Source organism: Bifidobacterium callitrichidarum, assembly GCF_003129905.1.
Classification (GTDB): domain Bacteria; phylum Actinomycetota; class Actinomycetes; order Actinomycetales; family Bifidobacteriaceae; genus Bifidobacterium; species Bifidobacterium callitrichidarum.
Genome location: NZ_QFFM01000007.1, coordinates 57,672 through 115,342, shown reverse-complemented (window position 1 = coordinate 115,342; position 57,671 = coordinate 57,672). Strand labels below are relative to the sequence as shown.

Sequence of the window (57,671 nt, the reverse complement as noted above, 5' to 3'; positions counted from 1 at the left end):
AATTCCGGATATACGCGGTTGATGACTGGTGTCCGTCGTGTTTTCATCGTCAGATAATCACGGATGAATGCACTTACGTCATAAGCGGTATTTCGCTCCATGACGTTCCAGTAGTGTTCGTAGCGGTATTCCTGCTGCTCGGCGGGAAGGTTCATCAACATGAGATTGCGTATCTTGTCGCCCTCGCTCAAATCCAGTCCAGTGGAATTGAGGCTTTCGAAGATAAGCTGCGCATCATCGTCCCTCTCAAGTCGGATGTCGATGATTTCCAGCTTTTCCACTGCTCTTTCGATCGATTCGGCATCGAGTCCGCATTCGGCGATGCGTTTCAAGAAAAACTGATAGTTGATGGTGACGTTCGATTCTCCGTCCAGTTTGTCGTCCTCTTCTTGCTTAGGATTCATGATTTTTGCAAGAGCGGCCTGATCGCCTTTTACGAGTTTGAGCTTGAGCTTACTGTCATCCCGTGCATATCGGTCGATAAGATATTCGTCCTCGATGAATTCTGCGAGCCTGTCGTTCGTGCCAACTGGTATAGCTTCGTCTCGTATCTGTCGCAGTAACGCAGCCAACAGAAGATAAACGGTGGTGATTCGTTGTTGTCCGTCAATGATGATCTTTGTGTCACCATCCGTCTGAGAGACGATGCTGCCGAAAAAGTGTGACTCGCGTTCCCGCTTCACGACATCCTCAAGATCGTCGAACAGACGTTCACACTGCTCTCGTTTCCAGTCATAATTGCGCTGGTACACGGGAATCACGAAACGAGTTCTCGTTCCTTGAAGCATTTTCGTAAGTTTGAGTGCCTCTCCGCGCATCCGGTCACATCCCTATGTCGTCTCAGGGGAATTCTTTCGACTTGCCAAACCGAACGCAGCCGACGAATCTAACTCAAAATTCCCATACCGCTGTCAGAATCCAGTGTAGTTCCGACGACCCTGTCGCGAGCGGCGACCCACGTTTTCCGGTATAATTTTTTAGTTTTTACGACGACGTTTTGGAAGGAATGCCGACCCACATGCGACAGGGATTCGACAACGACAAGTACATCGCTCTGCAGGCCGACAACATCAGGAAGCGCATCGCCCAATTCGGCGGCAAGCTGTATCTGGAATTCGGCGGCAAGCTCTTCGACGACTACCACGCCTCCCGCGTGCTTCCCGGCTTCGAGCCGGACACCAAGTTCCGCATGCTCGAAAGCATGGCCGCGGAGGTGGAGATCGTCATCGCAATCAACGCCAATCATATCCAGCAGGGCAAGACCCGCGGCGACCTCGGCATCCCCTATGACGAGGACGTGCTGCGACTCATCGACATCTTCCGCTCCCGCGGCTTCCTCGCGAAGTCCGTGGTGCTCACCCAGTACGCCGGCCAGCCGGCCGCCGACGCCTACCGCCACCGCCTCGAGCAGCTGGGCGTCACCTGCTACCTGCATTACCCGATCGCCGGCTACCCGCACGACATCGAACGCATCGTTTCCGAGGACGGCTATGGCAGGAACGACTACATCGAAACCAGCCGTCCGCTAGTTGTGGTCACCGCGCCCGGCCCCGGCTCCGGCAAACTCGCCACCTGCCTGAGCCAGCTCTACCATGAGCATCGCCGCGGCATCCAGGCCGGATACGCCAAATACGAGACCTTCCCGATCTGGAACCTGCCACTGAACCATCCGGTCAACATCGCGTACGAGGCCGCCACCGTGGACCTGGACGACGCCAACATCATCGACCCGTTCCACCTCGAGGCCCACGGCGAGACCACCGTCAACTACAACCGCGACGTCGAGGCATTCCCCGTGCTCAAGGCCATGATGGAACGTATCATGGGCGAAAGCCCGTACCAGAGCCCCACCGACATGGGCGTCAACATGGCCGGCTACGCCATTTGCGACGACGAGGCATGCCGTGAGGCCGCCAAGCTCGAAATCGTGCGCCGCTACTTCACCGCATGCGTGAACCTGAAGCGCACCGGCACCGGAGAGGAGCAGGTCGAACGCCTGCGCTCCATCATGAAGAAGGCCGGCGTGGACGAGGACCTCTCACCCGCACGCGCCGCGGCGCTCGCCAAGGAACAGATGACCGGGGGCCCGGTGGGTGCGATGGTCCTGCCCGACGGGCGCCTCGTCACCGGCAAGACCGGCGTGCTGCTCGGCGCGGCCAGCGCCCTGCTCATGAACGCGCTCAAGAAGGTCACGGGTGTGGACGACGATCTGCCGGTGATTGACGACGCCGCCATCGAACCGATCTGCAAGCTCAAGACCGAGCATCTCAACAGCGCCAACCGTCGCCTGCATTCCGACGAGACGCTTATCGCGCTGTCCATCACCAGCGCCACCAGCCCCGAGGCCGCCCGCGTGATCGCGGGGCTCGGACAGCTGCGCGGAGCCGACGCCTTCTTCTCCGTGATCATCTCCTCCACGGACGAGGCCCTGTACCGCAAACTCGGCATCAACGTATGCTGCGAACCCAAATACGAGCGCGTGAGCCTGTATCACAAATAAGGTCTGTCATGCGACGGCCGGCCGGTGCCGCTTCCGCACGGAGGCATGGCACCGGCCACAGGCCGCGGTGTCGCCGTCTATTGCTGTAATACCAAGCGAGAAACGAGTGGTACGAGAGCAAGAGAAGTGACAGTGACAACAGCGGCGCGCAGACAGTTCGGCGGGCATTACATAGGACTGGACGGTATCAAGGGGCTGGCGCTCATCGCCATCGTGCTGTATCACTGCATGCAGCAGGTGTTGCCGGGCGGATTCTACGGCGTGGACGTGTTCTTCACCGTCTCCGGATTCCTCATCGGCGTGAGCCTGTTCCGCTCGCTGGCCCGCAGCGGTTCGCTGAACCTCGTCCGGTACATCCCCAAGCGCGCCGTGCGCCTCTACCCGGCGCTGTTCCTGCTTATCCCGGTCATCGTCTCGGCCGGATGGCTGTTCGACCATGACCTGCTGGTCTCCGTGCGCGACCAGATCATCACCGTGCTGCTCGGCTGCTACAACTGGTATGCCATCGCCGGCGGCCAAAGCTATTTCGACCAGATGAACCCGCAGGTATTCCGCCACCTATGGTTCATCGGCGTACTTATGCAGTTCTACGTGGTGGTGCCCCTGCTCGCGTGGCTCATGTGGAAGATCCGGCGCAGTCATCTCGCCGCGCTTATTCCGTTGGCCCTGGCGGCCGGCAGCGGCTACGGCATGTGGACCCTGTACCGTCCCGGCGGCGACCCCACCCGCGTCTACTTCGGCACTGACACCCACGCCCTCGGCCTTATGCTTGGCCTCGCTTTGGCCTGGTGGGTCACCGCATCCGAACGTAACCACCCGCGCCCCAAGCCCGTGCCCCGTTCGGTCCGATCCGCCCGGTCCGATGGGGGAGTGGCTCCGGTTCCGCCGGTGCCCATGCCCATATCCGTGCCGTTGCCGGACGACGTCACCCAGCAGCCGGATACGCTGCATGTGCCCGAACCGCTGCATGTGCGCGTCTGGCGCGCCGTCGCGCCGGTCCTCGCCTTCCTGAGCCTCATCGCTTTGGTGACCATGGCCGTGATCGGCAAGCAGGACGATTTCGCCTTCCGGGGCGGCATTATCGCCTCCAGCCTGCTGTCCGTCCTGCTCATCGCCGGCACGATCTGCCAGGATTCCTGGATGCAGGACCTCATGGTCTTCCTCCCGCTCAAGGCGCTTGGCACCTATTCCTACGGCATCTACCTGTGGCACTGGCCGTTGTGGCTGCTCGCCCGCGCGCTGGCGCCGAAGCTGTTCCCCGTGCCCGGCCCCTGGCCGCTGGCCATGGCGGCCCTGCTCACCGCGGTGGCTGTGACCATCTCCTGGCTCATGGTCGAGAAGCCCGCTGCGTCCCGCTCCGCACTGTTCGTCATCCTGCCGATTCGCAAACCTGGCGCCGCGCACATCGTACGCGCGGTCATCGTGGACGTGCTGCTGGCCGCATCGCTGTTCGGCGCGGTCCAGGGCGTGGCGAACGCGCCGGCCAAGACCGCCATGCAGATGCAATTGGAGGAACAGGCTCGTCAGCTGGAAGAGACCCAGAAAAAGGAGCATGTGCTGATCCGCCATCGCGTGCCGCAGCCGCCCAAGCCCAAGTTCGCCATGCCCACTGGTGATGAGATCACCGCCATCGGCGACTCGGTGATGCTGGCCTCTTCACAGGGGCTGTCCAGTGTGTTCCCCGGTATCCAGACCGACGCCGAGGTCTCCCGCTCCATCCTGGTGGCCCCCGAACTGATCCAGAACGACCTGGCCGCCGGAACGTTGCGCCAATGGGTGCTGGTGGGTTTGGGCACCAATTCCGCCATCACCGCCGACGAGTTGGACCAGATTCACGACCTGATCGGGCCGGATCGCGTGCTCGTGCTGGTCAACGCGCACGGTGACCGCACATGGATTCCGCCCACCAACCAGGTACTTGCCGACTATGCCGCCGCGCACCCGGACAACGTGGTGCTGGTGGACTGGGACGCCGCCGCGAACGCCAACCCACAGGTGCTCGGTTCGGACGGCATCCACCCGAGCATGGACAGCGACACCTACGCCCAGGCCGTCAAGCAGGCCCTGAAGCACTGGACCGGCGACAGCCGCTGAGTATCCGCAGTCGATCCATGTGGGACGCGGCGGGCAACGCAGCGATACCCCCATGGTCTTCAAGAACAGCTAGACTGAAGAACTGCACTAACGAGACCACACGTTGGGAGTAATGGTGAGCGCAATCCTCGAAGGGAAGCCCGATAAGAATCTGATTCTCGTCACGGGAAGGATTCATCCGAAACTAGCCGAAGATGTCGCCGAGCAGCTGGGAATCGACCTGCTGGAGACCACGGCCTATGACTTCGCCAACGGCGAGATGTACGTCCGATACACCGAATCGGTTCGCGGTGCCGACGTGTTCGTGCTCCAGAGCCACTACCAGCCCATCAACAAGGCGATCATGGAGCAGCTCATCATGATCGACGCGCTGAAGCGCGCCTCCGCCCGTTCCGTCACCGCCGTGTGCCCGCTGCTCGGTTATTCCCGTCAGGATAAGAAGCACCGCGGCCGCGAGCCCATTTCCTGCCGTCTCATCTTCGACCTGCTCAAGACCGCAGGCGCCGACCGCATCATGTCCGTGGACCTGCACGCGGCCCAGTCCCAGGGCTTCTTCGATGGCCCGGTGGACCACCTCATCGCCATGCCGGTGCTGGTCGACTACATCCGTGACCGTTTCCAGGGCCACCTGGACAACGTCGCCGTCGTCTCCCCGGACGCCGGCCGCATCCGTGTGGCCGAACAGTGGGCCCAGCGCCTCGGCGGCGGCCCGCTCGCCTTCGTGCACAAGACCCGTGACATCACCCGTCCGAACCAGGCCGTCGCCAACCGCGTGGTCGGCGACGTGCTCGGCAAGGACTGCGTGCTCGTGGACGACCTCATCGACACGGCCGGCACCATCGCCGGAGCCTGCCGCGTGCTGCAGGAGGCCGGCGCCAAGTCCGTGACCGTGGTCGCCACGCACGGCGTGCTCTCCGGCCCCGCGGTCGAGCGTCTCAAGAACTGCGGCGCACGCGAGGTGGTCCTCACCGACACCGTGCCGATCCCCGAGGAGAAGCGCTGGGACGGCCTGACTGTCCTGTCCATCGCGCCGCTGCTGGCCAGCGCCATCCGCGCCGTGTTCGAGGACGGTTCGGTGGCCGAGCTGTTCGACACCTACCCCGAACACCACGGCCAGGGCTTCCTCTTCGCGTGACGTCAGGACGTCTGTATGACGTCTCTTTGACGCCCATGGAAAGTCCGTGTCGGGGCAGCGGATTGCGCCGACTCCGATTCGTATGGTATAAATGAACACTTGTGGGCCAAGCGCCCACGATTCCCCCATGGTGTAATGGCAGCACACGGGTCTTTGGAACCCTTTGTCTTGGTTCGAATCCAGGTGGGGGAGCGATCAGACGGTCGTCCGGACATCCGGGCGGCCGTCTATTGTTTTCTGCAGTGACACGGCCCGAAAACGGGCCGCGTCGAATCCTCACGAACGAAGGGAAACACGTCAGTTATGGCACTCTCCGCAGCCATCGTCCTCGCCGCCGGCGAGGGCACCCGCATGCGTTCCAACAAACCGAAGGTACTGCACACGTTCGCAGGCAAAACCTTCCTGAACAGGGTCATGAATTCGGTGGCCGCGCTGGATCCCGCCACGTTGGCCGTGGTGGTGCACTTCCAGGCCGAGCGCGTGGCCGAGGCCGCCCGTTCCTATGACGAGCACGTCACCATCGTCAACCAGGACGATATCCCCGGCACCGGCCGCGCCGTGCAGTGCGCGATGGCCCAGCTTGCCGAAAACGGCGGCATCGAAGGCCCCGTGCTCATCGCCGCGTCCGACATGCCGCTGCTCGACAGCGATACCCTGCGCAAGCTGGTGGAATTCCACACCGCATCCGGCAACGGCGCCACCGTGCTCACCACCATCCTCGACGACCCGACCGGCTATGGCCGCATCATCCGCGACCGCGAGGGCAACGTGCTGCGCATCGTGGAGCAGAAGGACGCCAACCGCAGCGAACTGGCCGTGCAGGAGGTGAACACCTCCGTCTACGTGTTCGACGCCGAGCTGCTGGCCCGCGCCATCGCCGACCTCAAGTCCAACAACGCCCAGGGCGAGTTCTACCTGACCGACGCGCTGGAAACCGCCCGTTCCGCCGGCAAGGTCGGCGCATTCACCGCTCCCGACCCGCTTACCGTGGAGGGCGTGAATGATCGTGTGCAGCTGGCCGCGCTGGCCCGCACCTACAACCGTCGCGTCTGCGAGCACTGGATGCGCGAAGGCGTGACCATCCTTGACCCGGAGACCACCTGGATCGAGGACGATGTGACCATTGGCCGCGACGCCACCATCCTGCCCGGCTCCTTCCTGCAGGGTCGTACGGTGATCGGCGAGGACGCCGTCGTGGGCCCGTACACCACCCTCATCGACGCCGTGGTGGACGAGGGTGCGACGGTCGAACGCTCCCGTGTGCAGGAATCGCATATCGGCGCCCGCACGAATATCGGCCCGTGGACGTACCTGCGCCCCGGCAACGTGTTCGGCGAGGACGCCAAGGCCGGCGCGTTCGTGGAGATGAAGAAGGCTCACATCGGCAACGGCACCAAGGTGCCGCACCTGAGCTACGTGGGCGACGCCCAGCTCGGCGACCACACCAACATCGGCGGCGGCACCATCACCGCCAACTACGACGGCGTGCACAAGAACCGCACTGTGATCGGCTCCGGCTGCCATGTGGGTGCCGGCAACCTGTTCGTGGCCCCGGTCGAGGTGGGCGACAACGTCACCACCGGCGCCGGCTCCGTGGTGCGCCACGCCGTGCCCAGCGACACGATGGTCTACTCCGAGAACACGCAGCACAACGTCGAGGGCTGGAAGCCCGCCTGGGAGCGCTGATCATGCCGGCACTCCAGGACTCCATCAACGCTGTCCGTCTGGCCGCCGAGGCCGCCGACCGCATCAAAGCCACGGACATCGTGGCCTTCGACGTGGCCGACCTGCTCGGCATCACCGACATCATGATGATCGCCGGCGCTTCCAACGAACGCCAGGTGCTGGCCGTGGCTGAGGAGATCGAAAAGGATCTCTACTTGAAGTGCGACGGCCGCCAGCCCCGCTCCCGCGAAGGCCTGACCGAAGGCCAGTGGGTGCTGCTCGACTACGGCGACTTCGTGATCCACGTCATGCACGAGGAATCCCGCGAATTCTACGGGCTGGAACGCCTGTGGAAGGACTGCGAGACCATCGACCTGCAGCTGGCGCACCCCGAAACGGCCGCGGTGCCGGTCGACTGACGCGAAAGGTAGGAATCCCATGGCTACCCGTCATGTTCGCTCCATCTTCCTGATCCGCCACGGCCGCACGTCCTACAACGCGGCCCACAAACTGCAGGGGCAGGTGGATATCCCGCTCGACGCCGTCGGCCAATGGCAGGTGCGCCAGACCGCGGCGGCCCTGAAGGACCTCTACGTGGACCGCAGGCCGGAGACCAGCGACCGCATCATCGTATGCTCCGACCTCTCCCGCGCGCACGCCACCGCACAGGCCTTCGCGGACGTGCTGGGCGGTGCCGAGGTGCACGACGACGAGCGTGTGCGTGAACGTAGCTTCGGCGACTGGGACGGCCACGCCGTGTCCGAACTGGCCGAACGGTACCCCGAGGACTTCCGCTCCTGGATGGAGCACCGCGGCGGCGAGCTCAAATACGGTGCCGAACCCAAGGAGCATGTGGGCGCGCGCGGCGTGGAGGCCCTTGAGGATTGGTCCTCGCGTGCCGGGGAGGATACGGACCTGTTCGTGTTCTCGCACGGCGCATGGATCGCCCAGACCCTGCAGACGCTGCTGGGCCTGAGCCAGGTGGATCCCTCGTTCGCGTCCGTGGTCTCCATGCGCAACGCCCATTGGGCGCGACTGGTGCCGATGGACCTGCCGGACGGCTCGGTGCGCTGGCGGCTGCTGGAATACAACCACGGCCCAGCCATCGCGGACACCGACGAATGGGAACGTGAACGTTGAGTCGCAATGAGCCGGAATCGGTTTCCCTATGGGTCATGCCGATTCCGGCTCGGTCGATTCTCGTGCAATCTAACTGAATAATGTGCCAAAATCGTTGAAATTCCGGGCAAAACCTACGTGAATTCAACATTGCGACACGCCGAATGTTGCCTTATTCGCAAACTCGTCGTAATGTATACGAGGTCCAAAACGGACCACACAAATGAAAAACGGGGCTATAGCGCAGCTGGTAGCGCATCTCCATGGCATGGAGAGGGTCGGGGGTTCGAATCCCCCTAGCTCCACGAAGAAGCCGTCAGCGGCCAGTGTTGATGGTTTCCCGTTGATTCATGTGAGTGAGTCAAAACCCGTTTGGGGCTATAGCGCAGCTGGTAGCGCATCTCCATGGCATGGAGAGGGTCGGGGGTTCGAATCCCCCTAGCTCCACGAAGAAGCCGTCAGCGGCCAGTGTTGATGGTTTCCCGTTGATTCATGTGAGTGAGTCAAAACCCGTTTGGGGCTATAGCGCAGCTGGTAGCGCATCTCCATGGCATGGAGAGGGTCAGGGGTTCGAATCCCCTTAGCTCCACAACTAAGGCCGGTGCATTGAGCGCCGGCCTTTTGCGTTTCCGTCGGACAGCCTCGGCCGGCCGAGCCGGGAAGGGTGTCCGGGGGACGTTCACAGCACGCCGAAGTGCAGCAGGGCGTTGAGCACGCCATCATGGTCCACATCATCGGTCACGTAATCCGCGGCGGCTTTCGGCTCGTCGGTGGCGTTGCCCATCGCGATCCCGATGCCGGCGTAGGCGAGCATGGACGTATCGTTGCCGCCATCGCCGAAGGCCATCGTCTGCTCGCGCGTGATGCCATAGTGTGCCATGAACCGCTGGATGCCGCGTGGCTTGCCGCCATCGGCCGGGATGAGATCGGTGAAATCCGGGTGCCAACGCACGCCGCGCACATTACGGCACAACCCCACCAGCTCGGCCTCCTCGTCCGGGCCGATGAACGGGCTGATCTGGAAGGTCTCATGCGTGGCCGTGCGCTCGTGCGGGTCGTCGAAGTACCGTGTGGGCGCGGTCTTGCCGAGCTGGGCCCATGTGGCCTGCAACGCCTCGTTGGTGTGGTTGAAGTATACGTAGTCCTTCTCGCCGAAGTTGGCCACCACATCCGGGTGACGGTCCAGCCAGCCGAGGATCACCCCGATATCGTCCGGTTCGATGGCCTGTGCGGCGAAGAAGCCGTTGCCGTCGAAGCAGTACTGGCCATTGAACGCCGCGATGCCGTCGAACGTGACCGGCATGGTGTCCAGCACCACACCCATCTGGGAGGGCGCACGACCCGTGCAGATGAGCACCTTGATGCCCTTGGCCTGCAGACGGTGAATCGCATCCACGGTGGAATCGGGAACCTTATGCGTGATGAAACTGGTGAGCGTACCGTCGATGTCGAAGAACACGGCCCTGATGTCGTTTCCTTGGCCGGCGGCGGGATTGCCGGGACCGTGGGTGGGGGAGAGGGCGGAATCGTCGTTGATGATGTTGTTCATGCTTTTCATTGTCCGTGCTGTGCGGACGCGCCACGCCGGATACTGACTCAAAAGTCAGTAGATTGCCTGTTCGCCGGACGGCGGATGAATCGGAGCGAGTCCGGGCGGGCCGGGCAAGGGCCGGGCAAGCAGCGGGCAACATGTCCGCGCGTCACTCGGAACCGCAGAAAAGTCCGCATAGTGATCATTTCCGGCTCAGGCCCGGTGCAAACCCGTCTCGAACCGGTCTTATAGCGGGCTATCAAACCGTGTGATTCCGGTCGGCTACGTACCCGTCATAAGCAACACCTATACGGCAATCGGCCATTTTCCGCCATTTCCAGGCTCGCAAGCCGGTATGGTTAAGACCGTCAACAACGCGAAGGGCCGAAAAGGAAGAGAACCGGCCCGGCCTGTACAAGGCAAAACAAGCCACAAGAGAGAGGAAATCCCATGACCGCAGCAACCCAGCCAGCCACTCCGGCCAACAACAACGAACCGGTGCGCGTGAACCACACCGTCCGCAACATCATCATCACCATCGTGGTGGTCGCCATCGTCGCCGTGGGCGCGTTCTTCGGTTACCGCGCCTATGCCGGCGCCGGCGAGTCGGCCGCCAAGGGCACCAAGGACAACCCGGTCAAGATCGGCGTCGTGGGCGCCACCAACCCCGAATGGGTCAAGTTCAAGCAGAAGGCCCAGGAAGCCGGCATCTACGTGGACATCATCGACTTCCAGGACTACACCTCCGAGAACCCGGCCCTCGACTCCGGCGAACTCGACCTCAACGAGTTCCAGCACCTGCTCTACCTGGCCAACTACAACGTGAGCAACAACAAGGACCTCCAGCCCATCGGCGGCACCGCCATCTACCCGCTCGGCGTGTACTCCACCAAGGTCAAGAGCATCGACGACATCAAGCAGGGCGACACCGTCACCATCCCGAACGATGAAACCAACCAGGCCCGCGCCATCGGCGTGCTCAAGGCCGCCGGCCTCGTGACCCTCAAGGGTGACTGGACCGCCTTCTCCACCCCGGCCGACATCGACGAAGCCAAGAGCAAGGTCAAGGTGACCCCGCTGAAGGCCGAGCAGGTGGCCACCACCCTCAAGGACCCGACCATCGCCGCCGGCGTGATCAACAACGACTACGTCGCCGACGCCGGCCTCGACCCGAAGGACGCCATCTACCAGGACAACGCCGAGTCCGAGGAGGCTCGCCCGTACATCAACGTGTGGGTGGCCCGCAAGGCGGACGTCAACAACGAGACCTACAAGAAGCTCATCGACATCTTCCACGAGAAGGACGTGCTCAACGCCCTTCAGGAGAACTCCGGCGGCACCGCGGTCTTCGCCGACAAGTTCAGCGCCGAGGAGCTGCAGGGCTTTCTCAAGGACATCGAGAAGGACGCCAAGGCACAGCAGTGACCGGCGGCCGGTAGGATTCATACGAATCCATACGGCCTGACGATGCCGGGCGGGGAGGAACGAACCGGTTCCACCCCGCCCGGCATCGCGCCGTGACGCAAACGGCAAACGACATACGACAATCAGGAGAACCCATGAGCGACCCCATCATCACGTTCGACCATGTGGTCAAGGAATTCAAGGTCCGCGGCCGCAAGTCCGGCGTGGCCCGCGCCGTGGACGACGTGAGCCTGACCATCAACCGAGGCGATATCTTCGGCATCATCGGCTATTCCGGCGCCGGAAAGTCCACGCTGGTCCGCCTCATCAACGCCCTCGAGCGCCCCACCGGTGGTTCGGTGAGCGTGCTCGGCACGGACATCACCTCCCTGAGCGAATCGAAGCTCAGGCCCATCCGCCAGAAGATCGGCATGATCTTCCAGCAGTTCAACCTGTTCTCCACCAAAACCGTGGCGCAGAACATCGCCTACCCGCTCCAGCTCGACCACTGGCGCAAGGACTACCAGGACCGCCGTGTGGCCGAACTGCTCGACTTCGTCGGCCTGTCCGAACACGCGGACAAATACCCCTCACAGCTGTCCGGCGGCCAGAAGCAGCGCGTCGGCATCGCCCGTGCGCTCGCCACCAACCCCGAGATCCTGCTCGCCGACGAAGCCACCAGCGCCCTTGACCCCGAGACCACCACCGAAGTGCTTACGCTTCTCAAGCGCGTGAACAAGGAATTCGGCATCACCATCGTGCTCATCACCCACCAGATGAACGTGGTCCAGCAGATCGCGGACCGCGTGGCTGTGATGAGCGCCGGCCGCGTGGTCGAATCCGGCGACGTGTACGACGTGTTCGCCGCACCCCAGCAGCCGGTCACCAAGCGCTTCATCGCCACCGCCCTGTCCGGACTGCCCGAGCAGGACCGCGTCGAACGCCTCCACACCGAATGGTCCGGCCGCATCGTCACCGTGCTTATCCGCCAGAAGGACGTCTCCGACAGCCACGGCCGCGAGGTGTCCGCCTCCGGACAGAACATCTCCGAACTTATCGCCAAGCACGGCATCGAATCCGGCCTGCTGTACGGCGGCATCGACACCGTGCGTGGCTCCGCGATCGGCGCCATCACCTACGAATTCAAGGGCGACGACGCGCGCGTGAACGCCTTCCTCGCCGAACTCGCCGAAAACAGCGACGTCATCGACTTCGGCACCGCCGCGAACCCGGTGCCGTACGACGAGGCCGTCTCCGGGTACACGCCGGAGCATGCGCCGATTGCACCGGCCGTCGATGCCGCAAAGGCGAACGCCGCCGACCAGAACAACGAAGGAGCCCAAGCATGATCGTCCTCGCCAACCCGCGCAGCGACTGGAGCGTCCTCAAGCCCTTGCTGTTCCAGTCCATCGGCCAGACCCTGACCATGGTGCTCATCACCCTCGTGGTGGGCGGCTTCCTGGGCCTCATCCTCGGCGTGGTGCTTTACGGCACCCGCCCGGGCAACCTGTTCGAGAACGCCGTGGTCTACCGCATCCTCGACATCATCGTCAACATCGTTCGGCCTATCCCGTTCATCATTTTCCTGGCCGCCATGCAGCCGTTGACCATCGTGGTGGTCGGCACGTCCATCGGCACCGTGGCCGCCATCTTCCCGATGGTGGTGATGTGCACCTTCGCTACCTCGCGACTGGTGGAGCAGAACCTCGTGCCCGTGGACCCCGGCATGATCGAGGCCGCCCGCTCGATGGGCGCCGGCAAGCTCACCATCATCCGTACGGTGCTCATTCCCGAGGCGCTCGCCCCGCTCATCCTGGCCTACGCCTTCCTGTTCATCGGCGTGCTCGACATGTCCGCCATGGCCGGATACATCGGAGGTGGCGGCTTGGGTAACTTCGCCATCGCCTACGGCTACCAGAAGTTCGACCAGACCGTCACCTGGACGGCCGTGATCATCATGATCGTGCTGGTCCAGGTGGTCCAGGGCATCGCCAACGCCATCGCCAAGCGACTGCTCAAGCGCCAGCAGTAGCCGCCGGATTCATCCAGCGCATCCATTGCGCCCTTATGCGAAGATCTCCCGCCGACCTACGTCCGGCGGGGGATCTTCGCGCAATTCCGCACAATACGGGCGCGTTCCCTCCCTTTTCATCCGCCTTACTAGAATCGGCAACCATGAGCGAACATATCGAGATCGACCACGAACTCATCACCATCCGTCACTACCTGCACGCCCACCCCGAGCGCAGCTTCAAGGAATTCGACACCAGCATCTACCTCGCCGACCAGCTCAAGGCGCACGGCATCGAGATCCTCGAGAATCCTCTGGAGACCGGCGTCGTCGGCCTCATCCAGGGTGAGGCCGGACCGGGGCCGCGCATCGGACTGCGTGCGGATATCGACGGCCTGCCCATCGTGGAGGATTCCGGCCTCGAATTCAGCTCCGTCAACCACGGCGTGATGCACGGCTGCGGCCACGACCTGCACATGACCGGCCTGTTGGGCGCCGCCTTCTGGCTCGCCGAACACCGCGACCGCTTCGCCGGCTCGATCAAGATCCTGTTCCAGCCCAGCGAGGAGACCGGCAGGGGAGCGCGCGCCATGATCGATGCGGGCCTCGTGGACGACGTGGACGCCATCATCGGCACGCACAACAACCCCAACTACGCACCCGGCCAGCTCGCCATCGGCGTGGAACCGATGATGGCCGGCTGCGTGAAGTTCCACGTGGACTTGCACGCGCAGGGCACCCACGCTGCCTACCCGTACAAGGGCACAGGGCCGCTTGAGGCGCTCGCCAGCATGATCCTGAGCCTGCAGACCATCGTGAGCCGCAACGTCACGCCCTTCCACCCGCTGGTCCTGTCCGTGACCGAGGTCCACGGCGGCGACGTGTGGAACGTGGTGCCCGCCGAAGCCGGCTTCCAGGGCACCGTGCGCTACTTCCACAAGGAGGACGGCAACCTGGTGGGCCGTCGCTTCAAGGAGGTCGTGCAGCACACCGCCGAGGCGTACGGCATCAGGGCCGACGTGGACTGGGACGATTTCCAGGATCCGCTCGTCTCCGATCCCGCGCTCGCCAAGGCCGTGGCGGCCGACGTGAACGACTACGCGCAGCTTGAGCCGATCCGCCCATCCATGGCGGGGGAGGACTTCTGCGAATTCGCCAAGGTGACCCTGCCCGTGTTCGCCTTCGTGGGCTCCAACGGCCAGGAAGGCTGTGCCGACTGGCACAGCCCGAACTTCGTGGGCCTCGACGAATCCATCCCCACGTTCGTCAACTTCTACGTCAACGCCGCCCTGCGCGTGCTCAACGAACTGAGCTGAGTACACTGAAGACCATGACACAGCTTCGTTTCGCACTCGCCCAGATCGATACCTGCGTCGGCGCGCTCGACGCCAACGCCGACAAGGTGCTCGACTACTCTCGCAAGGCCGCCGAAGGCCACGCCCAGGTGGTGGTCTTCCCCGAGATGACCCTGACCGGCTACCCGATCGAGGACCTCGCCCTGCGCCGCACCTTCCGCCAGGCCGCGTGGGACAAGGCCAACGACCTCGCCTCGCGCCTGGACGCCGAAGGCCTGGGTTCCCTGTTCGTGGTGGTGGGCACCGTGGGCACCGACCGCGCCACCTCCAAGCCGCGCAACCGTCTCGTGGTCCTGCACGAGGGCGTGGTCTGGGCCGGCTACGACAAGCACTTCCTGCCCAACTACGGCGTCTTCGACGAATTCCGCATCTTCTCCTCCGGCGACCGCTCCGTCACCCTCGACGTGGACGGCGCCCGCATCGGCGTGGCCATCTGCGAGGACATCTGGCAGGACGGCGGCCCGGTGGCCGAACTGGCCGGCAAGGGCATCGACCTGCTGCTGACCATCAACGGCTCCCCGTACGAGGAGGGCAAGACCCACACGCGCCTCGAACTCGCGCAGCGCCGCGCCGCCGAGGTCAAGGCCCCGGTCATCTACCTGAACCAGGTGGGCGGCCAGGACGACCTCGTCTTCGATGGCGGCAGCTTCGTGGTGGACGCCGATGGTGAACTGCTCGAACGCAGCCCCATGTTCATGGAGGACCTCACCTTCTGGGACTTCGACCCGGCCGCCGAACACCAGGCCAAGGCCGCCATCGCCGACCTGCCGGACCCGGATGAGGAGATCTACACCGCCTGCGTGCTCGGCCTCAAGGACTACATGGCCAAGAACCACTTCAAGGGCGTGACCCTCGGCCTTTCTGGCGGCATCGACTCCGCGCTCGTGGCCGCCATGGCCGCCGACGCCTGCGGCGGCGAGAACGTCTGGGGCATCTCCATGCCCTCCATGTACTCCTCGGACGGCTCCAAGGACGACGCCGCCGACCTGGCCGCCAACATCGGCGCCCACTACGAGGTCCAGCCCATCGAACCGCTGTTCAACGCCTACCAGGACCAGCTGCACCTCGAAGGCGTGTCCGCCGAGAACCTGCAGGCCCGCATCCGCGGCGTGATCGTGATGGCGAGCTCCAACTCGCGTGGCCTGCTCGCCGTGGCCACCGGCAACAAGTCCGAGCTCGCCTGCGGCTACTCCACCATCTACGGCGACGCTGTGGGCGGCTACGCGCCCATCAAGGACCTTCTCAAGACCCGCGTGTGGGAGGTGAGCCGCTGGCGCAACAGGGCTGCGGCCGCTGGCGTGGGCATCGGCGGCCTCAAGATCGTGGGCAACGAGAACGGTGACCCCGGCGTGCCTCTCAAGGACGGCGTGATGATCCCGGTCTCCTCCATCGAGAAGGCGCCCTCCGCCGAGCTGCGCCCCGGACAGAAGGATTCCGACTCCCTGCCCGAGTACGCGCTGCTCGACAAGGTCCTCGCCGCATACATCGAGCACGCGCACGGTCGCGCCGACCTGCTCGCCGACGGCTTCGACGAGGCCACCGTGGACACGGTGATGCGGCTGGTGGACCGCGCCGAATGGAAGCGCCGCCAGTACCCGCTCGGTCCCAAGGTCACGGCCCTCGCCTTCGGCCGCGACCGCCGCCTGCCCGTGACCAACGCCTTCCGCGAGTAGTCGGTCTCGGAAACCAGGATCGGCATGGCTCCTGTTCTTGGCTCCCCTTGTCAGGGGAGCTGTCGGCGAAGCCGACTGAGGGGTAGTCCATCCGGATTCATGGCAACCTCATGTACCGGAGACATTACGTATTCGAATCGGAAAGGAAGCCGAAAAGACATGACCGACAACGACAAGCAGTGGTACTTCAACACCGTCAAGGGCAAGGCCGAACTCGGTCCGATCTCGCCCATCGAACAGCGCATGGGCCCCTACAAGACCAAGGAGGACGCCGAACACGCCTGGGACATCGTGGTGGACCGCAACGCCAAATGGGAGGAGCAGGACCGCCAGTGGAACGGTGACGGCTACCATCGCTGACCCGATATTTCCCAAATAGTGAAAAACCGCTCATGCGCACACCGCCGCATGAGCGGTTTTTCATGTGACGAACACCACAATCCGCCGGGAATCGCCGCGAAAAAGGGCTAGAAATCATTGGAATGATAGCGTTCACAAACGAATGTGAGATAGCTCACTTCCGATTTCAGCTTTTCCCAAGCCTGTGCAAACTACACTAAAGAACCAACGATTCCGTGAAGATGCGAAATCGACAACCCCATTTAAAGGAGTGACATGACCGCAGTAGAAAATGCAGCTGTCTCCCAGGAGGAGCTCGAAGCAAAGGCGTGGGCCGGCTTCACCGAAGGCAACTGGCAGAAGGACATCGATGTCCGCGACTTCATCCAGAAGAACTACACCCCGTACGAGGGCGATGAATCCTTCCTGGCTCCGGCTACCGAGAAGACCAAGCACCTGTGGAAGTACCTTGACGACAACTACCTGGCCGTGGAGCGCAAGCAGCGCGTCTACGACGTGGACACCCACACCCCGGCCGACATCGACGCTTTCCCGGCCGGCTACATCGACTCCCCGGAGGTCGACAACGTGATCGTCGGCCTGCAGACCGACGTCCCCTGCAAGCGCGCCATGATGCCGAACGGCGGCTGGCGTATGGTCGAGCAGGCCATCAAGGAAGCCGGCAAGGAGCCGGATCCGGAAATCAAGAAGATCTTCACCAAGTATCGTAAGACCCACAACGACGGCGTCTTCGGCGTCTACACCAAGCAGATCAAGGTCGCCCGCCACAACAAGATCCTCACCGGCCTGCCGGATGCCTACGGCCGTGGCCGCATCATCGGCGACTACCGTCGCGTGGCCCTGTACGGTGTCAACAAGCTGATCGCCTTCAAGAAGCGCGACAAGGACTCCGTGCCGTACCGCAACGACTTCACCGAGCCGGAGATCGAGCACTGGATCCGCTTCCGTGAGGAGCACGACGAGCAGATCAAGGCCCTGAAGAAGCTCATCAACCTCGGCAACGAGTACGGCCTCGACCTGTCCCGCCCGGCCCAGACCGCCCAGGAAGCCGTGCAGTGGACCTACATGGGCTACCTGGCCTCCATCAAGTCCCAGGACGGCGCCGCCATGTCCTTCGGCCGCAACTCCGCCTTCCTCGACTGCTACATCGAGCGCGACCTCAAGGCCGGCAAGATCACCGAGACCGACGCCCAGGAACTCATCGACAACATCGTCATGAAGCTGCGCATCGTGCGCTTCCTGCGTACCAAGGACTACGACGCCATCTTCTCCGGCGATCCGTACTGGGCGACCTGGTCCGACGCCGGCTTCGGCGACGACGGCCGTCCGCTGGTCACCAAGACCTCCTTCCGCCTGCTCAACACCCTGACCCTCGAGCACCTTGGACCTGGCCCGGAGCCGAACATCACCATCTTCTGGGATCCGAAGCTGCCGGAAGGCTACAAGCGCTTCTGCGCCAAGATCTCCATCGACACCTCCGCCATCCAGTACGAGTCCGATAAGGAGATTCGTTCTCACTGGGGCGACGACGCCGCTATCGCCTGCTGCGTCTCCCCGATGCGCGTGGGCAAGCAGATGCAGTTCTTCGCCGCCCGCGTGAACTCCGCCAAGGCCCTGCTGTACGCCATCAACGGTGGCCGCGACGAGATGACCGGCATGCAGGTCATCGACAAGGGCGTGATCGATCCGATCAAGCCCGAGGCCGACGGCTCCCTGGACTACGAGAAGGTCAAGAACAACTACGAGAAGGCCCTCGAGTGGCTGTCCGAGACCTACGTCATGGCCCTGAACATCATCCACTACATGCACGATAAGTACGCCTACGAGTCCATCGAGATGGCCCTGCACGACAAGGAGGTGTACCGCACCCTAGGTTGCGGCATGTCCGGTCTGTCCATCGCCGCCGACTCCCTGGCTGCCATCAAGTACGCCAAGGTGTACCCGATCACCAACGCCGAGGCCAAGAACCTCGAGGGCCACGAGTACGAGTACGTCGAGGGCGCCGATGACGACCTGGTCGTGGGCTACCGTACCGACGGCGAGTTCCCGATCTACGGCAACGACGACGACCGCGCCGACGACATCGCCAAGTGGGTCGTGTCCACCGTGATGGGCCAGGTCAAGCGTCTGCCCGTCTACCGTGGCGCCGTCCCGACCCAGTCCATCCTGACCATCACCTCCAACGTGGAGTACGGCAAGAACACCGGTTCCTTCCCGTCTGGCCACAAGAAGGGCACCCCGTACGCACCGGGCGCCAACCCGGAGAACGGCATGGACTCCCACGGCATGCTGCCGTCCATGTTCTCCGTCGGCAAGATCGACTACAACGACGCTCTTGACGGCATCTCGCTGACCAACACCATCACCCCCGATGGCCTGGGCCGCGACGAGGAGGAGCGCATCGGCAACCTGGTCGGCATCCTGGACGCCGGCAACGGCCACGGCCTCTACCACGCCAACATCAACGTGCTGCGCAAGGAGACCATGGAGGACGCCGTCGAGCACCCGGAGAAGTACCCGCACCTGACCGTGCGCGTCTCCGGCTACGCGGTGAACTTCGTCAAGCTCACCAAGGAGCAGCAGCTCGACGTGATCTCCCGTACCTTCCACCAGGGCGCCGTCACCGACTGATCCGTCAGTGAACGCGACCGTGTGAAACGGTAGAACGATGAAGGGGTGGGCTTTCGTCCCACCCCTTCCTTATGACGACTTCGGCTTTCCCTCCCTTGGCTCCCCTCGGGAGGGAACTCGCCGCGAATGACTGAGGGGAGGTTGGGCCCGGTCGGCGCCTCATCGGCGATCGCGGGGCCTGTCGCATCACTTGCAGGAACAGGAGGACAATGATGCCCGACAACCAGTTCCGTACCACCACGCGCCACATGCTGCGCGAATCCAAGACGTACGCCTCGCAGACCCTCATGGGCGGTCTGTCCGGCTTCGAATCGCCCATCGGCCTCGATCGCCGCGACCGTATCGCCGCGCTCAAATCCGGCGACATCGGCTTCGTCCACTCCTGGGACATCAACACCTCCGTGGACGGTCCGGGCACCCGCATGACCGTGTTCATGTCCGGCTGCCCGCTGCGCTGTCAGTACTGCCAGAACCCGGACACCTGGAAGATGCGCGATGGCAAGCCCGTGTACCTCGACGCCATGATCAAGAAGGTGGACCGCTACAAGGACCTGTTCAAGGCCACGCACGGAGGCATCACGTTCTCCGGCGGCGAATCCATGATGCAGCCCGCCTTCGTTTCGCGCGTGTTCCACGCCGCCAAGGAGATGGGCGTGCACACCTGCCTCGACACCTCAGGCTTCCTCAACACCAACTACACCGACGAGATGCTCGAGGACATCGACCTATGCCTGCTGGACGTCAAGTCCGGCAACGAGGAGACCTACCACAAGGTCACCGGCGGCACGCTGCAGCCCACCATCGACTTCGGCCAGCGTTTGGCCGAGGCCGGCAAGAAAATCTGGGTGCGCTTCGTGCTCGTGCCGGGGCTCACGGACTCCGAGGAGAACGTGGAACAGGTGGCCGAGATCTGCGAGACCTTCGGTGACGCCGTGGAACACATCGACGTGCTCGGCTTCCACCAGCTCGGCCGCCCGAAGTGGCACGAGCTGCGCATCCCGTACCCGCTGGAGAACCAGAAGGGCCCGAACGCCGCCACCCGAGAGCGCGTTGCCAACCAGTTCAAGGCCCACGGGTTCACGGTGTATTAAATCCTGCCGTCCGGAGCCAGGGGGTTCTCGGAAACAGATGGTCGGAAAGCCGGCGTCAGGGGATTGGACTAGCGGTTTCTGGGCATATACCGGCCATTTATTCTGTGCATAACCGTAGTAGATACGTGATTCTGGGCATATACGTACCACGAGGAACGTGAAAACGCCGATAACTGGTACGTATATGCCCAGAACCGTTTTCGGCTTCCTTCAGGTGGTAGGTATATGCCCAGAATGAGCGGATGACTGTTGGCTGGGAAGAAGATGTTTGGCGGGAAAGCGCGCCGATACCGGGAAACGCCCGCTGCTGCCTTACCCTGATGATATGGCTGAGATCTTCGCTTTTCCGGCGGGTACTCCTGCGGCAATGAGGCCTGGCGATGGAGCCGGTGCGCCGCAGCATCCCGTGCGTCCGCGCGGTGTGCCGGACGACGTGTGGGCGGCCGTCGAATCCGTCCGAACCATGCAGCGCCTCGATGACGTGCGCTACCGCGAGATTCCCGTGCCCTCCACGCTGGCCGATTTCGGCATCGGTGTGGAACTCGAATCGGAAAGCTCCAGTCAGGAGGCAGGTCCTCTCCGGCTCGCCACCGGCTGGATTATGATGCTCTACGCCCATGAGCCGCGAACCGGATGGGATTCAAATTGGCGGTGCGTGGCGTTCGCCCGGCTGCCGCTGGAGGCGGGGGAGAACGACCCGCTCGCCCCCGGCATGTATTGGGATGGCATGTGCGACTACGTGGAATACGCCGAGCCGGACACCGTCTCCGGCACCGTGACCGTGACCCGCAACACCGCGTTCGGCGGGCTCGACGAGGCCCCCAGTTCCGGTTGCGAGATGCGCGTATCCTGGACGCCGCTTGACGGGACCGGGCCGGACGGTACGATGGACGCCGGCGCACAAGTGAATTCGTGGGCCGCCTTCATCAGATCTACCGTCCGTCCAGAGGAGGATGACTGCAGGTGAGCGACGTCCGTGAGACCGAACCCCGGTTGCTCAAGGAACCACGTGGGGGAGTACCCAACGTCACCTCCACACTCGCCGACTATCACCGGTACTGCGAGGCGCTGGCCGCCGCGGACGGCCCGTTGGCGGCGGACGCCGAACGCGCCTCCGGTTTCCGGTACGGCCATGAGGACTGGCTCATCCAATTCAAACGTGAAGGCGCCGGCATCGCATTGCTCGACCCGGTGGCCCTGACCCAGGCCGGGGCCGACTGGAACGAATTCAACGACGCGGTGGGCGACGCCGTCTGGATCCTGCATGATTCGCTGATGGACCTGCCCGGCTTCGCGGACATCGGGCTGAAACCCCGTGCCCTGTTCGACACTGAGATCGCGGCGCGACTGCTCGGCCTGCATCGTTTCGGCCTGGCCGCGGTGACCGAGCACTACCTCGGCATCACGCTAGCCAAGGAGCATTCCGCCGCCGACTGGTCATACCGCCCGTTGCCGCGTGACTGGCGCAACTACGCGGCGCTCGACGTGGAGGTGCTCATCGAACTTGAGGAACTCATGCGCCGGGACCTGAAGGCCCACGGCAAGGACGAATGGGCCGCCGAGGAATTCTCGCACGCCCTGAACGAGGGACTGGCTCCGAGGAAGCCGCATCCTATCCCGTGGCTCAGGGTCTCGCGCATCACCCAGCTCAGCCGTGACCCACGCGGACTCGCCATCGCCAAATCGCTGTGGGAGGAACGCGACCGGCTCGCCCGTCAATATGACATCGCCCCCACGCTGCTGCTGGCTGACGCCTCCATCATCGAGGCCGCCACGGCCAAACCGCACAACGCCGCCCAGTTCCGGGCCCTGCGTTCCCTGAACGAGCGGGTACGCATCCGCACCGGCACCGAACAGGACAAGATGTTCGAGCGATATGCGCCCATCCAGCGTGAGGTCAAGCCCAAGGTGTGGAAGGCCGCCATCGACCGGGCCATGGCCCTGAAGCCCTCGCAATGGCCATCCATGCCCTCGCCCGAGCAGGACGAGAATGGCATGGTGGTCAACGCGCCGCGCTCCATGCGCCTGTGGCAGCAGCGGCATCCCGACCGTTACGACCGTCTCCAGCGCGTGCGCAAGGTGATCAACCGGATCGCCGAGGATACGCGCACGCCGGCCGAGATGATCGTCAAGCCGCAGATCCTTCGCAACCTGTGCTGGACCGAGGACCTCGCCGGAATCGACGTGGAGGCCTTCCTCGCCGAGCAGGGCGCGAGAAACTGGCAGGTGCGCCTTATTGCACCGTCCGTAAGTAGCGCTATCATGTAGAGGTTGCCTTACGGCAGATTGTTAAGAACATACGACTTTTGAGGAGTCATTCGTGAAGATCAGCGTTCGTAACCTCGAGCCCACCAAGGTGAAGCTCACCATCACCGCCGACCCGGAAGAGCTTGACCCGTTCCTGGATAAGGCTCGCAAGGAAATCGCCAAGCAGGTGAACGTTCCCGGCTTCCGTAAGGGCCACGTGCCCGGCAAGATCATCGACCAGCGCTTCGGTTTCGCCGCCGTTGCCGGCGAGGCCGTGAACGACGCCGTGCCGGAGCTGTACTCCAAGGCTCTGGAGGAGAAGAAGATCCAGCCGATGGATCAGCCGGAGTTCGACGTTCAGGACGTGCCGCAGTCCGCCAAGGACGAGACCAAGCTGAAGTTCACCGCCACCGTCGAGCGTCGCCCCGACTTCGAGCTGCCGGAGATCGACGGCATGGAGATCGCTATCGCCAAGCCGGAAGTCAAGGACGAGGACGTGGAGAAGCGCCTCGAGGCCCTGCGCCAGCGCTTCGGCACCCTGGTGGGCGTGGATCGTCCGGCCGCCAAGGGCGACTTCGCCAACATCGACCTGACCGCCGAGATCAACGGTGAGACCGTTGACTCCCAGGAGGGCGTGAGCTACGAGCTCGGCTCCAACACCATGCTCGACGGCATGGATGAGGCCCTGGAAGGCCTGTCCGCCGGCGAGGAGACCACCTTCGAGGGTACGCTGGAAGCCGGCGAGCACGAGGGTGAGAAGGCCACCATCAAGGTCAAGGTCAACTCCGTCAAGGCCGAGGAGCTGCCGGAGCTGAACGACGAGTTCGCTTCCGAGGCTTCCGAGTTCGACACCCTGGACGAGCTCAAGGCCGACATCCGCAAGGCCGCTTCCCAGGATGCCGAAGGCCGTCAGGCCACCGAGGCCCGCGACGCCTTCATCGCCAAGCTGCAGGAAGGCCTGGAGATCCCGGTGCCGAAGGGCGTCAAGGCCAAGATGGTCGAGGAGCAGCTCAAGGGCATGACCCCGGATCCGGAGAAGGCCACCGACGAGCAGAAGGCCGAGGCCGAGAAGAACGTCGAGAAGGACCTGCGCGATCAGATGGTCCTCGACGCCCTGGCCCAGAAGCTGGACGTCAAGGTCTCCCAGGCCGACGTGTTCAACTTCCTCGCCTCCATCGCCCAGCAGTACGGCATGGATCCGAACGCCTTCATCCAGGCCATCATCAAGAACGGCCAGCTCGGCTCCGCCGTGCAGGAAGTCGGCCGCTCCAAGGGCCTGCTCGCCGGCATGCGCGCCGTGAAGTTCACCGCCGACGGCGAGGTCGTGGATCTCTCCAACTTCCTGGGCGAGGCCGCCGAGGATGAGGAGGCCGAGTCCGTCGAGGCCGCTTCCGCTGCTGCCGCCGTGGCCGACGAGCTGTCCAAGTCCGACGAGGACAAGGCCGCCGACGCCGAGTGAGCGTGGTGAGTCGTCATTGCACCTGCCGTGCGCAGATGCGATGACATGACCGTAGGCCCGGGACCGTTATGGTTCCGGGCCTTTTCGTTTGCCGGTTGGGTGAATGACATGGGAGATGCGATGGGAAATGTTGTGCGGAACGCCGATGCGAGACGTTTGGGGTGGTTGGCCGCCGCGACCGTGGTATTGGGAGCGCTGATCGGCGCGGGCGCCGGCCTGCTGACCCTCCTGCTGTATGGCGTCGAGCATGTGATGCTCGGTTATGTGGAGGGTTCGGGACTACCTGGCCCGTTCGGTGTCCCCGCCGTCCGCCGCGCCATTTCGGTCACGGTCGGTCTGACCATCGCCGGCGTGATCTGGTACCTGCTGCGCACCAAGACCACCAAAGTGCCATCGGTCAAGAAGGCTGTCGGGGGAGCGCGGATGCCCGTCTGGCAGACCGTGCTGCACGTGGTCCTGCAGATCTTCATCGTGGGTACCGGCGCCTCCATCGGTCGAGAAGTGGCCCCGCGTGAATTGGGTGCCATGCTGGCCCAACGGTTCTGCGACCTGTTCCACATCGATGGCGAACACGGCATCGACCGGCGCATGGTGGTGGCCGTGGCGGCCGGTGCGGGTCTCGGCGGCGTGTACAACGCCCCGTTGGCCGGTATGTTCTTCGCCGTGGAGATCCTGCTCGCGGATGTGACCTTGGAGAAGGTGGCATTCGGCTTGGGCATGTCCTCGGTGGCCGCGTTCACCGCGGCGTTGGTCAAGGGGCATCACACGTTCTACGACATCACTGCCATGCAGCCCGGATCGACGCCAAGTCTCATGCTGTTCGCCTTGCTGTGCGGCGCGGCGGCAGGCGTGGCCGGCGCGCTGTTCCGCAAAGGCTCGTCATGGGCGGAATCGCATAAGCCCACTGGTAAGGGGATCCTCTGGCAGATGCCGCTCGCCGGTCTGCTCACGGGTCTGGTGGCCGTATTCGTGCCGCAGGTCATGGGCAATGGGCGTGCCGCCGCGCAGCTCGGATTCAGCACGTTCGTCTTGGACGTCGCTTCCGCTTCCGGAGCCACGCAGTCTGGGACCTCGGCCGCCGCGTCACCGTGGACGCTGCTGGCGAACGGCGGTGCTGGAGTGGGCGCGACCTCCGCTGGTGCGGGAGCCGGTTCCTGGCTGGATGCCTTGGGATTGGGATTCGCCCCTAATGCCGGCACGACCCTGCCCCTGTCCCATGCGGGGCTGATAGTCGGCGTGCTGTTGTTGACGTTTGTGGCCAAGGCCGTCATCACACTGATGACCATCCGCTCCGGTGCATCCGGTGGTGTGCTGCAGCCGGGCATCGCCCTGGGATCGACGCTGGGCGCGATGCTGGGAATCCTGTGGATGTTCATATTCCCCGCTGATACGGTGACGGCCTGCGCCCTGATCGGTGCCGCCGCGTTGCTCGCCGCCTCCCAGCAGGCACCGCTTATGGCCATGTGTCTGGTCATGGAACTGACCGAAGCGCCGATTACGTTCTTCGTGCCGGTCGGTCTGGCTGTGGCCGTGTCCGCATTGGTCTCCAAGTGGGTGTTGGGTCGGCTGAAGTAGCAGCCAGCCTAGGCTCCCCTCTCCGAGGGGAGCCGGAACGACAGGTAAGGAAGGTGGCAATGTCCCAGAACACCGAGGATCGCAAGGCTTTGGCGACGCTGGACGCCGAACCGTTGAACGAGCGGATCGCCTACTATCGCAAACCGTTCATGGTGCTGTGGGCGGCCATCCAGGAAGCCTCCAGCGAACTGGTCGAGGACTACGGCCTGAGCCAGGACATGGCGCAGCTGTGGGTAGCCGAACAAATGCGCCAGGTATCCGACTCACTCGTCGACCGTCTCGCGGAGAAGGCGGTGGCGCACGGCGCCAGCAAATCGAACGTCGCACGCGCCGCCGGGGCAAGCCCGGCCAATGCCGAGCGACGATTCCCCCGGCTCAAAGGAGACGGTTCGCACGGTCGGCTGCTCATCGACGACGTACTCGACTCCATGGAGGAGTGAACGCTCCGCGTTTCCATCTACGCCTACGCTGGCCGCCAAAATACAGGCGAATATTCGCTTCCAGTCGCTTCGAGGCGGTAGTCTGAACAATGTTCGAGTTATGAGTTAAGGAGAATCAAGGTGAGCAATACCTTTGCGACCTTACCGGTCATGGCGGGCGATGACGTCCCGGCCGGCCCCGTCGACCCGATTTTCAACCGCCTCCTGAAGGACCGCATCATCTGGATGGGCGAGGAGGTCAAGGACGACATGGCCAACCGCATCTGCGCCCAGCTGCTGATGCTGGCCGCCGAGGACCCGAAGAAGGACATCTGGCTGTACATCAACTCCCCGGGTGGCTCCATCACCGCCGGCATGGCCATCTACGACACCATGCAGCTCATCGAGCCGGACGTGGCCACGGTGGGCCTGGGCATGTGCGCTTCCATGGGTCAGTTCCTGCTAAGCTCCGGCACCAAGGGCAAGCGCTACCTGACCTCGCACGCCCGCGTGCTCATGCACCAGCCGTCCGGCGGCATCGGCGGCACCACCACCGACGTGCGCATCAACGCCGAGCTCATCATGGACATGAAGAAGACCATGGCCGAGCTGACCGCCGAGCAGACCGGCCACACGGTCGAGGAGATCTACCGCGACAACGAGTACGACCACTGGTTCACCGCCAAGGAGGCGCTGGACTACGGCTTCGTGGACAAGCTCGTGACCACGCCGGACACCATCGGCAACGACAGCAAGGGGGAGTGACCATGGCAAGTGAAGAAGCGAAGTTCGTAGGCCGTGCCGAGCGCCTGGCCGGCCGCCAGGGCGTCGTCGGCTTCATGCCGGCCGCCGTGCGCGCCGAGGCCCAGGCCCGCGCCGCCGCGATGCCGACCAACCGCTACGTCATGCCGCAGTTCGTGGAGAAGACCCCGTACGGCATGAAGACGCAGGACGCCTACTCCCGCCTGTTCGAGGACCGCATCATCTTCCTCGGCGTGCAGGTGGACGACGCCTCCGCCGACGACGTGATGGCCCAGCTGCTGGTCCTGGAGTCCCAGGACCCGAACCGCGACGTGATGATGTACATCAACTCGCCCGGCGGCTCGATGACGGCCATGACCGCCATCTACGACACCATGCAGTACATCAAGCCGGACGTGCAGACCGTGTGCCTCGGCCAGGCCGCCTCCGCCGCCGCGATCCTGCTGGCCTCCGGCGCCAAGGGCAAGCGTCTCATGCTGCCCAACGCCCGCGTGCTCATCCACCAGCCGGCCATCGACCAGGGCTTCGGCAAGGCCACCGAAATCGAGATCCAGGCCCGCGAGATGCTGCGCATGCGCGAATGGCTGGAGAACACGCTCGCCAAGCACACCGGCCAGGACGTGGAGAAGATTCGCCGCGACATCGAGGTGGACACCTTCCTGACCGCCCCCGAGGCCAAGGAATACGGCATCGTGGACGAAGTGCTGGAGCACCGCCAGTAGTTCCGGACGACCCTTTCGCGCACGTGCGCGCCCCGCAATACCCTCGGCCGGCAATGGCCGGGGGTATTGTGTTTGAAGGACCGTACCGGGACAATCGCGCAGCGTGGCAAAGGAGATGCACATGGGACGTGTGGTCAGCTACAACGAGGAGATTCCACGCTGCACGTTCTGCGGCAAGACCGAGCATCAGGTCAGGAAGCTCGTGGCCGGCCCCAACGCCTCCATCTGCGACGAATGCATCGCCCTGTGCGTGGAGATCATCTCCGAGGAGCGGGTCAAGGACGCCCAGGTCAACGCGCTGACCCTGCCCAAACCCACGCAGATCTTCGACTATCTCAACCGGTACGTCGTAGGCCAGGAGAACGCCAAACGAGCGTTGTCCGTGGCCGTGTACAACCATTACAAGCGCGTCAACATGGAGCTGCGCGAGGACGCCGGACGGCTCAACGGCCAGGGCGGAGGCGCCGGTGCCGCGGGTGTCGCCGGACGTGCGGGAAACGCCGGAGCCGTTCCGGACACGATGGGGTACGGCGACGCGGGATTCGCCGGCGACCTGGATGCCGAAGCGCCAGCCCGCGCCGCAGCCGGTCGTTCCGGTCGTTCGCGGCGCCGCGACAACGACCCGCTGGCCGACGTCGAAGTCGCCAAATCCAACATCCTGCTGCTCGGCCCCACCGGTGTGGGCAAGACATACCTCGCCCAGTCACTGGCCCGCGTGATGAACGTGCCGTTCGTCATCACGGACGCCACCACACTGACCGAGGCCGGTTACGTGGGCGACGACGTGGAAACCGTGCTGCAGCGGCTGCTGCAGGCCTCCGACGGCGATGTGGCACGGGCCCAGCATGGCATCGTCTACATCGACGAGATCGACAAGATCGCCCGCAAATCCGGCGAGAACACCTCCATCACCCGCGACGTGTCCGGCGAAGGCGTACAGCAGGCGCTGCTCAAGATACTGGAAGGCACCATCGCCTCCGTGCCGGTGGAGGGCACGCGCAAGCACAAGGAGCAGGAGACCGTGCAGATGGACACGCGCGACATCCTGTTCATCTGCGGCGGCGCGTTCGTGGGGCTGACGGACATCGTGCGCCAACGTCTGGGCCGCCGGGAGAGTGGATTCGGGGCGAACTGGCATGACGCCGACCTCAAGGACGACGAGCTGCTGGAACAGGTCAATGCCGACGATCTGGCCGAATTCGGCCTGCTGCCCGAGTTCATCGGACGACTGCCGGTGATCAGCGTGCTCAAGGAGCTCACCGCCGACGATCTGGCGGCGATCCTCACCCAGCCGGCCAACGCGCTCGTCAAGCAATACCGCAAACTGTTCGCCGTGGACGGCGTGGACCTCCAATTCACCGAGCAGGCCGTGCATGCCATCGCGGACACGGCCATCGCCCAGGGCATCGGCGCGCGCGGCCTGCGATCCATCATCGAACGCACGCTGCAGGACACCATGTTCCAGCTGCCCAGCATGGAGGATGTGCGGCAGGTGATCGTGGACCAGGCGTCCGTGGAAGGAAAAAGCAGCCCGAAATTATTGAGGGAGGCAATGCGCGGAGCGACGTCCGAACGTCGCAAAACCGCATGATTCCAACGCGACACGCCGTATGGGCATCCGACTTGCAGAGCGTTGAATGACGTGTATTATAAATCGAGTTGTTTGAACGACAACATGCGCGAGTAGCCCAGCGGATTAGAGCAGCTGACTACGGATCAGCAGGTCGCAGGTTCGAATCCTGTCTCGCGCACTCCCGAACCACGGGGACAACAGTGGTATGCGCGAGTAGCCCAGCGGATTAGAGCAGCTGACTACGGATCAGCAGGTCGCAGGTTCGAATCCTGTCTCGCGCACGATAAAGCCTCGGAAGCGAAATGCTTTCGAGGCTTTTCCAATTCCGACACAATCCGCCGCTACGATGAGGCGGGTTGGTTCTCACAGCAGGAAAGGGAAGAGCAGTGACGCAGGCGGAACAGGATCGCGGTCAGCACCGGTACGATTTCAGCACGATCCTCGAACGGCATGGCTCCACGTCCATCAAATGGCATGAGATCGAAGCGGAAATGGGGCCGGACAGCCGGGACGTGATCCCGCTGTCCGTGGCGGACATGGAATTCAAGCCCGCGCCGGAAATCGTGGACGCTCTGGTCGAGGCCGCCACGCACGACGTGTTCGGCTACGACTACGCCACCGACGACTATTTCGCCGCCCTGACCGGCTGGATGAGCCGTCGTCACGGCTACGATATCGACCCCACGTGGGTGAGCCTGTCCGACGGCGTGATGCCGGCCATCAACACCGCCTTGCGCGCCGTCACCCATCCGGGGGACAAGGTCATCATCCAGCGGCCCGTCTACTACCCGTTCACGTTCGCCGCCGAACACAACGGCCTGACCATCCTGGACAACGAACTCGTGTTGGACGAGGCCGCCGGCCGCTACGGCATCGATTTCGACGACCTGGAGGCCAAGGCCGCCGACCCGCGCTGCACGGCCCTGATCCTGTGCAACCCGCACAACCCGGTCGGCCGCGTCTGGACCACCGACGAGCTGCACCGCATCGGCGACATCTGCCTCGAACACGGCGTCTACCTGCTGTGCGACGAAATCCATGCGGACTTCGCGCACCCCGGCCATGCGGTCACGATGTTCGGCACACTGGGGGAGCGGTACCGGAGCATCCTCTTCGAGTTCACCGCGCCCACCAAGACGTTCAACCTCGCGGGTCTGCTGTGCTCCAACGCCATCATCCCCGATCCCGAGCTCAAGCGCCGCTTCGATGTGGCCGCCGAGAACATCGGCGGACTCACGGTCAGCCACTTCGGCCTGGTGGCCTGCCAGGCCGCCTACAACCATGCCGGGGCATGGCTGGACGGGCTGCTGGGCGTGCTGGAACGCAACGTGGCCGTGCTGCGCGAATTCGCCGCCCGTACGGAGGGCGTGCGCCTGATCGAACCGGAAGGCACGTACCTGGCATGGCTCGACTGCCGCGGACTCGGCTTCGAGACCCCGGAGGCGCTGCGCGACTTCATGCGTGACGAGGCCCGCGTCTGGTTCGACGAAGGCTCCCTGTTCGGCCGTTCCGGCGACTATTTCGAGCGTGTCAACCTCGCATGCCCCACCGCCCTGCTGGAGCGCGTGCTGGACAACGTCGGCCGCGCGCTCGCCGCACGACGGTAACAGGGAAACCGGCGGACGCTGCTCGGCCCCGAGCGTAACCGTTCGGGGCCGTTGCCGTACTATGGATAGTCGTATTTCACAGGGACGATCGTCGAACGCTGATCGTCACGGGCACGGACGGCGAAAGGAACGGCGATGGGAAAGACCACCGGTACCAGGCGAGGCGCATGGGCCGCGATCAGGCGGCTCGCCGCCTCAGACCGCGCCGCCGGCCTCATCATGCTGGGCTTCGCGCTCATCGGCTTGGTGGCCGCGAACCTGCCATTGACCTATCACCTGTTCGAGACCATCGCCGAAACGCATATCGGCATCCCATACACGAACATCGACCTACCAATCGGCCACTGGGCGCAGGACGGCCTGCTCACCATCTTCTTCCTGACCGTCGGACTCGAGCTCAAGCAGGAGCTCACCACGGGATCGCTCTCCAACCCCAAGGCCGCCGCCGTGCCCATGCTGTGCGCGGTGGGCGGCATGCTGGCGCCTCCCATCCTGTTCATGCTGGTCATCGCCCTGTTCTCCCGGTTCGGACCGGGGGAGATGGGCAGCCTGATCCTCACCACCACCGGCAGCAGCATCCCGTTCGGCGAGATGGCGCACGGCTGGGCGGTGCCCACTGCCACGGACATCGCGTTCTCGCTGGCCGTGCTCGCCCTGTTTGCGCGCGGCCTGCCCGGTTCGATCCGCGCCTTCCTCATGACGCTCGCCACCGTGGACGACCTGCTGGCGATCATCCTCATCGCCGTGTTCTTCTCCTCGGTCAACGCCTGGTACTGGTTCATCGGCATCGCCGTATGCGCCGGCGTCTGGGCGTACCTGGTGCAGCTCAAGCGCGTGCCATGGGCCGTGGTGGCCGTCGTGGGCGTCCTGGCCTGGGTCATGATGTTCGAAGCCGGCATCCACCCCACGCTGGCCGGCGTGCTCGTGGGTCTGTCCACCCCGGCGCGCGAGATCCACGGCGAGACCACGCCGCGCGCCGAACGGTACGCCTCGAAACTCCAGCCGTTCTCCGCCCTGCTCGCCCTGCCCATCTTCGCCCTGTTCGCCACCGGCGTGCACTTCGAGGAGCTGACGCCCGCGCTGATGCTTTCGCCCCTGGTGATCGCCCTGATCGTGGCGTTGGTGGTGGGCAAGCCGCTCGGCATCATCACCACCGCCTGGCTGTCCACGCATCTGGGCGGCCTCAAGATGGCCAAGGGGCTGCGCGTGCGGGATATGATCCCCACCGCGTGCGCCTGCGGCATCGGATTCACCGTATCCTTCCTCATCGCCTCGCTGGCGTACACGAACGCCGAACTGTCCGCCGAAGCACGATTCGGCGTGCTGGTCGGCTCCCTGATCTCCGCGCTGGTCTCCGGCATCCTGCTGAGCTGGCAGTCCAAACGGTTCGCGGACGCAACCACTGACGCAACGAGGTAGAACCGCAATCATAAGGAGATGACCATGGCCAAGAAACAGAAGAAATCAAAGAAGAACGACGACAGGAAGACAGGCGCGAAGCAGCCCAAATCATCGCTGAAGTCGACGAAGGCTCAGGTGGAGGACCTGCTGTCAGGGTCGGCGGTGAGCATCCCGTCCGATTCAGACGATGTCACTGATTCGGCCGAATCGGCGCAACAGGACGGTTCGTCGAATCCGGCCGTCATCGGCGCGGCTGCGGAAGCCGATTCGGCCGTGGATGGCGAACGAAACGGCGATGCCGCGCCACAGGACGCTTCGCCTTTGGGCGACACGTACCATCGCGGTCCCGTGATCCTGCGCGGGCCGATGATCCCGACAGACAACACCACCGCCAACCTCCTGCGGCCGGACGCGGACACGGACTGGCTGCACATGGACCCCTGGCGGGTGCTCAGGATTCAGTCGGAATTCGTGGACGGTTTCGGCGCGCTCGCCGAGCTCGGGCCGGCGGTGGCCGTCTTCGGGTCCGCTCGCACCCCGCGCACCGACCCTGTGTACAAAGCCGCACGTCGCATGGGCAGCCAGATCGCCAAGCGGGACATCGCCGTCATCACCGGCGGCGGTCCGGGCGTCATGGAGGCGGCCAACAGGGGAGCGGCGCTCGCCGGCGGCAAGTCGGTGGGCCTGGGCATCGAGCTGCCGCACGAGCAGGGGCTCAACCAGTGGGTGAACCTCGGCATGAGCTTCCGCTACTTCTTCGTCAGAAAAACCATGTTCGTCAAGTACAGCTCCGGCGTGATCATCTGCCCGGGCGGCTTCGGCACCCTTGATGAGATGTTCGAACTGCTGACGCTCGTGCAGACCCATAAGGTCGCCAACATGCCCGTGGTGCTGTACGGCAAGGACTACTGGCAGGGATTGTTCGACTGGCTCAACGGCCCGGTCTCGGACCATGGCATGATCTCCGCCATCGACCCGCATCTGGTGACCCTTACCGACGACCCGGACGAGGCCGTGGACATCGCCACCAGTGCCATCACCGCAAGTCGGGCATAAAAGAAGGTGCGCTTCCCGATACCGTGGGGAAGCGCACCTCAGCGGTGCAGCGTTGCAGCGGTGCAGCGCTGCAGAAGAATCAGCGCTTGACGGCGATGAGCAGGCCGGTGCCGTCGGACGTGAGTGTGGAGGTGAAGCCCTCGTCCTGTTCCACGGTGGCGATGAGCTCGCGCATGGCCACCGCCTTGTCGCTGCGGTCGGCCGCATCCAGCACGCCGCCCTGCTCGGAGCCTAGCGCCAGCACGTCGGTGAACACGATGGTGCCGTGCGCGCGCAGCAGACGGGAGGCCTGTGCGAACGTGGAGGCGTAGTTCTCCGGATCGCCGGCCACCATGATGAAGTCATAGTCGTTGGCGTTGAGACGGGGCAGGAACACGCTGACCGGCGCGTTCACGGCGCGCAGCGAGGTGTCGGTGGTGTCCTGCAGCACGGCGAAGGCACGACGGATCAGTGTGATGCCCTGTGCCGAGGAATCAACGGCGGTCAATTGGCCGGTACCATCCAACGAGCGGACCAGCTGCAACGTTTCGACCAGCGAACCGGTGCCCACGGCGATCACGGAAGAGGCGCCGGCCATGCGCACCAGAAGGTTCAGCAGACGCGCCTGGGCGGCCGGGCCCTGAAGTTGACCGTTCTTGTCGGCGGCCTCACGGGCGTCGGCGATGGCGTCCGGCTCCTGCTCGCGGGCGTGCTCCTCGGCGAATTCCCAGGCCTTGGCAAGATTCGTATACTGCGTTTTGTCCATAACCTTCGTTTTCCTTCTGTGTCGTCCCCGGCCCACTTCGGCTGTACGGCGGGGCGATATACGCGACGCTATGCTCTAGTCTGCCACCATCCGGCAGACTATGCGGGCACCGTGCTCAGCGTTCGCGCACCTTGGCCACGATCTGCCACATCTCCTCGCCCACATCGATGCCGCGAGGGCAGTGGCGCGAGCAGGCGCGCACGGACTGGCAGGCGGCCACGCCGTCCGCCGTGTCGATGTCATCCATGCGGTCCATGGCCTTGTTGTCGCGCGAATCGTTGATGAACCGGGAGGACCAGATCAGCGCGGCCGGTCCGATGAAGGCATCGCCGCCGGCGAACACCGGACAGGAGCCTTCACACACGCCGCAGGCGATGCAGTTGCTCAGCATCTCGTACTTGGCGAGCTGATCGGGGTGCTGCAGGTATTCGAACACGTCCACCTTGCCTTCGGAGGTGGTGGCCAGCACGCCGTCCGCCTCGAGATAGGGGGTGAGCTTCCTGATCTGATTCAACATCGGGTCGATATCCGCGATGAGATCACGCTGCGGCGGGAAGCCGGGCAGGGGAGCGAGTTCGATGACGCCAAGCGAACCGTCGTTCGCAGAATCCCCGGCCTCGATGTCAGTGGCGTCGTCGGCGGTCTCGTCTCCGATGTGGCGGAATCCCTCATCATCCACCTGCGGCAGGGTGCCGGGCTGCTTGGCCCAATCCCGGATGGAGGCCGTGCACAGCAGTGTGGGGGTGCCGTTGATGGAGACGGCGTCCGAACCGCACATGCCATGACCGCAGGAATAACGGAAGGCGAGCGTGGGATCCATCGTGCGCTTGATGGCCAGCAGGCAATCGAGCACCGTGTCCTCGGGGCGCGCGGGAATCGTGTATTCCTGCACCCACTGCTTGCCGCGCGGGCGGCGACGGGCGGCGGAATCCGAACCACCGCCGAACGGGGAGCTCTTACGGGCGAACGGGCTGCCACCGCGTGCGCGTTCGGCGCGTTCGGCGCGTTCGGCGCGCGGCGTGAAACGATGCACCTGCAGGGTAACCGTCGTGTTGTTCGCCTCAGCCATCATCTGCCTCCAAAATTCCAATAATCAGCCAACCTATTGTGCCACAAGCCATGGGCGGGGTTTGTGCCGTCACGGATTCGTGTCAAAGACCGGCGGTTTCTCCACCGGCTCCTGCCGGCCGGCCAAAGGGAGCGGGCTCCTCGGTAAGGGGAGCCCGCAGGGTGTCTGGTATTCGTCCGGTATTCGTCAGTATTCGCGCTTCTTGGGCGGGTAGTCGGCGATATGCACCGGCTGCCAGGAGATATGGTGGGTGAGGGACGGTTCTGGTTCGCTTTCGCTGGTTTCGGCGATCGCGGTGCGCAGACGGTCCTGCTCCTCCGGAGAGAGCAGACGAATCATGGAGTGGGCGAGGAACCGCTCATCGTCGCGCTCGGGGTGGTCGGTCCGGTACATCGCGCCACGGGATTCCTCACGTGCCCCCGACGCCGCGAGCACGGCACCGGCCAGCTCGATCAGATGGCGGACCTCCCAGATCGCGGTGATTTCCTGATTGAACGCGGCAGTATTGCTGTGCGCACGCAGGGCTTCGGCCGCGGGCCTGAAGGTGTTGAGATGTTCGCTTGCCGTGGTGATGGATTCGGCGTTGCAACGCACGGCAAGCGCACGGTCCATGAGCGAGCCGAGACGGGCCATGAGCTCATACGGGTTGCCATCGGCCGGCAGGGCATCGGCGTCGGAATCGCCGTCGGAACCTGCGTTGCCGGCCAGCAGATCGGCCAGTTCCGTCTCACGACGAGCCTTGGTCTGGTCGACCGCTTCGATCAGCGTCTCATCGGCCGAATCGTCGCCCATGGGGGAGTCCACCGGGTTTTCGGTGATGCGTGCGGCCATGGTACGGCCGGCGCGCGTGCCGAACAGGCAGGCATCCAGCAGGGAGTTGCCGCCCAGTCGGTTCGCACCGTGCACGGAAACGCAGGAGCATTCGCCGGCTGCGAACAGGCCGTTGACGACGGTGCGATCGCCGATGGCCTTGGACGGCGGCAGGACGCCGTCGATGAGCCATTCCGGATGGGCGTTGGCCAGATTGTTGTTGTCCGGTTCGTTCCAGCGGTATACCTCACCGTCGGTGGTGATGGGGATGCCGCCCATCGTGTAATGCGCGGTGGGTTTGATCGGCACCCAATCCTTGGCCGGATCGAGGTTCGCGTACTGCTCGATGGTCTCGACCACCTGCGGCAGGGCCTCGGCCATGTGCTCAGGGGCGATGCCGGTCATATCCAGCCAGACGCAGTCCTTCGGGCCGTCCGGATCCTTGGGGTCCGCAACGCCACGGCCGGCGTCGATCTCCGCCATGATGGAACGGGAGACCACGTCTCGGGCGGCGAGATCCTTGTGCTCAGGCGCATAGCGTTCCATGAACGCCTCGCCGTCCGCATTGCGCAGCACGCCGCCCTCCGCGCGGGCCGCCTCGGAAAGCAGGATGCCGGTATGTGCGAGTCCGGTGGGATGGAACTGCACGAATTCGATGTCCTCCAACTGCAATCCCGCGGCCAGTGCGAGTGCCATGCCGTCGCCGGTCAGATCCCACGAGTTGGACGTGGTATGGAACAGTCGGCCGGCGCCACCTGTGGCGATGAGCACGTTGCGCGCGTGGATGGCCTGGACTTTGCCCGCATGGGTGTCCAAGGCCACGATGCCGGCCGCCTGGGATCCGTCCTCGGTGAGCACCAGATCGGTCACGTACCATTCCTCGGCGAACTCGACGCCTTGGGCCACGCACTGCTGCCACAGCGTGTGAAGGATCTGATGGCCGATACGGTCCGCCGCATAGGCCGCACGCTTGACCGGTTCGCCGCCGAAATCACGGGTGTGGCCGCCGAACCGACGCTGGGCGATATGCCCGTCCTCGGTACGGGAGAACGCCACGCCCTGACGCTCCAGGTTGATCACGGTCTCCGGCGCGTATTCGGCGAGTAGACGGGCCGCGTCCTGATCGACCAGCCAATCGCCGCCCTTGATGGTGTCGTAGTAATGCCAATGCCAGTCGTCGGACTCCACGTTGCCCAGGCTGGCCGCGATGCCGCCCTCCGCGGAGCCGGTATGCGAACGCAGCGGCTGCAATTTGGAGACCACCAGGATCTTCGGGTCCACGCCCTGTGCCTTGAGATCCTCGATCTCAGGGGACCTGAGCAGCCCCAACGCCGCCGACAGGCCGGCCGCTCCGGCGCCGACGATCACCGCATCATACATATCTTCCAAACGTTTCGGACTCATGGTCTCGATTCTCGCACACCCGCCGAACAGTGGCTTTGACGGCATGAGACAGATCGCAACGACTGATATGCGAGAACAGGCATGACTGACTGGTATACGCGAGGCCAATATACGAAGCCGATATACGAAGGATTGGTCCGTGAAGGCCGGTTCGTGATTTTCATTCCGTGAACGCGGATCCAACCGCCGATCAGCGGACGCGGCTGCTTAGGGCGGCGGCGTCCGCCTTGCGATCGACCACCCCCTTGAGTTCCAGCGCGCCGAGCAGGCTCAGCACGGTGCCGATATCCGGGATCTCGTCGTCGGCCAGCTCGTGGGCCACCTTCAGCAGGGCATCCGGCGTGACGATGAGATGCCGTCTGCGGCATTCACGGATAAGACCCACCATCAGCCGCTGCGGTTCGGGCAAGGTGCTCACGTCGATGGGAGGAAGTTGCATTTCGGCATCGGCGGGTTCCCGTAGATCGGGCACCTGCCTGCGAACCCCGGAGGAGCCGGGTTTCGCGCGGGTGCGGGCGGGAGAGGCCTCAGCCTGGGCCAAGGTGGGTTGTCCGCCGGTGCCGGACCGTCCTAGGGGAGACCGGCCTGCTTCGCCCCTCGAACCGGCCTTGGCGGCACTGCTTGCGGGAGAAGAGACCGCATCGCCTGATGAGGAAGCGACGGCAGGTGTTGTTGTGGCCGCATCGTCCTGCCGGTCGTGCGCATCCTCGGTTTTCACGGCGAAGCCGGGGCATGCCGCCATGATTGGCTGATGACGCTCATGGCAGATGTCGTCGGTGGAGGTGGCGGCGCACAGCAGTATGGCGCGATGGTCGCTGATCATCTTGTTGCAGCCGGCGTTGGATGGCTGGTTGATGTCTCCGGGCACCGCGTACACCTCGCGCATGAGCTCGCACGCCCAGCCCGCGGTGTTGAGCGCTCCGGAACGTAGTCGAGCCTGCGCCACCACCAGTGTGGAGGACAATGCCGCGATGATGCGGTTGCGTAGCAGGAAACGCCTCGCCTCGGGAATCGTATCCGGGCAGTGTTCGCTGATGAGCGCGCCGCCCTGCGCCTCGATACGCTCGAACAACGTGCGGTTGCGCATCGGCCCGATATGGTTGAGTCCGCCCGCGAACACGGCCACGGTCTTGCCCACATTCGCGGGATTGCGCCCGTGCAGCGCGTTCAACGCGCCCCAATGGGCGGCGGCATCCGTGCCCATCGCCCCGCCCGACACCACCAGATGGCCGGCGGCCGCGGCCTGCTCGGCCACGGTGTGCGCCACGAAACGACCATACTCGTTCACGTCACGCGAACCCACGATGCCGATGGGCTTGGCGCAGCTCGTCAACGCACGGGGATCGCCCCGGATCCACAGGCACAGCGGCGGCGCCCAGTCGGAGCGGATCGCGAGATCGGCCAACTGGTGCGGCCAGCATGGATGGTTCGGCCCGATCAGCCACATCGTGCCGTCCGCAGTGAACCAATCGGCCAGATGCAGGATGTCCTGTGAGGGCAGGTCGCGCATGCGATTATGCCAGGAGGACAGGGAGGCGCGGAAGGTCTTCATCATGTCCGCGGTGACGCTTCGTCCCCATCGGGTGATGCCGTTGACGAACATGCGGTCGATGCGCGCCAACGCCGGCCCGGACACCTCGGAGGGATGGCTCGGATGCGACTGCGCCAGCGCGTGCCACAACGATTCCGCGCTGCCCGCGCCCTTGAGTGTGGCGTACATCATCACATCCGTGCCATCCAGACAGAAGGTGAGCGCGGCCCGGTACAGGGCGTCGACGGAAGGGGAGGGAATCGCCCGGCGTGCGGTGCCGGCGGGAGTCTCGGAGCCGCCGGTGCTGCCGGAGAAAACGGGAACTCCTGGGAGAACGGAGGCGGCGGTATCGGCAGGAGACGCGGATGCAGCTGAATCGACGGATTGGGAAGCCGTCTGAGTCTTATGATGATCGGTCATTTACATCCTCGTCCTTAACTCGATACCCTGATGGACATCCTGCTCGGTGGGCGAATACCGGCCGTTCAAGTCGGCGAGCGTCCACGCCAGGCGCATGGCCCGGTCTGCGCCACGCAACGTGAGCTGATGATTGGAGAGTGCCTGGTTCACCAGTTCCATGGCCTTCAACGACGTGTTCGCGTGCAGCCAGTTGCCGGAGGCCTGCGCGTTGCAGGTCCATCCGAACTCCTGGAACCTGCGTTTGGCCACCATCCGGGCTTCGATGACCCGTTCGCGGATCCGCGCGCTGGACTCTCCCGGAGTCTCGTTGCGCACCGCTATGCGGGAGACCGGCGGCACGGCCAACTGGATGTCCACGCGATCCAGGATCGGCCCGACCAGGCGGGAGAAATACTTCGTGCGGTCCTTCTCCTTGCAGGTGCAGCGCTCGCCGGTGCCGTAATAGTATCCGCACGGGCAGGGGTTCGCGGCCATGACGAGTTGGAATCGTGCCGGATAGTAGGTGCTGCCCTTGGCCCGTGACAAGGCCACATACCCGGATTCCAACGGTTCGCGCAGCGTCTGCAACGCCCGTGCCGAGAATTCCGGCGCCTCATCGAGAAACAGGATGCCCCGATGCGCCCGGGTAATGGCGCCCGGCATGGCGATGCCGCTACCTCCGCCCACCAGCGCCGCCGTGGTGGCGGTGTGATGCGGCGCCTCGAACGGTGGCACATCCGTGATGCCATACTGAGGCAGCGTGCCGCACAGGGAACGGATCGACGCCACCTCCAGCTGCTCCGGTTCGGTCAGCGGCGGCATGATGCCGGGCAATCGTGAAGCCAACATGGTCTTGCCCGCGCCGGGAGGACCGGTCATGATGAGATTATGGCCGCCGGCCGCCGCCACCTGCAACGCCCATTTGGCGTATTCCTGGCCCAACACCTCGCTCATATCGCCGCATGAGAGCGTTGCGGACGGCGATGATTCCGCGGATTCGTCATCGGCGAGTATCAACTCGGGAATGGTATAGGTGGCGTTGCCTCCCATGAGCTCGATGAGTTCGCCCACATGCCTGACGCCGATCACATCCATGCCGTCCACCATGGCCGATTCCTCGAGATTGCGGTACGGGATGATCATCTTGCGTATGCCGCGTTCCTCGGCATGAAGCATGATCGGCAGCAACCCATGGATGGGCAGCACCGAGCCATCCAGATTCACCTCGCCGAGCATGATGGTGTCCTCCAGACAGTCATGCCCGATCGCGCCGGCGGCGCACAGCACGCTGGCCGCGATGGCCAGATCATGCGAGGAACCGCGCTTGGGCATCGCCGCCGGGCTCATGTTCACGGTGACGCGCGTCTGCGGCCAGACGAATCCCGAGGCGTGGCAGGCGGATTTCACCCGTTCCCGGGCTTCGGACAGGCTCGTGTCCGGCAATCCGATGATGTTGAAGTAGGGGAGGCCCGGACTGATGAACGCCTGCACCTGCACGATGAAGGCCTTGAGCCCGACCAGTCCGACCGAGAGCGTTCTGCCGATGGCCATGCGTGGCTCCTTTCCGTATTTCAGAAGGCGTTGGGGATATGAAGCACCGAAGGACGGCCCAGATGCATCACGACGGTGATGACATCGAACCGCACGCCGGCATGGGGTACGCGATTGCGCCGGTCGACGAGCCATTCGCAGGCGGCGCGTCTGAGATTGCGCTGTTTGGCGGGCGTCACGGCCTCCTGCGGCACGCCATACTGGGCGTTGCGGCGGGATTTCACCTCCACGAACGCCACGATGCGTTCGGGAGTGAGCGCGACGATGTCCAATTCGCCATAGCGCGTGCGCCAGTTGCGAGACAACACGACCCATCCTTGGACTTCCAGCCAATTGGCTGCGTACTGCTCACCGAGGGAGCCGAACCGTTTGGCGCTCATGGTGCGGTCGCCCATCAAGGCGGCGAGATGATCCAGAGGCGAGGACGATCCGGCGTCGGGAACGTCCAATGAAGGTTGCCGATAACCGGCGACGGTGCCGGTCCGGTCGCTGGAATTGAAGTCGGTGTGCGGAGCATTGCCCGGACAGTCGAAGGGACGCGGGGCGGTCGGGCGGATATCCCGGTGGAAACGGTACGGGACGGAAGGCGGCGGTTCTGTGGCTATGGCATTCATGATTCCACTGTGCCGGGCGCGTGCATTCGGACACAAGTACGAACGGTGAATGTGGAGAACATGACGCGTCTTGGCGTGTTGTGGACAGCGTGTGGACGGAACCGCGGTTATCCACCTTTTGTTAGGAAGGTTTGCGGATATGTAGTCTTCTGGACGACAGGAATCGCCGTGAAGTCCTGCCGTGCGGTGATACGGTTGGAGTCAACGCTATACGATCATGGCGATCACAGGGGAAGCGGCATATGCAAGACGAAACCGAATCGACCCAGACGGTCCGCCCCATCGTGACCATCGGGCTGCTGGACAACGACGAGTTCTCCCTGGCGTTCCTTGAACGGTCCATTGGCGAACTCATGCCCGAGGCGCGCGTCATCTGGAAGACCACCTCCGGTCGTGACGCGGTGGCCCGCTGCCTGGACGCACGTACCAGCCCCAACGTGCTGCTCACCGACATGTCCATGGACGAGCTGTCCGGACTGGTGGTATGCAAGACCATTCGCACCGAGACCGCGCGCGTGATGATCCTCGCCGTCACCTCGTTCTCGTTGGCCGTGTATGCGGCGAAGGCAGCCGAAGCCGGGGCGCAGGGCATCGTGCCCAAATCCGTGGAGACGCCGATCATCCAGGCCATCCGCACCGTAGCCGCCGGTGGTACCTGGGGTGAGGGGTTTGAGACCGCGGCGGCGGCCCACGCGCGGTTGGGTGGGCGGCACACGCCGCGGCAACTGCTGCTCTCCGATCGTGAGGCCGAAGCCATGAACCTGTGCTCGCGCGGACTGGACACCGAGCAGATCGCCGAGAACATGCATCTGAGCCAATCCAGCGTCAAGACGTACCTCCAACGGGCCATCCGCAAACTCGGCGTCACCACGCGAGGCCAGGCCGTGGCCCTGTGGACCGGCGCCTCGGAAGGCGAACGATGAACGCCGGCATATCGGCTCCCGGCGGGGAGGGCGGGCGCGTCGGCCGGGACAACGGGCCCGCGGCGGCTGCCGGAATCGGATCCGGGGAACCGGCAATCACGTCCGGCAGTCCGGCGGACATATTCCGCTGGCTGCGCGCGCACTGGTTCCGACTGGCCATCGCCGCGTTCGCACTCGCCGCCACGCTGGTGGAATGGTCCGTGATCCCGCCGATCTATCCGCTGAACTTCCTGTTCTCCGGACTCTCGGTGGTGGGCATCCTGCTCTCGCCCTTCCTGCCTCGCATCTCCGGCTGGCTCATCATCGTCACCGTGGTGGCGCGACTGTTCGTGCTCGACCTGTCCGGTCCGAACCCGCTGTGGGCCGCGTATCTGGCGCTCGCGATCATCGGGTACGACAGTGCGATACCGGTGGCCGTGGCGGCGCTCCTGACCGTCGCGCTCGCCGAATGCATACCGGTGGCGCTCAACACGTTCAATGCGCTGTCCGCCACATGGATCGGCATGGTCAACTACATCGGCATGTTCACGCTCGCCACCATGGGCGGCATGTCCTTCCGCTGGCGTCGGCAACGCGACGAGATCCGCGAACAGGCCATGGTGCTGGAACGCCGACAATGGCAGCTGGATACGTTGCAACGCAACACGCGACTGGCCTCGCGTATCCACGATTCGGCCAGCGGCGGACTCTCGTACATCGCGTTGACCGCGCAACGGCAACTGCGTCGCATCGGCAACGACGCGGAACATCAGGCCGAGCGTCAGGATTGGCAGTTCGTCAACGACCAGGCCCTGGCCGTACTGGATGAGATTCATCACGTCATCGATCTGCTGGAACAGCCCGAACGAACCAGGCAATCCGCGCCCCGCGTCGGCCGGCATCAAGATGCGATCGACACGGCGATACGGGACGCGAGGGCCAAGCTCGGGCAGTTGGGATTCGCGGGCACCATCGAATCGCGCGGCGAAATGCCGCAGGATTACGCGGACGAATCGATCGAGGCCGCAGCCAATCTTCTCGGCGAGATCGCGGCCAACATCACCCGGCACATGGGTCCGGCCCAAGGTGAGTACCGGTGCGTCATCACGTACGGCGACGGTGCCATCGAAATCATGGAAACCAACCCGATCATGCCGGCGAACAGGAGCGCCGGACTCAAACCGCACGGCAGCGGACTGATGATGCACCGGCGCATCATCACGCGGCTCGGCGGCGAACTCAATACCAGCGCCGAGGACGGCGACTGGGTGCTGTACGCGCGCATCCCCGCCGGGACAGGAACTGTCCGGCCGAAATCGGGGCGTGCATCATGAAACGGGTCATGGATGCCGAGCGGACCGACCATGATGATGAGACATTCGCGGATGCTGACACGACCGAGTCGTCCGAGATGCGGCACCCGGAGTCGGGTTCGAACAAGAACCGCACCAGCTGGATGCGGCGACAAGGCAGTCGTCGGTGGCGTACCACAGCGGCCGTAATACTGGCGCTCGCCGCCATCGCCGTGACGGTTGCGGTCTCGCTCCTGCCCGAACCATGGCGGGATGTGCAGTCAAATGCGAAGACGGGCACGAACGACCCGCTGCCCACCACCAGCGAACATCCGGACTTCACCGGACCGCACAAATACGAATTCCTCAACGCATGGAACAACCTGCACACCGAGCTGGGACGTGACGCGCTGAAAGACGGCGTGGTGACCGACGACGAACGGAGCGAGGTCTTCTTGGCATACAACCAATGCCTGTCCGTCTACGGCTTGCAGTCCCGGCCGTTCGTGGATGAGAACGGCAAGACCAATGGGCAGACGGTGGTGTCGATCCGCGGGTCCATGAGCAGCGAACAGCAGTCGGACGTCATCGACCAGTGTGCCATCGACTCCGATTACCGGTGGATCGAGCCATTGGCGGCATATGGCAGCGACCATCCCGCCGCATTGGGTGATATGCAGCGGTGACGGCCGCAGACGCCTTTTGTCATCCTGGGGACGACGTCTATCCGCGACATATGCGGCTTCTTTCCGTACGGTTGACGGTGGAGCGGCGCATGGGCACGGCGAGATGGCAAGGAGGCTGGGCATGAAGGGCGAACGAATGAGGTGTCGGCTGGCGGCGGTGACGTTCACGACACTGTGCGTGGTTGGCATGGCCTGCATGCTGGCGGGCTGCGCGGGACAGGCCTCGAATGCGGGAGACGGTTCGGCCGCCGGAACGGCAGACGGATACGATCTCAACGCGCACTATTCGGCGGAACTCAAACAAGCCCGTGCGCAACTCAAGGAGCAAGGCGACGGCTTCGCCGTGGGGATACTGGAGGATGGCGTCATCACCCAAGCCGAACTCGCCGAAGTGAATGACCGCATCGTGCAATGCCTGACCGATTACGGATACGCGAAGGACTCCATCGATATGGGCGAGCTCGGCTCGATGAGCGTGCATCCGCCCAGCGGCATGACACAGGAGGAATCCTCGGCCTGGGGCGGGTCGGTGAACCAGGACCTGCAGACCTGTGAGACCAGGGACGGCGCGCGTACCATATGGCAGCTGGCCAGCGCCGTGCAGGCCAATCCGAACAACGACGGCGCCGACATCCGGCAGACCATCGTCGATTGCTATGTGCGCGAAGGACTGGTGGAGCAGTCGTACACCGTAGATGATTACGACCGGGACAGCCGCGAGGGCACCGGACCGTTCTCCGACGCCCGACGAACCGATGCGGGGTATCGGCAAAAGCTCGAAGCATGCGGATGATGATCGACGCCGGCCACCAACAGGGCCGGCGTTTTCACTTGCGCGGGTCGTCATTGCATTGGATCCAGCTTTCGTAGTTCTGCTCGCTGTAGTACTTGCCGCCGGGGTTGGTGAATTGTTGGCTGAACTGTAAGTATTCCTCGCCGTCCGCGTCGACAATCGGAACATCCTCCGCGGTGAACTCCGGGCCGACCGCACCCTTGCGCTTGAGGCATTCCGCCAGATCCTGACGTACCTCCTCCGCGGTGCGGTTGCGCAGCTCGCCATCCGGATCCTGAGTCAGAGCGTTGTACAGGTGCGTGATGAAAAACTGGCCCGATTCCTTGGAACAGACGATGTCCTGCTCATTGAACCGCTGCTGCTCGGCGTCGCCCATATCGCCGGCCTGCATCTGGGCGGAACCATCCGGATACACGTAGTCGTATACGAACCCCGCATCCGCCATACACGACTGGTACCGGCTCGCCACTTCCGTGGCCTCCGCCTCGGTGATTCGCTCGTCGCGCAGCACATCCTGCGCGAACATGTTGCCGTTTTCGCGGGCTTGGTCATAGGACCGGCGGAAGTCCTCGGCCCATGGTCCGGAGAACGTCGGCTCGGCTTTTGCTCCGGCCTGTGGCGTGGATGCCGGACCGGTGCATGCGGCGGTGGAACACGCCAGCGCGAGGGCCAGCAGTGGAGCGGCGACCTTGGTGATTTGCGGGCGCTTCATCGTGCATCGTTCCTTTCCCGGACCTCGATGTCCGTTCCGATATCTTCAGGCTATGGGTTGTGCTCGGGACCGGCGAGCGGAGGTGTAGTCCCAGCGACTACAGGGGAATTGCGGGCTTTGCGGATGCCGTGCCTAAGCTGAAATCGTGACAAGGAGGTCCGTCGTGGACGATGGAGGGGCGATGAACGGAAAAACGATGAAGGCGAGCAGCGTCAAGCGATCGGGCTGTTGGGGAGCCCGTCGTCTGGTTGCGGCCGCGATGATCCCACTGGTCCTGTTGATTGCGGCGTGCGGGGCGCCGGCGAACAACGCGAACGGTGCGGCGGGCAGCGGCTCAAAGCAGACCTCCGTGACCTGCAAGGCACCGGACTTCACCGGGCCGTACGCCAGCGAATTCAAGGGCGCGTACGACCAGTCCAAAACCGAGTTGGCCAAGCGCATCCTCGAGGACTGCCAAATCACCGATGCAGAACTCAACGAGATTCTCGATGCGCAGAACCAATGTCTGGCACCCTACGGATTGGTCGCCACGAAAGGCCAACTCGCCCGACTGCGGGAAAGCGCGTTGAGCGATGAGGAGATGAACCAGAAGAATTCGGAATGCGCCGAGAAGACGGATCTGTGGAACGTCGAATCGATGTATGACGCGATGCAGGGCAACCCGGACAACCTCGACGCCGAGGCGCTCCATAAGGCGTCGTATGAATGCCTCAAGACGCACGACCTGCTGCCCAAGCCATTGACCGAACAGGAATACCTGGACATGGAGGTGAGCAACTCGCAAGGTCTGAGCGAGGAACAGATAGCGGAAAGGATCCGCAAGTGGAACGAGTTCTACAACATCTACATGGAGTACAACGACGACGGCACCCGCAATCCGAACTACGACGCCGCCAAGGCCACGCAGTTCTGGCAATGCCAGACCGACCCGATGAACCAGTGACGCCGCGACGACGCGGTGCGACGACCTCACGATATCAAGGAGCCCATCATGGACAGGACGCAGACCGGCAACGGCAAAAAGGAAGCCCGCGCGGCCGCCAAACGAAACCGCGCGGAACAGCGGGCAGCCCGCAACGGCGTGGCGGTCTCCATCGTGGTGCTGCTCGCGCTGGTGATGCTGGCGGTGGGAGTCGGCGGCGGATTCCTCCTGACCCGCTCGCAGATCCCGCCCTCACTGGTTTCCACGACCAAGGCGACCACGGTGAAAGTCGCCTCCGCCCAGTTCGACGACTCGCGTTCCGTGGCACTCACCGTGGCGTTGGGGGAGTCCTCCACCGTCACCTCGCCGGTGAGCGGAACCATCACCGGCACGGTCGCCAGCGCCGGAACCACCATCTACTCGGGCGGCACCGTGTTCGACGTGGACGCCAAGTCGATACTCGCCCTGCACACCGACGTGCCGCTCTACCGCACCCTCACCAGCGGCACGCAAGGCCCTGACGCGGCCGGGCTCAACGCCGCGCTGCGCCGGCTCGGATACGCCGCCCCCGACTCCGATTGGATGACCTGGGACACCATCTCCGCTTACAACGCGCTCGCCGACAGCGAAGGCGCGGCCCGCATCAGCGCGGACAGTGGCTGGTCCATCGGCCCCGATTCGTTCGTGTGGTTGCCCGCCGATTCGGTGACGGTCAAACAATCCTCCATCGCCGTGGGCCGGCAAATCACGGCCGGCGCGGACCTGTTCACCACGGCCGCGATCCCGCTCAAAGCCACGATTCCCGCCGCGGCGTCAGACTTGGTGGCCGGCGACCGCATGATCGCCATCGGCGACCAGACCTTCACCGTGCCCGCGGGAACCACCGAGCTCACCGACCCGGCACTGCTGGCTGCGATCAACGCCTCCACGCCTTTCCGACTGGCCTTGCTCGGCTCGGACCAGAGCGGTTCGATGGGCGCGGGCGTCGGGTCCGCGGTGACCTCCGGCGGAGCATCTGCCGGAGGAACGTTGAACGTGTCCTACGACTGGAAGCTCGCGCAACCGTTGACCGCGCTCAGCGTGCCGCCATCCGCCGTCTACGATGCCACGGGTGGCGCGGGATGCGTGAGCGTGGACGCCAAACCGGTGCCGGTCACCATCGTCGCCTCCCAACTGGGCAAGACGATGGTCTCCGTGGACGGTGCCTCGGCGTTCGACCACGTGGACGTGACCCCGCGGACCAGTGCGCATTGCAGCGCCGCGACTGGTGGAATGCCCACCGATGACACGGTTTCGAGCGGCGCGACTGCGCATGATGCTCAAGGCGGTGAGTGAGATGCGCAACGTCCGGTGGCCTTCATGGCGGAGGAGAGCTGAGGCATCGGTTCGTGCCGCGATCTATGCCGCCGATGCGCAGGATGGTCGGGCGGATATGGATTCCTCTTCGAGTGAGCATGCGGACGGCGAAGATCGTCGCGTGCTTTTGCGGGACGTGGGGCACAGCTTCGACCGAACCGGCGAGGACATGCTGTTCCGGCACCTGACCATGACCCTGCACCCCAAGCACGTGTACGCGCTGACCGGGCCGTCCGGTTCGGGCAAATCCACGCTGCTGTCCATCATCGCCGGATGGGTCACACCGGTGACGGGCACGGTGGAACGCATCGGATGCGGGCGCGTGTGCTGGGTGCTGCAGAACCCGCATGGCGTGGCGCGGCGGTCCGCACTCGACCATGTGGCATTGCCATTCATCGCGCGAGGCGAACGGCGGCATGACGCCGAAACGCACGCCATGGAACTGCTGGACGCCTTCGGGCTGACAACGTTGGCGCGCAAACCCTTCCGGGACCTCTCCGGTGGAGAAGCGCAACGGCTCATGCTCGCCCGTGGCGTGGCTTCCCACGCCGGACTCCTGCTCGTGGACGAGCCGACCGCGCAACTGGATCTCAATACCGCCGCCACGGTCAACGAACATCTGCACAACCTCTCGATGAGCGGCGCGATCGTGGTGGTGGCCACGCACGACCCGCGCACGCGCGACGCCTGCACCGACCTCATCGACTTGAGGGATTGGCAAAGCGACGAGGTCGCCGGGCGCGATGAGACGCCGGCCGTCAATGGGCGTGAGCAAGGGCAGGGGAATCGCAATGAATGACAGGACACGGATGGACCGGCCGCGTATGCGCCTGGCCGGCATGCTGGGGGAGGCGTGGCGCGACCTCATCACCGGAACCAGCCATGCCTGCGCGTTGGCCGTGGGACTCGCTTGCCTGATGGCATTGCTGGCGGGCGCCGACTGGCTCACCATCGCCGCGATTCAGAAGCAGACGGACGAGTACGTGGCCTCGGGCGGATCCACTTGGATCATGGAGTACAACAACCGCGTCGACGGTGCGGCCTGCGACCGTCTTGCTTCGCTGGATGGCGTGCAGGCGGCCGGAGCCGTGCGCCAGACCGATCGGAAGATGACGTTCGCGGCCTTGCCGTCCACCGGCGTGCCCGTAATGGAGATCACGCCCGGCGCGGCCAACGTATTCATGCTGAGCACCACCGGCACGGGGTGGGGCAGCGGTGCCGGCGTCCTGGTAGCAAGCGAGTCCAGTGCGGCGACGGGTGCCGGGGCCGGCGCCGGAACTCTTGCGCCGCGCATATCCGCGGATGTGGCGGGAATATTCACCGGTGGCGTCTTGCTCTCAAAGGAGGCGGCCGATCCGTTCGCGGTGTCGGCGGGGCAAACGTTGGCGTTGAAGGACGGGCGCAGCGTCACGGTGGCCGGCGTGTTCGACTGGCCGGATGACGGACGCAAATCCGGCTTCTCCTACGCGGCGCTGACGCCGGTGCCCGCGGATTCGGAAGCGGCGTTCAACCAATGCTGGGTGCGCGCATGGCCCGAAACCGAAAACCTCGAATCATTGCTGCGGCTGGCAGGTGAAGGCGCCGCTACAGGAGCCGAGGCGGAGCGGCCGCAGATCTACAAACTCAACACATCCAAGGGCAGCGCGCTGGACAGCTCGGCCATGTTCGGGATGCGACTGACCGCCTACGCGCCGTGGATTGCGTTTGCGGCGGCATTGGCATTGGGGTTCGTCACCACCCGTACGCGTAAATTGGAGATGGCTTCGGCGCTGCATTGCGGCGTGCCGAAGACGGCGTTGCTCATGCAGATCGCATTGGAAACACTGGTGTGGGCCGTGGCGGGCGTGCTGTTGGCCAGTCCGTTGCTGGCTTGGGTGTGGCTTAAGAATGCCGATGCCGAAGCTTTGGCGTTGATCGACACGCTGCTTCGCGTGCCGGTGGCGGCGGTCGTGGGCGTGATGCTCGGCGCGTGCGCGGCGGTGCTGCTTACGCGCGAAAGTCATCTGCTGAAGTATTTCAAGAACCGGTGAGAGGACTTGGCTCCCCTTGTCAGGGGAGCCAAGATCAAGTAACCTCGGGCGGAAAGAGAAGGCCGAGGTTTAGTTAGCGGAGACTTACTTCACGAGGGAGGTGAGCTCGCCGAGGTTGAGCTCGAAGCTCACGCCGCGCTCCTCGAAGTTGGGCTGGTGGCGGGTGCTCTCCATCGCGTGGCGCACGAACTCGCCGGCGATCTCGGCGGACTCGGCCAGGCCGCGACCGGCCAGCACGGCACCGCACAGCGCGGAGGCGAAGGCGTCGCCCGTGCCGTGGATCATGTACGGCAGCTTGTCATGCGCGAGCTCGATCTTGTTCTCCGCGCCGGTGGAGGCGCTGGCCACGTAGTTCACGAGCTTGCCGTCGCCATGGTCGATGCCCTTGAGGACCACGTTCTTGGCGCCGAGCTTGAGCAGCGCGTCGAGCAAGTCGGTCACCGCGGCGTCGTCCAGGTCCTGGCCCGGGTAATCGCGCTTGGTGAGGATCGAGGCCTCCGTGAGGTTCGGCATGAGCACGTCGGCGCCGTCCGCCAGCGCGCCCATCGCCTCGCACAGCTCCGGCGTGTAGGTGGGGTACATCTGGCCGGCGTCGCCCATGACCGGGTCCACCAGACGCAGGGCTTTCGGGTACTCGCGGTACAGGCGCTGGATGATCGCCACCTGGTCGGGCGAGCCCAGGAAGCCGGAGTACACGCCGTCCAGGTCCACATTCTCCTTCTGCCAGGCATCGAGATAGCCGGAGAGGATATCGGTGGTGTCATGGAAGGTGAACACCGCGTACTTCGTGTGCGCCGAGAACAGGGCGGTCGGCACCGGGCACACGTCGCAGCCCGCGGCCGAAAGAATCGGAATCGCCGCAGTCAGCGAGCACTTGCCGTAACCGCACATGTCATGCACGGCGGCCACGCGCGGAATGTACAGCGGGTCACGATCGTACAACGTAACGTCAGCCATGAATTGCTCCAATCATCGGATGGAATGGTGGAATCGAACGAAGCCGACTGTAGTCGATGCGTGTTGCGCGCGCCCGGCGTGTCGCACGTATCGAGACGACTTTTTCGGGCTCGCTTGGCACCTCGGAGCCCAATGATCCCAACGGGTTATAAGGGTCTATAGGCAACCCCGATAACGTTCGGCTTGCCTCAGGCGGTGCGGCGCGCGTACCTTCATAACCAACACCTCGCCAACCGCCGAACACGGCAGGCGGGTGACGAGGAAAAGAACCTCGCGACCAAGCACAACAGCAAGGAGCACACCAATGGCCGAGAACAAGAAGTACCGTTTTGAAACCCTGCAGCTGCACGTGGGCCAGGAGCAGGCCGACCCGGCCACCGACTCCCGTGCGGTGCCGATCTACGCCACCACTTCCTACGTCTTCCACAACTTCGACCACGCCGAGGCCCGCTTCGGCCTCGCCGACCCCGGCAACATCTACGGCCGTCTGACCAACTCCACCCAGGGAGTGTTCGAGAACCGCATCGCCGCCCTCGAAGGCGGCACCGCCGGCCTGGCCGTCGCCTCCGGTGCGGCCGCCGTGGAATACGCCGTGCGCAACATCACCCAGTCCGGTGACCACATCGTCTCCTCCAAGAACATCTACGGCGGCACCTTCAACCTGCTCAAGCACACCCTGCCGCGCGATGGCATCACCACCACCTTCGTCGACCCGGAGGCTCCGCAGAACTTCGAGGACGCCATCCAGGAGAACACCAAGCTCGTCTACTTCGAGACCTTCGGCAACCCGAACGCCGACCTGCCGGACTTCGAGGCCATCTCCGCCATCGCCCATAAGCATCATCTGCCGGTGATCGTGGACAACACCTTCGCCACCCCGTACCTGTTCCGTCCGCTGGAGCACGGCGCGGACGTGGTGGTCGAGTCCGCCACCAAGTTCATCGGCGGCCACGGCACCACGCTCGGCGGCGTGATCGTTGAGGGCGGCAACTTCAACTGGGCCGAGGTGCCGGGCAAGTTCCCGACCCTGACTGAGGCCGACCCGTCCTACCACGGCCTGAACTTCTACGAGGCCCTCGGCGGTGCCGCCTTCGTGACCCGCATCCGCGCCATCCTGCTGCGCGACACCGGCGCCACCCTGTCCCCGTTCGCCGCCTTCCTGCTGCTGCAGGGCACCGAGACCCTGTCCCTGCGCGTCGAGCGCCACGTCCAGAACGCGCTGAAGGTCGTCGAGTACCTGCAGACCGTACCGGAAGTCGAGTCCGTCTCCCACCCGGCCATCGAAGGCCGCCGCGACCACGAGCTGTACAAGAAGTACTTCCCGAACGGCGCCGGCTCCATCTTCACCTTCGACATCAAGGGCGGTAAGGACGCGGCCCGCGTCTTCATCGACAACCTGCACCTGTTCTCGCTGCTGGCCAACGTGGCCGACGTGAAGTCCCTCGTCATCCACCCGGCCTCCACCACGCACTCCCAGGAGACCCCGGAGGAGCTCGAGGATCAGGGCATCCACCCGGGCACCATCCGCCTGTCCATCGGCACCGAGAACATCGAGGACATCCTCGATGACCTCAAGGGCGGCTTCGAGGCCGTCCGCGCCTCCGGCCTGGCCAAGTAACACCGTCCGGAAGGCTGGCCGGCGGACCCGAAGGGGAGCGACGCTTATGGGGTGCGTCGCGATGGGGCCGCCGCCGTATGGGGAACCTTCCGAAGCCATTACTTGACTCAAGGAAACAGGGAAGCCCGCACTGACGTCATGCAGTGCGGGCTTCCCTTATTTCGTCGTCGGCATCGTCTCATCCTCGGGGATGATGTGGCGGGATTCGAGGCGGAATGATTCAGCCCGGCGCACGATGGGGTGCGCGGACGCGGGGCCGTAGGTTGGAATCATCATCCGGGCACAGGGTCCGGAATTTCAGGAAGAGATGACTATGAACCCCCAGCATTCCGCCATGCCGTCAGCAACCGCACATGCGACCGCGACCGCAACGCCGCCGGCGCCGCCCGCGACCATGGACCCGCGCGGCATCGCCATCCAGGCCATCGACCTGGTCAAGGACTATGGCGCCGGCAGCAATGCCGTGCATGCGCTGCGCGGCGTGAACGTGAGCTTCGAACGCGGCCGTTTCACCGCCATCATGGGCCCCTCCGGCTCCGGCAAATCCACGCTCATGCATACGCTCGCAGGGCTCGACTCCGCCACTTCCGGACACATCATGTTCGGCGGCGCCGACCTGACCCGCATGAACGACAAGCAGCTCACCCTGCTGCGCCGCCACAAGATCGGCTTCATCTTCCAGAGCTTCAACCTGCTGCCCATGTTCAGCGCCGAGCAGAACATCCTCATGCCGCTCACCCTGGCCGGAGAGAAGCCGGACCGCGCCTGGTTCGACATGCTCGTGGAGACCCTGGGACTCAGGCAGCGGCTGAATCACCGGCCTGCCGAACTCTCCGGCGGCCAGCAGCAGCGCGTGGCCATCGCCCGCGCCCTGATCACCAAGCCCAAGCTCGTCTTCGCCGACGAGCCCACCGGCAACCTCGACTCCGTCTCCAGCGCCGAAGTGCTCTCCTTCCTGCGCAGGTCGGTCGACGAGCTCGGCGCGACCATCGTCATGGTCACCCATGACGCGGTGGCCGCCTCCTATGCAGACCGTGCCATCGTGTTCGCCGACGGCCGGATCGTGGCCGACGAGGCACATCCCACCGCCGAAGCCATGAACGAACTGCTCATGGACGAGCGCGAACGCGCCACACGCGCCGCCGTCACCTCCACCTCCGCGGACAAACTCGCGCGTCTCGCCGGCGTGAACGGGCCGGTCCATCTGCCGATCACCGACGACGTGCTGCCGGAAACGGGCGGTGCCCGTCACGCCGCCGTCACCGCCCGCCACGCGCGCTGAGCCGAGGAGTGTGACCGACATGTTCTCCATCACCCTGAAACTCATGAAGAAAAGCGCCAGGATGCTCATCCCGGCCGGCATCGCCATCCTCATCGGCACCGCGTTCATCGCCTCCACATTCCTGTTCTCCAACACGATGAACGATTCGCTGGCACGCCAGCGGACCGCCATGTACGGTGAGGCGAACTATCTGGTGACCGTCGACTCCGACGCGCTCGACGGCGCCTCACAGCAGACGCAATCCGACGTCTACAACACCACCGTGGACGACTTCCACCTCGACCGGATGCGTGCCACCGAAGGTGTGAACGACGTGCGCGCCGACGTGACCGTGGGCGGGTTGATCGTGAGCCATGGCAAGCACAACGTCACCGGCATCGCCGTGGGCACCGCCAAGGACTCCAAGCTGTTGCCGGTCTCCATCGCGGATGGCAACCAACCCATCGACAACGGCGAAATCGCCTTGCCGAAATCCGTGGCCGACCAGCTCGGCGTACGCATCGGCGACACCGTGACCGTGGACTCCCAGCAGGCCCAAGCCATGGCCGCAAACGGCGGCGATACCGGCGTGAAGGCGCGTGTGGTGGGCCTGACCGAAGACCCGAACGGTGCATACGCCTACTACGGCGGCGCATCCGTGCTCTCCGACAACGTGATCGCCGCCATGAGCGGTGCGAACGATTTCAACGACGTACTCACGTCCGGCCTGTACCTCGACCTCGCCGGAGCCGGCCAGGGTAGGAACGGTGACGCCAAGGCGCGCACCACGGCCGAACACGTCAAAGCGCTGCTACCGAAGTACTACACCGTCATGGACCGCGCCACCGCCAACGAGGAATCCCTCAAAGCACTGAGCGTGAACGGAGGCACCAGCATCACCACCGTGTTCCTACTGAGCTTCGGCGTGTTGGCCATGTTCGTGGCGGCCCTCGTAATCGCCAACACGTTCCAGGTGCTGGTGGCGCAACGCCGTCGCACGCTGGCCCTGCTGCGCACCATCGGCACGAAGAAAAGCCAGCTGTACGCCTCCGTGCTGTTCGAAGCCGGCGTGCTCGGCCTCATCGCTTCCCTGCTCGGCGTGACGCTCGGCACCGGATTGATGGCGGCCCTGTGCGCGTCCGGCATCATGGCCTCCACCGGACTGGATGCGCGACTGATCGTGAGCTGGCAGGCGGTAGCCGTACCCGTCGCGTTCGGCATGGTGATGACCGTGATCGCCTCGTTCGGCTCCGCACGATCCGCCACCTCCGTGACCCCATTGGAGGCGCTGCGTCCCGTCGAATTGACCGTCACACGTCGGGGCGGTGTCATGCGCGCCGTCTGCTCCGCGATCCTGGTGGCGGGCGGCATCGCGCTCGCGGGATTCGCCATCTGGCAGATGCATGAGTCGATCGGCGGGCATGAGTCGCTGGTCAAGGACCATTACCCCGCGATCCTGCTGGCCGCCATCGCCGGCTGCGCGATCCTCTTCCTCGGATCGGTGCTCTCCGCCGTGTTCTGGCTGCCGCTGCTCATGCGCGGCGTGGGAGCGCTGGTGGCATTGGGCGGCCCCAGCGCGACCATCGCACACGCGAACATCCAGAAGAACCCGCGGCGTGTGGCCGCCACCGGCGCCGCGCTGCTCATCGGCGTCACGCTCGTGGCCACCATCGCCACCGGTGCGGCCAGCGCCAAGCAGACCATGGGCGAGGCCATGGACCAGCGGTACAGCGTGGACATGATCGCATCCGGCGACATGACCGACAAGCAGGCGACCATGGCCGCCGAAACCAAGGGCGTCAGCGCCTCCGTCTACGCACCGACCACGATGATGTACGCCACGTCCGCCAACGGCACGGACCTGACCGTGCTGCTCGTGGGCGTCAAGGACACGGCCGAACTGGCCAAGGTGATGAAGGCCGACCTTGGTGGCGTCACCATCGATGGAGACAACGTGCTGTTGCCGAAATACGACTCGCTGAGTGGCAAGGCCATTACGTTCGGCAAATCCATGATCTTCCAGGCGAACCCGGATGGGATGGAGATCGGCGACGGTGACGGCAACGGCAGTGGTGGTTCGGATACTGCCGGGTCGAATGCCGCTGCCGGGAAATCCATTACGCTCACCCCGCAGCAGGCCGACTTCCGCCGTGTCTCCTCGGATTACCATGCCGTGGCGTTCGTCAACGAAAGCCACTTCACCGATGGAAGCCTTGAGACCTCCGGGCATATGCTGCTCATGCGCGTGGACGCCAAGGCCGCCGGCGTCACGCTGAACGATGTGCTCACCAACGTACAGCAGGCGTTCTCCGCATCCGCCGGCGTCACCGTATCCGGTCCGGTGGCCGAACGCTCGATGGCGGAGAGCATGATCAACGGCATGATGGCACTGCTCGTGGGCCTGATCGCCGTGGCCGTGCTCATCGCGCTGGTTGGCGTGGCGAACACGCTCTCCCTGTCCGTGATCGAACGCACTCGCGAATCCGCCACATTGCGCGCCATCGGCATGACGCGCGGGCAACTGCGCCGTTCGCTCGCCGTGGAGGCACTGCTGCTCTCGCTCGTCTCGGGCGTGGTGGGTGTGCTGCTCGGCACGGGCTTCGGCTGGCTGGGATCCTACATGGTGTTCAGCCTGTACGGCAACGTGGCCTTCCTGTTCGATTGGGTCGGCAACGGCGTGATGCTCGGCGTCGCCGCGCTCGCCGCCCTGCTCGCCAGCGTGGCCCCTGCCCGTCGGGCGGTCAAGGTGCCGCCGGTGGAGGCTCTAGCCGAAGCCTGACGGCATCGGCCGCCGCTCCACCGGCGGCCTTCGCGGCATAGCCGCTCACTTCGCCTACGGGAAGTCCACTGGACTTCCCGCTTCACGGCTCAGCTGGTGGAGGCTCTAGCCGAAGCCTGACAGATGCAAAATCTGGCTCCCCTCAGTCGTCTACGACGACAGCTCCCCTCAGAGAGGGGAGCCAGAAAAAGCTCTATACCAGCCGGTTGTCGTAGGCGAAGACGACGGCCTGGACGCGGTCGCGGGCGTTGATTTTGGCCAGGATATGCGCCACATGGGTTTTGACCGTAGGCAGGGAGATGAACAGTTTGTCCGCGATCTCCTGATTGCTCAATCCGTGGGCGATCTCCACCAGCACCTCGCGTTCGCGGTCGGTGAGCAGCTCCAGCTCCGGGTCGGTGTAGACCGGGTGGGGGTCGTTCGCGACCGCGGCACCCACTGACGGGTTTCCGGCGGTAGGGGAGCTTCCGGTGCCGGTGCCGGCCCCAGGAATGCCGGCATTCGCTGCATGATCCGGTGCATTTCCCGTGGCATAGCCGTCCTGCATCATCTTCTCGATAAGCCGCTTCGTGGCGGACGGCGCGATGATCGCATTGCCGTTGAACACCGTGCGAATCGAATTGAGCAGCGTTTCCGGCTCCGTGTCCTTCAACAGGAATCCGGATGCGCCGGCGTTGATTGCCGCCATCACATATTCGTCCAAATCGAACGTGGTCAGGATGATCACGCGCGTGGAGCGGGGGAGCGCATCATCGGACGTCAGCGCGGTGATGCGCCTTGTGGCCTCGATCCCGTCCATGCCGGGCATGCGCACATCCATCAGCACCACATCCGGGTGCAGCGCTTCGGC

The 57,671-nt window shown here is 64.4% G+C and carries 45 protein-coding genes, 6 tRNA genes and 2 pseudogenes (2 of these 53 cut by a window edge); 42 read left to right on the top strand and 11 right to left on the bottom strand.

The genetic code is table 11. The features are described from left to right. Positions 1-788, bottom strand: the 5' end (the start) of a protein-coding gene (locus tag DF196_RS04690; protein ID WP_158276265.1) for a DUF262 domain-containing protein. It extends 1,234 nt beyond the left edge of the window; the window shows 788 of its 2,022 coding nt (coding positions 1-788); its start codon is at positions 786-788; its stop codon lies beyond the left edge, outside the window. A 230-nt stretch (positions 789-1,018) separates the two neighbouring features. On the opposite strand from DF196_RS04690, the gene DF196_RS04685 reads away from it, so the two are divergent. The 10 genes from DF196_RS04685 to DF196_RS04640 all read left to right on the top strand — a co-directional run bounded on the left by DF196_RS04685 (position 1,019) and on the right by DF196_RS04640 (position 9,102). Next, positions 1,019-2,500, top strand: coding sequence for a DUF1846 domain-containing protein (locus DF196_RS04685; protein ID WP_109056720.1), 1,482 nt, complete (start codon positions 1,019-1,021; stop codon positions 2,498-2,500). A 132-nt stretch (positions 2,501-2,632) separates the two neighbouring features. After that, positions 2,633-4,594, top strand: a complete 1,962-nt coding sequence (locus tag DF196_RS04680; protein ID WP_338323317.1) for an acyltransferase family protein — start codon at positions 2,633-2,635, stop codon at positions 4,592-4,594. 112 nt (positions 4,595-4,706) lie between these two features. Beyond that, positions 4,707-5,729, top strand: coding sequence for a ribose-phosphate diphosphokinase (locus tag DF196_RS04675; protein ID WP_109056718.1), 1,023 nt, complete (start codon positions 4,707-4,709; stop codon positions 5,727-5,729). A gap of 121 nt (positions 5,730-5,850) precedes the next feature. Then, positions 5,851-5,921: transfer RNA gene (locus tag DF196_RS04670), tRNA-Gln, on the top strand. A gap of 111 nt (positions 5,922-6,032) precedes the next feature. Next, complete coding sequence (glmU, locus tag DF196_RS04665; RefSeq protein WP_109056717.1) at positions 6,033-7,415, top strand: bifunctional UDP-N-acetylglucosamine diphosphorylase/glucosamine-1-phosphate N-acetyltransferase GlmU; 1,383 nt, start codon at positions 6,033-6,035, stop codon at positions 7,413-7,415. A gap of 2 nt (positions 7,416-7,417) precedes the next feature. Continuing rightward, positions 7,418-7,813, top strand: a complete 396-nt coding sequence (gene rsfS / locus DF196_RS04660) for a ribosome silencing factor (RefSeq protein WP_109056716.1) — start codon at positions 7,418-7,420, stop codon at positions 7,811-7,813. Positions 7,814-7,832: 19 nt separating this feature from the next. Then, entirely contained in the window at positions 7,833-8,534 is a 702-nt protein-coding gene (locus tag DF196_RS04655) for a histidine phosphatase family protein (RefSeq protein WP_109056715.1), read from the top strand. Positions 8,535-8,745: 211 nt separating this feature from the next. Next, positions 8,746-8,818, top strand: a tRNA-Ala gene (locus DF196_RS04650). Positions 8,819-8,887: 69 nt separating this feature from the next. Beyond that, positions 8,888-8,960, top strand: a tRNA-Ala gene (locus DF196_RS04645). 69 nt (positions 8,961-9,029) lie between these two features. Further along, positions 9,030-9,102: transfer RNA gene (locus DF196_RS04640), tRNA-Ala, on the top strand. A 90-nt stretch (positions 9,103-9,192) separates the two neighbouring features. On the opposite strand, the gene DF196_RS04635 is transcribed toward DF196_RS04640, so the two are convergent. Beyond that, positions 9,193-10,062: a Cof-type HAD-IIB family hydrolase gene (locus DF196_RS04635; RefSeq protein ID WP_109056714.1), complete on the bottom strand. Its 870-nt coding sequence runs from the start codon at positions 10,060-10,062 to the stop codon at positions 9,193-9,195. A gap of 432 nt (positions 10,063-10,494) precedes the next feature. Between DF196_RS04635 and DF196_RS04630 the strand changes: the two genes are divergently transcribed. The 21 genes and pseudogenes from DF196_RS04630 to DF196_RS04530 all read left to right on the top strand — a co-directional run bounded on the left by DF196_RS04630 (position 10,495) and on the right by DF196_RS04530 (position 33,390). Further along, positions 10,495-11,469 carry a MetQ/NlpA family ABC transporter substrate-binding protein gene (locus DF196_RS04630; protein WP_109056713.1) on the top strand — a complete coding sequence of 325 codons (975 nt, stop codon included), beginning with the start codon at positions 10,495-10,497 and terminating at the stop codon, positions 11,467-11,469. 134 nt (positions 11,470-11,603) lie between these two features. Next, entirely contained in the window at positions 11,604-12,797 is a 1,194-nt protein-coding gene (locus DF196_RS04625) for a methionine ABC transporter ATP-binding protein (protein ID WP_109056712.1), read from the top strand. Beyond that, positions 12,794-13,480, top strand: a complete 687-nt coding sequence (locus tag DF196_RS04620) for a methionine ABC transporter permease (protein WP_109056711.1) — start codon at positions 12,794-12,796, stop codon at positions 13,478-13,480. Before DF196_RS04625 ends, DF196_RS04620 begins: the two co-directional genes overlap by 4 nt. Before the next feature lie 143 nt (positions 13,481-13,623). Continuing rightward, entirely contained in the window at positions 13,624-14,775 is a 1,152-nt protein-coding gene (locus tag DF196_RS04615; protein ID WP_109056710.1) for a M20 metallopeptidase family protein, read from the top strand. Between the two features lie 14 nt (positions 14,776-14,789). After that, entirely contained in the window at positions 14,790-16,487 is a 1,698-nt protein-coding gene (locus DF196_RS04610) for an NAD+ synthase (RefSeq protein WP_109056709.1), read from the top strand. Positions 16,488-16,646: 159 nt separating this feature from the next. Next, entirely contained in the window at positions 16,647-16,847 is a 201-nt protein-coding gene (locus DF196_RS04605; RefSeq protein WP_109056708.1) for a hypothetical protein, read from the top strand. A 255-nt stretch (positions 16,848-17,102) separates the two neighbouring features. Continuing rightward, the gene (gene pflB / locus DF196_RS04600) at positions 17,103-19,478 is read left to right on the top strand and encodes a formate C-acetyltransferase (protein ID WP_109056707.1); all 2,376 of its coding nucleotides are present in this window, start codon (positions 17,103-17,105) and stop codon (positions 19,476-19,478) included. 209 nt (positions 19,479-19,687) lie between these two features. Beyond that, entirely contained in the window at positions 19,688-20,569 is an 882-nt protein-coding gene (gene pflA, locus DF196_RS04595; protein ID WP_109056706.1) for a pyruvate formate-lyase-activating protein, read from the top strand. A 325-nt stretch (positions 20,570-20,894) separates the two neighbouring features. Further along, entirely contained in the window at positions 20,895-21,536 is a 642-nt protein-coding gene (locus DF196_RS04590) for a DUF3000 family protein (protein ID WP_109056733.1), read from the top strand. Continuing rightward, positions 21,533-22,837 carry an HRDC domain-containing protein gene (locus DF196_RS04585; protein WP_109056705.1) on the top strand — a complete coding sequence of 435 codons (1,305 nt, stop codon included), beginning with the start codon at positions 21,533-21,535 and terminating at the stop codon, positions 22,835-22,837. The genes DF196_RS04590 and DF196_RS04585 overlap by 4 nt, the downstream gene beginning before the upstream one ends. A gap of 52 nt (positions 22,838-22,889) precedes the next feature. Then, positions 22,890-24,275 carry a trigger factor gene (gene tig, locus DF196_RS04580; RefSeq protein WP_109056704.1) on the top strand — a complete coding sequence of 462 codons (1,386 nt, stop codon included), beginning with the start codon at positions 22,890-22,892 and terminating at the stop codon, positions 24,273-24,275. Between the two features lie 120 nt (positions 24,276-24,395). Beyond that, a complete protein-coding gene (locus tag DF196_RS04575) occupies positions 24,396-25,850 on the top strand; it encodes a chloride channel protein (RefSeq protein ID WP_109056703.1) in 1,455 nt (484 codons plus the stop codon). A gap of 59 nt (positions 25,851-25,909) precedes the next feature. Further along, entirely contained in the window at positions 25,910-26,290 is a 381-nt protein-coding gene (locus tag DF196_RS04570; RefSeq protein ID WP_109056702.1) for a transcriptional regulator, read from the top strand. Between the two features lie 120 nt (positions 26,291-26,410). Continuing rightward, positions 26,411-27,034 carry an ATP-dependent Clp protease proteolytic subunit gene (locus tag DF196_RS04565; RefSeq protein ID WP_109056701.1) on the top strand — a complete coding sequence of 208 codons (624 nt, stop codon included), beginning with the start codon at positions 26,411-26,413 and terminating at the stop codon, positions 27,032-27,034. Positions 27,035-27,036: 2 nt separating this feature from the next. Continuing rightward, a complete protein-coding gene (locus DF196_RS04560; protein WP_109056700.1) occupies positions 27,037-27,753 on the top strand; it encodes an ATP-dependent Clp protease proteolytic subunit in 717 nt (238 codons plus the stop codon). A 121-nt stretch (positions 27,754-27,874) separates the two neighbouring features. Beyond that, positions 27,875-29,308, top strand: a pseudogene (gene clpX, locus DF196_RS04555) (ATP-dependent Clp protease ATP-binding subunit ClpX); the annotation flags it as partial. A gap of 122 nt (positions 29,309-29,430) precedes the next feature. After that, positions 29,431-29,504, top strand: a tRNA-Arg gene (locus tag DF196_RS04550). Positions 29,505-29,533: 29 nt separating this feature from the next. Beyond that, positions 29,534-29,607 (top strand) — tRNA-Arg (locus tag DF196_RS04545). A gap of 105 nt (positions 29,608-29,712) precedes the next feature. Then, complete coding sequence (locus DF196_RS04540) at positions 29,713-30,933, top strand: MalY/PatB family protein (protein ID WP_109056698.1); 1,221 nt, start codon at positions 29,713-29,715, stop codon at positions 30,931-30,933. A gap of 135 nt (positions 30,934-31,068) precedes the next feature. Beyond that, positions 31,069-32,352, top strand: coding sequence for a Na+/H+ antiporter NhaA (locus DF196_RS04535; RefSeq protein ID WP_109056697.1), 1,284 nt, complete (start codon positions 31,069-31,071; stop codon positions 32,350-32,352). 24 nt (positions 32,353-32,376) lie between these two features. Continuing rightward, positions 32,377-33,390: an LOG family protein gene (locus tag DF196_RS04530; protein WP_109056696.1), complete on the top strand. Its 1,014-nt coding sequence runs from the start codon at positions 32,377-32,379 to the stop codon at positions 33,388-33,390. Between the two features lie 79 nt (positions 33,391-33,469). Here the strand turns inward: DF196_RS04530 and DF196_RS04525 are convergent, their stop codons facing one another. The 6 genes and pseudogenes from DF196_RS04525 to DF196_RS04500 form a co-directional block, all read right to left on the bottom strand. Then, on the bottom strand, positions 33,470-34,135 hold the full coding sequence (locus DF196_RS04525) for an O-methyltransferase (RefSeq protein WP_109056695.1): 666 nt from the start codon (positions 34,133-34,135) through the stop codon (positions 33,470-33,472). Positions 34,136-34,250: 115 nt separating this feature from the next. Further along, on the bottom strand, positions 34,251-35,204 hold the full coding sequence (locus DF196_RS04520; RefSeq protein ID WP_109056732.1) for a succinate dehydrogenase/fumarate reductase iron-sulfur subunit: 954 nt from the start codon (positions 35,202-35,204) through the stop codon (positions 34,251-34,253). A 186-nt stretch (positions 35,205-35,390) separates the two neighbouring features. Continuing rightward, positions 35,391-37,418: an FAD-binding protein gene (locus DF196_RS04515; protein WP_109056694.1), complete on the bottom strand. Its 2,028-nt coding sequence runs from the start codon at positions 37,416-37,418 to the stop codon at positions 35,391-35,393. 190 nt (positions 37,419-37,608) lie between these two features. Beyond that, positions 37,609-39,141, bottom strand: coding sequence for a DNA-processing protein DprA (locus DF196_RS04510; protein WP_109056731.1), 1,533 nt, complete (start codon positions 39,139-39,141; stop codon positions 37,609-37,611). Between the two features lie 228 nt (positions 39,142-39,369). Then, complete coding sequence (locus DF196_RS04505; protein ID WP_109056693.1) at positions 39,370-40,899, bottom strand: YifB family Mg chelatase-like AAA ATPase; 1,530 nt, start codon at positions 40,897-40,899, stop codon at positions 39,370-39,372. A 20-nt stretch (positions 40,900-40,919) separates the two neighbouring features. Next, a pseudogene (locus DF196_RS04500) lies at positions 40,920-41,354 on the bottom strand (YraN family protein); the annotation flags it as partial. Between the two features lie 401 nt (positions 41,355-41,755). On the opposite strand from DF196_RS04500, the gene DF196_RS04495 reads away from it, so the two are divergent. The 4 genes from DF196_RS04495 (at position 41,756) to DF196_RS04480 (ending at position 45,186) form a co-directional block, all read left to right on the top strand. Further along, entirely contained in the window at positions 41,756-42,436 is a 681-nt protein-coding gene (locus DF196_RS04495; RefSeq protein WP_109056691.1) for a response regulator transcription factor, read from the top strand. Next, positions 42,433-43,749 carry a sensor histidine kinase gene (locus DF196_RS04490; RefSeq protein WP_109056690.1) on the top strand — a complete coding sequence of 439 codons (1,317 nt, stop codon included), beginning with the start codon at positions 42,433-42,435 and terminating at the stop codon, positions 43,747-43,749. The genes DF196_RS04495 and DF196_RS04490 overlap by 4 nt, the downstream gene beginning before the upstream one ends. Further along, positions 43,746-44,393, top strand: a complete 648-nt coding sequence (locus tag DF196_RS04485) for a hypothetical protein (protein ID WP_146194702.1) — start codon at positions 43,746-43,748, stop codon at positions 44,391-44,393. Before DF196_RS04490 ends, DF196_RS04485 begins: the two co-directional genes overlap by 4 nt. 121 nt (positions 44,394-44,514) lie before the next feature. Beyond that, complete coding sequence (locus DF196_RS04480) at positions 44,515-45,186, top strand: hypothetical protein (RefSeq protein WP_109056688.1); 672 nt, start codon at positions 44,515-44,517, stop codon at positions 45,184-45,186. Between the two features lie 34 nt (positions 45,187-45,220). Here the strand turns inward: DF196_RS04480 and DF196_RS04475 are convergent, their stop codons facing one another. Further along, on the bottom strand, positions 45,221-45,898 hold the full coding sequence (locus DF196_RS04475; protein WP_109056687.1) for a hypothetical protein: 678 nt from the start codon (positions 45,896-45,898) through the stop codon (positions 45,221-45,223). Positions 45,899-46,079: 181 nt separating this feature from the next. Here DF196_RS04475 and DF196_RS04470 point away from each other — a divergent pair, with 181 nt between their 5' ends. Genes DF196_RS04470 through DF196_RS04455 form a run of 4 tightly spaced genes read left to right on the top strand, consistent with a single transcriptional unit; the run spans position 46,080 to position 50,206 of the window. Beyond that, the gene (locus DF196_RS04470; RefSeq protein WP_109056686.1) at positions 46,080-46,841 is read left to right on the top strand and encodes a hypothetical protein; all 762 of its coding nucleotides are present in this window, start codon (positions 46,080-46,082) and stop codon (positions 46,839-46,841) included. 48 nt (positions 46,842-46,889) lie between these two features. Further along, entirely contained in the window at positions 46,890-48,155 is a 1,266-nt protein-coding gene (locus DF196_RS04465; protein ID WP_109056685.1) for a hypothetical protein, read from the top strand. Continuing rightward, positions 48,103-48,975, top strand: a complete 873-nt coding sequence (locus DF196_RS04460; RefSeq protein WP_241519583.1) for an ATP-binding cassette domain-containing protein — start codon at positions 48,103-48,105, stop codon at positions 48,973-48,975. The genes DF196_RS04465 and DF196_RS04460 overlap by 53 nt, the downstream gene beginning before the upstream one ends. Continuing rightward, complete coding sequence (locus DF196_RS04455) at positions 48,968-50,206, top strand: hypothetical protein (protein WP_146194701.1); 1,239 nt, start codon at positions 48,968-48,970, stop codon at positions 50,204-50,206. The genes DF196_RS04460 and DF196_RS04455 overlap by 8 nt, the downstream gene beginning before the upstream one ends. A gap of 84 nt (positions 50,207-50,290) precedes the next feature. Here the strand turns inward: DF196_RS04455 and DF196_RS04450 are convergent, their stop codons facing one another. After that, on the bottom strand, positions 50,291-51,163 hold the full coding sequence (locus DF196_RS04450) for a pyridoxamine kinase (protein WP_109056682.1): 873 nt from the start codon (positions 51,161-51,163) through the stop codon (positions 50,291-50,293). Between the two features lie 304 nt (positions 51,164-51,467). Here DF196_RS04450 and DF196_RS04445 point away from each other — a divergent pair, with 304 nt between their 5' ends. The 3 genes from DF196_RS04445 to DF196_RS04435 all read left to right on the top strand — a co-directional run bounded on the left by DF196_RS04445 (position 51,468) and on the right by DF196_RS04435 (position 56,821). Next, positions 51,468-52,781, top strand: coding sequence for an O-acetylhomoserine aminocarboxypropyltransferase/cysteine synthase family protein (locus DF196_RS04445; protein WP_109056681.1), 1,314 nt, complete (start codon positions 51,468-51,470; stop codon positions 52,779-52,781). 394 nt (positions 52,782-53,175) lie between these two features. Further along, entirely contained in the window at positions 53,176-54,063 is an 888-nt protein-coding gene (locus DF196_RS04440; RefSeq protein WP_109056730.1) for an ABC transporter ATP-binding protein, read from the top strand. A 19-nt stretch (positions 54,064-54,082) separates the two neighbouring features. Further along, on the top strand, positions 54,083-56,821 hold the full coding sequence (locus DF196_RS04435; protein ID WP_109056680.1) for an ABC transporter permease: 2,739 nt from the start codon (positions 54,083-54,085) through the stop codon (positions 56,819-56,821). Between the two features lie 193 nt (positions 56,822-57,014). Here the strand turns inward: DF196_RS04435 and DF196_RS04430 are convergent, their stop codons facing one another. After that, on the bottom strand, positions 57,015-57,671 hold the 3' portion of the coding sequence (locus DF196_RS04430) for a response regulator (protein ID WP_109056729.1). It continues 141 nt past the right edge of the window; 657 of the gene's 798 nt are visible here — the last part of the coding sequence; its start codon lies off the right edge, out of view — the gene reads right to left on this strand; the stop codon is at positions 57,015-57,017.

What these genes read in the sequence shown, in the direction of transcription:
- DF196_RS04495 (WP_109056691.1), top strand. Translation starts at nt 41,756, where the DNA reads ATGCAAGACGAAACCGAATCGACCCAGACGGTCCGCCCCATCGTGACC.
- DF196_RS04435 (WP_109056680.1), top strand. Translation starts at nt 54,083, where the DNA reads ATGTTCTCCATCACCCTGAAACTCATGAAGAAAAGCGCCAGGATGCTC.
- DF196_RS04590 (WP_109056733.1), top strand. Translation starts at nt 20,895, where the DNA reads ATGGCTGAGATCTTCGCTTTTCCGGCGGGTACTCCTGCGGCAATGAGG.
- DF196_RS04625 (WP_109056712.1), top strand. Translation starts at nt 11,604, where the DNA reads ATGAGCGACCCCATCATCACGTTCGACCATGTGGTCAAGGAATTCAAG.
- DF196_RS04560 (WP_109056700.1), top strand. Translation starts at nt 27,037, where the DNA reads ATGGCAAGTGAAGAAGCGAAGTTCGTAGGCCGTGCCGAGCGCCTGGCC.
- DF196_RS04685 (WP_109056720.1), top strand. Translation starts at nt 1,019, where the DNA reads ATGCGACAGGGATTCGACAACGACAAGTACATCGCTCTGCAGGCCGAC.
- DF196_RS04615 (WP_109056710.1), top strand. Translation starts at nt 13,624, where the DNA reads ATGAGCGAACATATCGAGATCGACCACGAACTCATCACCATCCGTCAC.
- pflA (WP_109056706.1), top strand. Translation starts at nt 19,688, where the DNA reads ATGATGCCCGACAACCAGTTCCGTACCACCACGCGCCACATGCTGCGC.
- DF196_RS04460 (WP_241519583.1), top strand. Translation starts at nt 48,103, where the DNA reads ATGACACGGTTTCGAGCGGCGCGACTGCGCATGATGCTCAAGGCGGTG.
- pflB (WP_109056707.1), top strand. Translation starts at nt 17,103, where the DNA reads ATGACCGCAGTAGAAAATGCAGCTGTCTCCCAGGAGGAGCTCGAAGCA.
- DF196_RS04510 (WP_109056731.1), bottom strand. Translation starts at nt 39,141, where the DNA reads ATGATGTACGCCACACTCAAGGGCGCGGGCAGCGCGGAATCGTTGTGG.
- DF196_RS04450 (WP_109056682.1), bottom strand. Translation starts at nt 51,163, where the DNA reads ATGGCTGACGTTACGTTGTACGATCGTGACCCGCTGTACATTCCGCGC.
- DF196_RS04515 (WP_109056694.1), bottom strand. Translation starts at nt 37,418, where the DNA reads ATGAGTCCGAAACGTTTGGAAGATATGTATGATGCGGTGATCGTCGGC.
- DF196_RS04445 (WP_109056681.1), top strand. Translation starts at nt 51,468, where the DNA reads ATGGCCGAGAACAAGAAGTACCGTTTTGAAACCCTGCAGCTGCACGTG.
- DF196_RS04610 (WP_109056709.1), top strand. Translation starts at nt 14,790, where the DNA reads ATGACACAGCTTCGTTTCGCACTCGCCCAGATCGATACCTGCGTCGGC.
- DF196_RS04490 (WP_109056690.1), top strand. Translation starts at nt 42,433, where the DNA reads ATGAACGCCGGCATATCGGCTCCCGGCGGGGAGGGCGGGCGCGTCGGC.
- DF196_RS04465 (WP_109056685.1), top strand. Translation starts at nt 46,890, where the DNA reads ATGGACAGGACGCAGACCGGCAACGGCAAAAAGGAAGCCCGCGCGGCC.
- DF196_RS04525 (WP_109056695.1), bottom strand. Translation starts at nt 34,135, where the DNA reads ATGGACAAAACGCAGTATACGAATCTTGCCAAGGCCTGGGAATTCGCC.
- DF196_RS04635 (WP_109056714.1), bottom strand. Translation starts at nt 10,062, where the DNA reads ATGAACAACATCATCAACGACGATTCCGCCCTCTCCCCCACCCACGGT.
- DF196_RS04530 (WP_109056696.1), top strand. Translation starts at nt 32,377, where the DNA reads ATGGCCAAGAAACAGAAGAAATCAAAGAAGAACGACGACAGGAAGACA.
- rsfS (WP_109056716.1), top strand. Translation starts at nt 7,418, where the DNA reads ATGCCGGCACTCCAGGACTCCATCAACGCTGTCCGTCTGGCCGCCGAG.
- DF196_RS04440 (WP_109056730.1), top strand. Translation starts at nt 53,176, where the DNA reads ATGGACCCGCGCGGCATCGCCATCCAGGCCATCGACCTGGTCAAGGAC.
- DF196_RS04605 (WP_109056708.1), top strand. Translation starts at nt 16,647, where the DNA reads ATGACCGACAACGACAAGCAGTGGTACTTCAACACCGTCAAGGGCAAG.
- DF196_RS04505 (WP_109056693.1), bottom strand. Translation starts at nt 40,899, where the DNA reads ATGGCCATCGGCAGAACGCTCTCGGTCGGACTGGTCGGGCTCAAGGCC.
- DF196_RS04480 (WP_109056688.1), top strand. Translation starts at nt 44,515, where the DNA reads ATGAAGGGCGAACGAATGAGGTGTCGGCTGGCGGCGGTGACGTTCACG.
- DF196_RS04575 (WP_109056703.1), top strand. Translation starts at nt 24,396, where the DNA reads ATGGGAAATGTTGTGCGGAACGCCGATGCGAGACGTTTGGGGTGGTTG.
- DF196_RS04620 (WP_109056711.1), top strand. Translation starts at nt 12,794, where the DNA reads ATGATCGTCCTCGCCAACCCGCGCAGCGACTGGAGCGTCCTCAAGCCC.
- DF196_RS04520 (WP_109056732.1), bottom strand. Translation starts at nt 35,204, where the DNA reads ATGGCTGAGGCGAACAACACGACGGTTACCCTGCAGGTGCATCGTTTC.
- glmU (WP_109056717.1), top strand. Translation starts at nt 6,033, where the DNA reads ATGGCACTCTCCGCAGCCATCGTCCTCGCCGCCGGCGAGGGCACCCGC.
- DF196_RS04675 (WP_109056718.1), top strand. Translation starts at nt 4,707, where the DNA reads ATGGTGAGCGCAATCCTCGAAGGGAAGCCCGATAAGAATCTGATTCTC.
- DF196_RS04470 (WP_109056686.1), top strand. Translation starts at nt 46,080, where the DNA reads ATGAACGGAAAAACGATGAAGGCGAGCAGCGTCAAGCGATCGGGCTGT.
- DF196_RS04535 (WP_109056697.1), top strand. Translation starts at nt 31,069, where the DNA reads ATGGGAAAGACCACCGGTACCAGGCGAGGCGCATGGGCCGCGATCAGG.
- DF196_RS04655 (WP_109056715.1), top strand. Translation starts at nt 7,833, where the DNA reads ATGGCTACCCGTCATGTTCGCTCCATCTTCCTGATCCGCCACGGCCGC.
- DF196_RS04570 (WP_109056702.1), top strand. Translation starts at nt 25,910, where the DNA reads ATGTCCCAGAACACCGAGGATCGCAAGGCTTTGGCGACGCTGGACGCC.
- DF196_RS04475 (WP_109056687.1), bottom strand. Translation starts at nt 45,898, where the DNA reads ATGAAGCGCCCGCAAATCACCAAGGTCGCCGCTCCACTGCTGGCCCTC.
- DF196_RS04485 (WP_146194702.1), top strand. Translation starts at nt 43,746, where the DNA reads ATGAAACGGGTCATGGATGCCGAGCGGACCGACCATGATGATGAGACA.
- DF196_RS04455 (WP_146194701.1), top strand. Translation starts at nt 48,968, where the DNA reads ATGAATGACAGGACACGGATGGACCGGCCGCGTATGCGCCTGGCCGGC.
- DF196_RS04630 (WP_109056713.1), top strand. Translation starts at nt 10,495, where the DNA reads ATGACCGCAGCAACCCAGCCAGCCACTCCGGCCAACAACAACGAACCG.